The following is a 55,767-nucleotide window of genomic DNA, read 5'->3' on the forward strand; positions in this document are numbered from 1 at the left end:
CGGACAATGTTTCCGTCGGATAGGCTTGCACGCCTCGGCCGTCGGGATTCGGCCGCAGCATCCGCGCACGATTCGTGTTCAATCGCGCTCGAGTAGGATCGCCGCGATCAACAGTCCTTGAACACTTTGTGATCATTCGGCCACGATTGCTCATCATGCTCTACGACCAAAGTTCATAGGCCATTCATTTCGATTTCTGTACCTCTTGCACCCAAGAAGCTCGGCAACCCCGCCCCAATGAGGAGACTTCCATGCGTGAGATCGTCCGTCCCGTAACTGCTGCGTTGAGCGTCGCATGTCTCGCGATCGCCGTGACCGCGGCGTCGAACAGCGGCGCATTCGCGCAGGCCAAGCAGCAGCAGATGGCGCCGGCGGCAAAGCAGCCCGCGCCTGCCGCGCAGGCCGCAGCTCCGGCACAGGACCAGGCCCCCCCGATCAAGCAGATCGCGCTGACCGACAAGCAGATCGACGGCGCGATCGCCGCGGCCAAGGAAATGGACCCGATCACCGCAAAACTGTCCCAGGACGCCAAGCCGGATCCGAAGATCGTTGCCCAGCTCGAGGGCATCGCCAAGAAGAACGGCTTCGCCAGCTATGACGAGTACAACAGCGTCGTCGACAACATCTCGCTGGTACTCGGCGGCTTCGATCCGCAGACCAAGAAGTATGTCGGTCCCGAGGCCGTGGTGAAGGCGCAGATCGCCCAGGTCCAGGCCGACAAGAAAATGTCGGCCAAGGACAAGAAGGACGCGCTTGCCGATCTCAACGAAGCCCTGAAGTCGCCGCCGCCCGCGGTCGAGAACAAGGGCAATATCGATCTCGTCACCAAAAGCTACGACAAGCTGATGGAAGAATTCGGTGGCAGCGACGACAACTGAGCGCAAGTCGAATCAGAGCCGAATCAAGAACAAAGCCCCGGAGAATTTCTCCGGGGCTTTTTTCTTTTCTCCCTCTCCCCGCTGTTGCGGGGAGAGGGTTGGGGTGAGGGGCGGCTGCTCCGAAGCCGGTGAGAGGTCATCTGCGGAGACTCCCCCTCATCCGGATTGCATCTCCGATGTAATCCGACTTCTCCCCGCAGGCGGGGAGAAGTGGTGGAGTTATGTCCGCGTGCGCATCCGCATCATGAAGCTGTCGAACGACAGTTCGGCGACCTGCATCCAGGCCAGCGATTCGTTGCGGTAGGCGGCGAGGCTCGCATACATCTTGCCGAAATGCGGATTGCTCTTGGCGAGATCGGCATAGATCTCGTTGGCCGCGTTGTAGCAGGCTTCCAGCACTTCCTGCGGGAACGGCCGCAGCTGCGCGCCGGCCACGATCAGGCGTTTCAGCGCCGGCGGATTCACCGCATCATATTTGCCGGTCACCCAGGTGAAGGTGTCTTCGGACGCGGCCTGGATCGCGGCCTGATAATGCTTCGGCAGCGTGTTCCATTTGTCCTTGTTCATCACATTGTGGCCCTGTCCGGTGCCTTCCCACCAGCCGGGGTAGTAGTAGAATTTCGCGACCTTGACGAAGCCGAGCTTCTCATCGTCATAGGGCCCGACCCATTCGGCGGCGTCGATGGTGCCTTTCTCCAGCGCCGGATAGATATCGCCGCCGGCGATCTGCTGCGGCACGCCGCCGACCTTGGCGATGATGGTGCCGGCGAAGCCGCCGACGCGGAATTTCAGCCCCTGCAGATCCGCCATCGACTTGATCTCCTTCCGGAACCAGCCGCCCATCTGGGCGCCGGTCGAGCCGGTCGGAATGCCGACGCAGTTGTATTCCGCAAGCAGGTTGTTGATCAGTTCGCTGCCGCCGCCCCATTGCAGCCAGGAGATGTGCTGGCGCGTGTTGAGGCCGAATGGCAGCGAGGTGCCGAAGGTGAAGGCGGGATTTTTGCCCCAGTAATAATACAGCGCGGTGTTGCCCATCTCGACCGTGCCGTTGGAGACGGCGTCCAGCACCTGCAGGCCTGGCACGATCTCGCCGGCGGCGAAGGACTGGATCTGGAAACGGTTGTCGGTGATTTCGGCGACGCGCTTGCAGAAGAATTCACAGCCGCCATAGAGCGTATCGAGCGCCTTCGGCCAGCTTGCCGCGAGCCGCCACCTGACCTCCGGCATCGATTGCGCGACCGCGGGCGCAGCCACCGCCGTCGCAGCCAGTCCGACGCCGCCTGCCCTCAAGAAATCACGACGCTTCATGCGTATCCCTCCTGTGTGCCGATGTCTCGACAAGGGGAACGATCTTGATGCCGTCTTTCTTCGCCGATCGATCGACGTTGCTGTGATGAATGTGTCCGGTGGCCCTCGACGGGCTCTTGGGTGTGGAAAGCCGAGCTTTCGGTTCCACTGGTCAGGATGATCGTTTGCCGCAGGAAATCAAGCGTCCGCCTTCGTTGGCAGTTGCGAAGGGAAATCGGCGCTGTTGGTCTCATCTGATACCTGTCGGTCTTGCCGTGATCTGCTACGCAGGGCAGGTGAGTTGATGGGAGTTCAAGGACATGGCCAACAAGAAAGTCGTGGTCGCCGGCGCGACGGGCCTCGTGGGCAACGCCGCCTTGCGACACTTCGGCGCATCCGGCGATTACGAGCGCATTGCGCTCTCGCGCCGCAAGCCGCGCGATCTCTACGGCGCGCAGCATGTGCGAATCGACCTCACCAGCGCCGAGGATTGCCGCCGCGCCGCGGCCGAGTTCGCTGGCGCAACGCACCTGATCTATGCCGCGCTCTATGAAGCGCCGAGCCTGGTCGATGGCTGGCGCGATGCCGGGCAGATCGAAACCAATGACCGGATGCTGCGCAACCTGATGGGCGCGCTCGAACCCGTCGCGCCTGATCTCAAACATGTCGCGCTCTTGCAGGGTACCAAGGCCTATGGCGTGCATGTCCGGCCGCTCACGGTGCCGGCGCGCGAGGGCCGTTCGGAAATGTACGAGCAGCCGAATTTCTATTGGGCGCAGGAGAATTTCCTGCGTGAGCTGCAACGCGGCAAGAGCTGGCACTGGAGCATCCTGCGTCCGGTGCTGATCATCGGCGAAGCCATGGGCGGTGCGATGGATTTGATCCCGCCACTCGGCGTCTATGCGGCAGTGTTGCGCGCGCAGGGCAGGCCGCTCGACTATCCCGGCGGTGCGCCGCGCGTCGCGCAGGCGGTCGACGTCGATCTCTTGGCGCGCGCGATCGCCTGGTCGGGCGATGCGGAGGCCGCACGCAATGAAGCCTTCAACGTCACCAACGGCGACGTCTTCACCTGGGAAAATATCTGGCCCGCGGTATCGGATGCGCTCGAGATGGCGCCGGGCCGGCATGTGCCGCTGGCGCTGGCGCAGGAGTATCCGAAATGGATCCCGCTGTGGGACGAGCTGCGCAGGAAGCACGACCTGATCGCGCCGGGCTTGGAAAGAGTTCGTCGGCCTGTCGTTTCAATATGCCGATTACAGCATGCGCTACGGGCACACTGAATCCGGTCCGCCCTCGATCGTTTCGACCGTGAAGATCAACCAGGCCGGCTTCACCGAGATGATGGATACCGAAGCGATGTTCCGCAAATGGTTCAAGCTGGCGAAAGCGCGCCGGCTGCTGCCGTGAGCCGATCGGGCACCGCTCTCTCGTCTCCCTCGCCCCGCGCTTGCGGGGAGAGGGCGGGGTGAGGGGCATCCATCCGGCGAGCACTTCGCTGCTTGTTGAGCAGCGTGCTTCGCCCCTCACCCGGATCGCATCTGCGATGCGATCCGACCTCTCCCCGCAAAAAGAGCGGGGAGAGGTGAAAAAACTCTGCGTTTGAGCTAACGGCAACGACGCTAGCGCGAGAACGCCTTCTCCATCGCCTTGCGCGTCTTGATCGTGTCGTTGCTCTCGTCGACCTCGACGTCGCTCCAGCACACGACAGCGCCATGGGCGATGTCGTTCTTCAGCTTGACGCGATGCGCGAGCCCGATCGGCAATGCGCCGGCGGCGAGGCTGGCGGAGGCGGGCATCAGCTTGCCCCATACCGTGTAGCCGCCTTCGCCGTCGAGCATCTCGCCGGCACGCAGATTGCGCTTCGCCACCGCTGCGACGTCGCCGCGGAAGCCGCGCGGCTGCCCGGTCGGCTCGTTGCGCAGCGCCGCCGACAGCACGGAAATATTCAGCTCGAGCCCGATCAGATGATACGGCTTGTACATTGCCGCATAGCGGCCCGACGCATCGGTCTTGAGGCCGTATTGCTTGAAGCAGTCGGCGGCATAGTCGTTCGGCGCCTCCAGCACCACATAGACACCCCAGCGCAGATCGCGAAACACCGGACGGCCGTCGCGCTCCAGCGACGACACCACCTCGACGATGCCGGATTTCTCCAGCACGCCGCCCTTGTCGCGCGGCCGCATCACATGCGGCAGGTCGTCGACGCCGCAGGGCGGAAACAGCAGGCCCTCCGACGGCACGTCGAGCGTGCAGGCGTTGGCGATCGCGGCCATCTCGATCGCGGATTTGGTGCCGTCGAGGAAGGAGTTGAACATCTGCGGATTCATGCCGGCCGATTGCGCCTCGCCGGCGGTGAGCCCGTAATGCTGCCACACGCCTTCCGGCGTCACGTCGTGATAGGCGGGCAGGTATTTCGTGCCCTTGCCGGCGGCTACGACGCGAAAGCCCGTCGCGCGGGCCCAGTCGACCATCTCCGCGGTCAGCGCCGGCTGGTCGCCATAGGCGAGCGAATAGACCACGCCGGCCTTGCGCGCCTCTTCGGCGAGCAGCGGGCCGGCCAGCACATCGGCCTCGACATTGACCATCACGACATGCTTGCCGGCTGATATCGCCGCACGGGCATGGCGGATGCCGACCGCGGGATTGCCGGTGGCTTCCACTACCACGTCGAACGCGCCGCCCGCGATCGCGCGCGCGCCGTCGTCGGTAAAGGTCGTCGCGCCGATCCGCGCGTCGTCCCAGCCGACCGTGCGGCAGGCCTCGCGCGCACGGTCGCGGTCGAGATCGACGATCACCGGCACCTCGAGCCCCGGCGTGTGCGGCACCTGCGACAGGAACATCGAGCCGAATTTTCCGGCGCCGATCAGGACGACGCGGACCGGCTTGCCGGCGGCGGCGCGGGTTTTGAGGAGGTGATGCAGGTTCATGATGGGTGTCCGAGGTGTAGCGCAGCTCCCTGGATTTCCGTCATGGCCGGGCTTGTCCCGGCCATCCACGTCTTCGGTGCCGCGAGCATGTTAAGACGTGGATGCCCGGGACAAGCCCGGGCATGACGACGTTTGGGGGTAGGCGTCAGTCTACTCCGCCGCCTGCCGCGGCGCACGGGCGAGCCGCAGCAGGGCGTCGTCGGCAACCGTCTGGATCGGCGTGAAGTCGCGGTGCGCGATGTAGTCGGGCCGCGTCGGGGTGCGGATGTAGTTCGAGACCGCGTTCAGCGTCAAATAGACGATCTTGCGCGGGTAGGGTGTGATGTTGCCGCTCGAGCCGTGCACCAGATTGCCGTGGAACATCAGCATGCCGCCGGGCTTGCCGGTCGGGGCAACGATACCGCCCTGCTTGACGAGGCGCGTCACGGTCTCTTCGTCCAGCGTCCACAGCGGGTAGGACGTGGTCTCGAGATCGTGCGACGCCTTCAGGTCCCCGGCGCTCTGGCTCTGCGGCACCAGCATCAGCGGGCCGTTGATCGGCATCACCTCGTCGAGGAAGATCGCGATGTTCATCGCGCGCGGCTCCGGCATGCCGTCGTCACGCTTCCAGGTGCCGTAATCCTGGTGCCACTGCCAGACGTCGCCGGTGAAGGCCGCCTTCGCGTTGATCTTGAACTGATGCATGTAGACCTTCTCACCGAACAGCTGCTCGATGGGGTCGATCATGCGCGGATGCGCGCCGAGGAGGCCGAACGCCTCGTTGTAGAGATGCGCGGCGAAGGCCGTGCGCGGCGGCGCCGCTCTTCTCGCGCCACACCTCGGGGCGGTTGGCGTCATAGATCGAGACCGCCTCGCGTGCGAGGAAATCGACCTCTTCCTGGCTGAACAGCTCGGGCAGGAACAGCCAGCCTTCGCGATGGAAAAATTCGATCTGCTCCGGCGTCAGTTTCATGGTGCTTTCCTCCTTTGATTATTGGGTTTCGTTCTTGGCGCCGTGACGGTCCTGCTCACGCCGCCACGTCGATCGCCCTCAGCTTCTCTTCGGTCATCTGCCCCGCCGTCCGCGCATGGGCCAACGCGGCGGCGTCAGCGGCGGCGGCGTTACCGGAGAAAATGTGCGCAGCAATGGTCTCGTGCTCGGTCCAGGCGCTGCCGCGGTAATCGAGCTCGGCGAGCACGGTCGCCATCGAGCGGCGCATATGCGGCCATTGCGGCGCGATCATTTCCTCGATCGCGGTATTGCCGGCCAGCCGATAGATCGCGCTGTGGAAGTCGACGTCGAGCGCGATCAGGCGCGCCAGCGGCGCGTTGTCGTCGATCGCGCGCCCGGCTTCCAGCGCGCTCTCGAGTTGCGCGCGTGCTGCGGCATCTTCTTTGACGCGCGTCGCGGCAAGCCGCGCCGCCAGCGCATCGATGGCGCCGCGCACTTCATAGAGCTCGCGGATGCGCTGCGGATCGAGCTGCGTCACCTCGAAGCCGCGCTTGCCGCTCTCCGCGACAAGGCCCTGGCGATGCAACAGGTGCAGCGCGTGCGAGATCGGCTGGCGCGAGACGCCGAGCCGATCGGCAAGTTCGTTCTGGGTGATGCGCTGGCCGGGCAGCAGCGTGCGGTCGATGATCGCTTCGAGCAATCGCCCGTAGACCTGGTCGATCAGGTTCGGAAGCGGGTCCAACGGGATCATGCCAACAGTCCAAATTAGAATACAGAATTCCGTGTTCGAAAATGGAAGCTACTGCGAGTTGCAGGAGCGGTCAAGGCGGGAGTTGCGGAAGTGCTAAGTGATTGAAATCATGAATATTTACAGGCGAAGCAAACTGCGGCGTCCGTTGCGGCTGCAGTCGCGCCTTGGCCACGCAGCGACAAGCGGCACCCCTCCCTGTGCTTCCCCGACTGTTCAGCCCGGGGAGATGGTGGACGGGTGTTCGGAGACATCGTGGACACTTTCGCCGGCTAAGCATGGCGGCTATCGGATGCCGCCCCCGCTACTTCGCCTTGCCCAGCTCCATCAGGATCCGCGTCATCAGATAGAGCCGCGGCACGATCGAGTTGGTGTCGATGTATTCGTCGCGGGCGTGATAGCCCCAGCCGGCGAGGCCGAAGCTTTCGACCACGGTGGCCTTGCCGCTGCGCGCGGCGTAGCCGGCATCGGTCGCGCCGCCGGTCATCTCCGCGATATCCAGCGTGCGGTCGAGCTCGGCATAGATCGCCTGTCCCTGCTTGGCGAGCGCGCGGCCACGATCGTTCGCGACGAAGGGCGGGCGGCCCGCGGTGACTTTCACGGTTACCTCAGTGTCAGGGATCAGCTTGTCCTTCACCTTTTCGTCGAGCGCCGCCTGCAGCTTTTGTACGCCGTCCGGAATGGTGAGGCGAATGTCGGCGCCGGCGCTGGCGTGATCCGGGATCTGGTTGCGCACGGTGCCGGCCTTCGCAGTGGTCCAGTTCAGCTGCGTGCCTGGGATGGATTTCGCGACGTCCTGGGTCTGCAGCAATTGATGCGCGAGCTCGAGCAGCGCGTTGCGGCCGAGCTGCGGTGCGGCGCCGGCATGCGAGGCCTTGCCCTTCACATCCATCGTGCCGGTCGCGGTGCCGCTGGCGCCGAGCAGCAGGCTTTCGTTCTTGGCCATCGGCGGCGCGACCGTCGGCTCGCAGGACAGCACCACATCGTGCTGGTCGGCGAGCTCGGCGATGACCTCGCCCGAGCCGATCGAGCCGACCTCTTCATCCGGATTGAACGACACCGTGAGCTTGGCGTAGTCGCGCCAGCCCGCATCGTTCAGGATCTTGAGCGAATGCAGGATGACGGCGATGCCGCCCTTGTCGTCGGCAATGCCGGGCCCGTAGATCCTGTTGCCGTCGACCTTGTAGGGCTGGGTGTCGAGGATGCCGTGCTCATAGACCGTATCCATATGTGCGATCAGCATCAGCTTCTTGCTGCCGGTACCTTCGAAGGTGCCGATCACCATGTCGGCGCCGGCGCCCTTCGTGGTCTTGCGCCGCTCGGTCTTGGCGCCGAGCGCCTTCAGCCGCGCTTCGGTGTAGTCGGCCATCTTCTTCAGGCCCTCGACGTCGCTGGAGCCCGATTCGATCAACACCATGTCGTGCAGGCTTTCGATCACGGCCGGCTGGGCCTGCTCGGCGGCCGCGCGCAGCTTTTCATCCGCGGCGGCAAAGGCGGAGGAGGAGACGAAGGCGAGCGAGAACAGGCCGGCCGACGCGAGCAATTTGATGGATAGTTTCATGAGTATCCTCCCTGTACAGCGCAGGGAGGACACTAACATCGCAAACCATCTGTCTCCAGCCGCGTCAGGCCTGATCGAGCACCTCGACATCGAGTGTCTCGATCTGCGCGGGCTCGGCGGTGGCATCGATTGCCGCAATCCTGTCGCCTGAAATCGTGACCCGCAGCACGATGCGCAGCGCGCCGCCGAAGATGACGGCAACGCCAATCTCGCCGTCGACCAGCGCCGTTTTCGCCGCCTGCGCGCGTCCCTTGAAGCTTTCGGCGACCGCCGCGGCGCCACGGATGACCGGCAGCGAGCCGAGCCGCTGCGCCGCCTGATCGGCGCGCACCACGACGTCGGGCGCCAGCACGGCAAGCAGCCCCTCGAAATCGCCGTTGCGGGATGCCGCGAGGAAGGCTTCGACAATGCCGCGCTGCCGGCTGAGATCGGCATCCGGCGCGGGCGGCGCGCCCTGCACGCGGCGTCTGGCGCGGCTCGCCAGTTGCCGCGCGGCGGCCGGCGTGCGTCCGACGATCGGCGCGATCTCCTCGAACGGCACCGCGAACATGTCGTGCAGCACGAAAGCCAGCCGCTCGGCCGGCGCCAGCGTCTCCAGTACCACGAGCAGCGCCGCGCCGACGGAGTCGGCCATCTCGGTCTCGCGCTCGGACGGATTGTCCGCGATCGGCTCCGGCACGTGCGGCCCCATCGGCTCCTCGCGGCGCGATTTGCGCGAGCGCAGCATGTCGAGGCAGATCCGCGCGATCACCGTGGTCAGCCATCCCGCGAGATTGTCGACGGCAGCAGTGTCGGTGCGGCCGAGCCGCAGCCAGGCCTCCTGCACGGCGTCGTCGACCTCGGCGGTCGAGCCCAGCATGCGGTAGGCCACCGCGCGCAGGCGCGGCCGGTTGGCCTCGAACTGTTCGGTGAGAGAATTTTTCTCGTCCATCGGTCACATTTCCTTTGTCCGCTCCGTCATGGCCATGACGAACGAAACCAGGCCGATGTGACAGCAGATCGGCATGGCGGCGTCAAAAGGCAAATCAGGAGAGTGAGATGATGAAAGCCCGCATGAACCACCCGGTGATGGTTGTTCCCGATGCCATGAAGGCGCTGCAGGCGCTCAGCGAGAGCACCAAACAGGCCTTGCCGGAAAAACTGCTCGAGCTGGTCCATCTGCGCGCCAGCCAGATCAATGGCTGCAGCGTCTGTGTCGATATGCACCCGAAGCTTGCCAGGCGTGCCGGCGAGACCGACGAGCGGCTGTTCGCGGTCGGCGCCTGGCGCGACACGCCGTATTTCACCGAAGCCGAGCGCGCCGCGCTGGCGCTGACCGAAGCGGTGACCCGCCTCAGCGACCGCGAGGATCCGGTGACGGACGCGGTGTGGGACGAGGCGGCGAAGCATTTCAACGAGCAGCAGCTCGCGTCTCTGGTGCTGGGGATCGCCGCGATCAATGTCTGGAACCGGCTCAACGTCGCCGTGCGGCAGCCGGTCGGCGCGTGGAAGGTGTAAAGGTCTGTTCTCCCTCTCCCCGTTCTTACGGGGTCGAGACGAGCGAAGCTCGCTCTGAGAGGGTTGGGGTGAGGGGCTCTCTCCGCGAGTGGTGTGCGTGGACGGACCTGTACCCCCTCACCCGGATCGCATCTGCCGATGCGATCCGACCTCTCCCCGCAAGCGGGCGAGGTGAAGAGGTGTGCCGCCGCCTCAGCTCGTCAAGAACTCCAGGACGATCTCGCAATAGCGCTGCGGGGCCTGCTCGAACATCGGGTGCGTGGTGCCCGGGATCATCTCAGTGCGCGCGCCCTTCACATTGGCGGCAAGCGCGTGCAGCACCTTCGGCAGAATGCCCTTGGTGTTGGCGCCGCCGATGAACAGCGTCGGCGTCCTGATCGCCTCCGCGTCGGCCTTCGAGAACGGCGGGCGCTGGTCGCGAGTCTGGCCGAGCAGTGTGGTCGCGTTGTCGCGCAACAGCTGCTTGGAGGTCGCCGGAATCCGCTTCCAGGCGCCGGGGCCTTCGAGCGCGTCCATGAAGATCTGCAAGCCGCCGTCGATGTCGCCCTTGGCGATTTCCGCGGCACACGCCGCGAAGCGCGCCGCCAGCGGCGAGGGGCCCGGCTTGAAATTCGGATCGAGGGTTGCGTCGAGCTCGCCGCCGGGCTCGGCCAGGATCAGCTTGCGCAGCAGGTCCGGCCGGCGCTGCGCGACGCGGAAGCAGATATGGCCGCCGCGGGAATGCCCCATCAGGTCGACCGGCTTGGTGTCGAATGTCTCGATGAAGGCGATGACGTCGTCGACATGCTGCGCGATCGAATAGGTGTCGCCAACGCCGTCCCAATGCGCCGGGAAGAAATGCCGCAGGCTGACCGCGATCACCCGATGCCGCCGCGTCAGCGGGCCGAGCACCGCCGACCAGATCCGGAAATCGCACAGCGAGCCGTGCACGCAGACCAGCGGCGGGCCCTCTCCGATATCGAGATAAGGCATGTCGAAACCGTTGACGTGGAGGCTGTGCATTTTGGAGGCTCGCAGGGGAGGAGATGTTGTTGATTTAGCCCAAGTTCCCACGGAATTCGGGTGGATAGCAACATTCTCCAAGCCTAGATTTCAGATCAGCAACAGGCTCGAATGTGTGAGCCCAAACGATATGAAGGAACATCTGGAGCGAGCCATGACCGGCCAGCATTTTGCAATCTTCGAAACCATGATCGGCGCCTGCGGCGTCGTCTGGGGCGAGCACGGCGTCACCGGTGTGCAGCTGCCGATGGGCACCGAGGAGAAGACCCGCAAGCGCATCTTCCAGCGCAACGGCGACGTCACCGAGGCGGCACCGCCGGCCGAGGTGCAGCACGCGATCGACGGCATGATCGAGCTGCTCGCCGGCAAGCCGAACGACCTCGCCGACATCGTGCTCGATCTCGACGGCGTGCCCGAGTTCAACCGCGGCGTCTACGACATCGCGCGGAAGATTCCGCCGGGCAAGACCGTGACCTATGGCGATATCGCCAAGCAGCTCGGCGGCGTCGAGCTGTCGCGCGACGTCGGCCAGGCATTGGGCCGCAACCCGTGCCCGATCGTGGTGCCCTGCCACCGCGTGCTGGCGGCCGGCAACAAGCCGGGCGGCTTCTCGGCCAATGGCGGCGTGGTGACCAAGCTGAAGATGCTGCAGATCGAAGGTGCGGTGGTGAACCACACGCCGAGCTTGTTCGATTGAGCGAAAGTCACCCTCCCCTGGAGGGGGAGGGTCGACGCGAATGAAATGAGCGGCGGGGTGGGGTGACGGTCTCTCGTATCGGGTGCTGTCCGTGTTGAGAGATCACCCCACCCCGGCTCACATCTCACTTCGTTCGCTGTGAGCCGATCCTCCCCCTCCAGGGGAGGGTGGTCGCAAGGTTGCCGCGAAGTCAGTTCGCCTACTTCACCGTCTCACACACAAACCCGTTGCCTTTCCGCCTGATCTTGCCGACCGTCGGCGAGGGGAAGTGCGCGGGGCAGCACAGCGTATCGGTGTCGCAATAGCGCTCGAGGAAGCTGCGCCGCGTCTTCGCGGCCAGTGCCGGGTCGACGTCGAACTTCGGCGACAACTCCGGATAGAGCGTCTGGATCGGCGAGTGCATCAAATCGCCGGCAAACACCGCATCATCCTTGCCGCGGCCGAAGGTGAAGGCGACATGACCCGGCGTGTGGCCGGGCGTCGGCAGCACGCGCATATGATCGCCGATCGCAAAATCATTGCCGACGAGGTCGGCCCGCTTGGCTTCGACCACCGGCAGCACGCTGTCGACGAAGGGCGGGACCTCTGCCTTGGCGTTGGTCTCGGTCCAGTAGTCGAACTCGCTCTTGTCGAATACGTAGCGCGCGTTCGGGAAGGTCGGCACCCAGCGGCCGTTCTCGAGCCGCGTGTTCCAGCCGACATGGTCGACATGCAGATGCGTGCACATCACATAGTCGATGTCGCCGACCGAAAAGCCGGCCGCCGCGAGGCCACGCAGATAGTTGTCGTCGGTCTTCATGTTCCAGCTCGGCCGTCCCGGCCGCGGCTTGTCGTTGCCGATGCAGCTGTCGATCAGGATGGTGTGGTGCGGCGTCTTCACGATGTAGGACTGGAACGCCAGGATCAGCGTGTCGCTGTCATCGAGTGCGCCGGCCGCCTTCATCCAGGCGCGGTTCTCCGCGAGCAGCTCCGGTGTCAATCCGGGCAGCATGTCGTGCGCGGGCAGGAACAGGCCTTCCTCCTCGACAATGCGATGAATGGTGAGATCGCCGGCGGCAAATTTCAGGCTCATGGTGATTCCTTGGCGTTGGCGTTTCGAGCGAAGTGGAGTCCGGTTCGCGGGAAGAGAACGCGAAAAAAAATGTTAGTGCGCGTCGCGCACGGCGGGAATGATGATGTTGGCGAGGATGTCCCTTGCCGCAAGGCCTTCCTTCGGTTGGCCGTACCGGGCTGCCGTCGTCATCATCACAAGGTCGAGATCGGGACGAGGGAGGCGGGCAATCGTCCGGCTGTCGTCGCGCATGGCCGGCGATCCGCAAGGCTGGCTCTGTTGTCCAGCTTTCATGTGGTCGGCTCGCAGAGCTGCGCCAAAGACGGTCGACGCGAGCGCAACGCTCGCGCCGGGACGTTAGAGGCGGGGGGAGACTTCGCGCATCGTCGTTCTCCCTACGCGTAGCGTTGCTACGCCGGCGGCGGCGCCGAGATCTTCACCGACGGCCGCTCCAGCATTCTCTGGTAGAAGGCGTCGAGCTTGGGATAGGCCTTGCGCCAGCCGCAGTCGGCAAAGCGGAAATCGGCGTAACCGAGCACGCAGACGAGGCCGATCTGCGCGATGTCGAATGACGCGCCGTTCAAGACGTCCGGCCGGTTCTCGAACCGCGCCATGCCGGCCCAGGCCCTGTTCCAGTGATCGTCATACCAGGCCTGCCATAGCGAGCCCTGCGGCCGCACCATCTTCTCGTAGCGGCACAGCAGCATGGAATCGAGCATGCCGTTGAGCAGCGAATGATCGGTCTTCAGCTGCCAGCGCCGCGGACCGTAGCCGGGGATCAGCCGGCCGCCGCCGATCTCGTTGAGATATTCGACGATGACGTAGGAATCCAAAATGACGTCGCCATGATCGAGGATCAGCACCGGCAGCTTCTTCAGCGGCGAGATCCTGGAGTATTCGTCGTTGGCCGTGCCCGGCGCGACGCTGGCCGGCACCAGCTCGATCTTGTCGATCAGGCCAAGCTCGATCGCCGCGATGCGCACCTTGCGTGCGAACGGGGAGGCGGGGGAGAAGGTGAGTTTCATGGTGATGACCTCTTTCCGAGTACACCGCCGTCATCCTGAGGAGCGCGCCATCGGCGCGCGTCTCGAAGGATGGGCAACGATCAATACTATCTCGTCACCCATCCGCTGGGATGACGGTGTGCTGGGCTCATCCTTCGAGACGCCGCTTCGCGGCTCCTCAGGATGACGGGCCGGCAATTACGCCGCGACGATTTCCTGGCGCTGCTCGCCGAGGCCTTCGATGCCGAGCGTCACGATGTCGCCGACATTGAGGAAGGTCGGCGGCTTCATGCCCAGGCCGACGGCCGGGCGGGGTGCCCGTCGTGATGATATCGCCGGGCAGCAGCGTCATGAACTGCGAGACGTAGGAGATGCATTTCGCCATCGTGAAGATCATGGTCTTGGTCGAGCCGGTCTGGCGGCGCTGACCGTTGACGTCGAGCCACATCGACAGGTTCTGCACGTCGGCGATTTCGTCCTTGGTGGCGAGCCAGGGGCCGACCGGACCGAAGGTGTCGTGCGACTTTCCCTTGGTCCACTGTCCGAGGCGCTCGGTCTGGAAGTTGCGCTCGGAGACGTCGTTGCAGACGCAATAGCCGGCGACGTGGTTGAGCGCGTCGGCTTCCGAGACGTATTTGGCGCGGGTGCCGATGATCGCGGCGATCTCGACTTCCCAGTCCAGCTTGGTCGAGCCGCGCGGCTTCTCGACGGCATCGTTCGGGCCGGACAGCGAGGTATTCGCCTTCATGAAGATGATCGGTTCGGTCGGGATCTGAGCGCCGGTTTCCTTGGCGTGGTCGGAATAGTTGAGGCCGATTGCGACGAATTTGGAGATGCCGGTGACAGGGGCGCCGAAGCGCGGCTTGCCGGAGACGGCGGGCAGGGAGGCGGGATCGAGCGCGGAAAGCTTCTTCAGCGATTCCGGCGTGTAGGCTTCGCCGGTCAGGTCCTTCAGATGGGCCGAGAGGTCGCGGAGCTGGCCGGATTTATCGATCAGGCCGGGCTTTTCCGCTCCCTTTTCGCCATAACGAACAAGCTTCATGTTGATCACTCCCTACGATGTCTTGAGGATTGTTACTCGTATACCTCGACACGCTTCATGGAACAGCGCGCCGGGAAATTCAACCGCCATGAGCGCGCTGCATTGCAGCCAAGCCTTAATTCAAGGTCTGTTCGGTCCGATCACCCCAGCGCGACGAACCTGAACGCGTCGCCGTCGCGCTTGATGTGGCCGGCATTGAAATGCCCGCCGATCACCAGCGTCGGCGTGTCGGCAAAGCGCGAGAACAATTCGCGCCGCGTCGCGGCCGATTGCTTCTGGTCGGAGTCCGCGGTCGACGACCAGTCGAGGTGATACATCTGGCAAGGATGATGGGCGACGTCGCCGGTCAGCAGTCCTTCCGCCCCGCCGGACTTGATGTGGATGCTCATATGGCCGGGGCTGTGTCCCGGTGTCGAGATCAGCGTGATCTCCTCGGTGAGGCGATGATCGCTCGGCACCAGCTCGGCCTTGCCGGCATCCGCGATCGGCTTCACCGAGTCGGCGAACACGGCCGCATGCGCGGCATCGTCGCTGTGGTCGCGCCAGTGCTCGAATTCAGTCTTGCCGAATACGTAACGCGCATTGGCGAAGGTCGGCACCCATTTGCCGCCGGAGAGTTTCGTGTTCCAGCCGACATGGTCGACATGCAGATGCGTGCACAGCACGGTGTCGATGCTGTCAGGTGCAAATCCGGCCGCGGTCAGCTTCTCCAGGAACGGATCGTTGCGGTTGTTCCAGGTCGGCACGTTGCGGCCCTGCTTGTCGTTGCCGAGACCGGTGTCGACGATGATGCGGTGCTCCGGCGTCTCGACCAGCAGCGAATGGATCGACATTTTCAGCCGGCCATCCTCATTGGCGAAATGCGGGATCAGCCAGGGCAGGCTCTGGATCTCTTCCCGGCCGGCCAGCGGCAAGATGAAGCGCGTGCTGCCGACGGTCTCGAGCTCGACGACTTTTGTGATTTTGACCTTGCCGATCGTCCAGTGCATGCGGCGTGCCCTCCGTTTCTTTTATGGCCGGACCATGCGGGTTTCCGCGCGCCGGCGCAATGGATCAAGTCGGCGCCTCCCGCGTTACCGCTTCGTCGGACGAAGGAGTGCGCAAATGCCGGAACTCACAATCTCCCCTGAAAAAGTTGGTTTCTTGATCGAGAAGGCGCGGGAATTCGACGTCAAGGAGGGGATCGTCGATCCGGACTCCGGCTCGAACGGGGCCGACGACGAGATGATCGACGTGCTGGAGGACGACGGTAACGATCCGGTGGCGCGCGAGATCACGGGCTTCATCGATGCGCTGAGCGAGGACGAGCAGGTCGACCTCGTCGCGCTGATGCGGCTCGGCCGCGGCGACGGCACGATCGAGGAATGGGCCGATCTCCGCCGCGAGGCTGCGCGCGGGCGCAACGGCCGCACCGCGAGCTATCTCTTGGGTGAACCGATGCTCGGCGATCTCCTTGCCGAAGGGCTCGACGAGTTCGGCATACCGCCGAGCGACGAGCGCATCACCCCGATCCAGTAGGAAGCAGAAGTGTGTTGTTCTTACCTCGCCCCGCTTGCGGGGAGAGGTCGGATCGCATCGACAGATGCGATCCGGGTGAGGAGGAGCTTCCGCAGTCCCTGCCGTCACCTTCTTCGCGGTGACAGCCCCTCACCCCAACCCTCTCCTCGTAAGAACGGGGAGAGGGGGAAGTAGAGCAACGCGAGTTACCGCGCGCAATCGACGATCACGGTCCCGATCTTGTCGCCCTTCTCGACGGCGAGGTGGGCCTCGGCGGTCTCCGCCAGCGCAAATTGGCCGGCGATGTTGTGCACACGGGTGCCCGACGCCAGCCAGTTCGTGATGTCGGCCTGCGCGGCCGCGAGCAGCGGCGGCGGCAGTGCGAACAGCACCAGCGAGCGCAACGTGATGCACTTTTCCATCAATTCGCGCACCGGCAGTGTCGGCGTGCGGTTGCCGTTGGTGGCGTAGACCGCGATCGTCGAGTTCGGCGCCATGATCTTCAGCGTGGTCGCGAGGTTGCCGCCGAAATCGACGTCGATCACGCGGTCGACGCCGCGGTTCTCGGTGAAGGCCATTACCTTGGAGACGACGTCCTCGGTCCGGTAGTTGACGACCGTATCGGCGCCGGCAAGCCGCGCTTCCACGTCCTTCACTTGTGAGCTCACGGTCGCAATCACACGCGCGCCGCCCCACTTGGCGAGTTGCACTGCATAGTGGCCGACGGCGCCGGCGCCGCCGGTGACGAGCACCGTTTGCCCGGAGATCGGACCGTCGGCAAACAGCGCGCACCACGCGGTCATGCAGGGGATGCCGAGCGTCGCGCCGGCCGCGAACGACACGTCCTGCGGCAGCGGCGTCACCAGGTAGTCCGCGAGCGTAATGTACTCGGCCGCGGTGCCGAAGGCGCGTCCGTTGCGCTGGCCGTTGAACAGCCAGACGCGGTCGCCGACGGCAAAACGCGTCACGCCTTCACCGATCTGGTCGATGATCCCCGCGCCGTCGCTGTTCGGGATCACGCGCGGAAATTCCATCGCGCGATAATTGCCGCTGCGGCGGCCGACATCGGCCGGATTGACGCCGGAGGCCTCGAGACGAACCCTGACTTCGCCAGGGCCGGCGTCAGGCGTCGGCATCTCGCCGACGGTGAGTACCGTCGGCGCCGCGCCTGTTCGTTCGTACCAGACCGCCTTCATCTAGCGCCCCTTTCCGAAGTTCGTGAACTCGTCCAGCGACCTCTTGCGCGAACTTCGGAAAGCAAGAGGGCGCTAGAAGACTCGTGAATCTCTAGTGCCGCTTGACCGATTTGAAGCTCCCAATCGGCCTCGCCGCATATAGTGCAGGAGCTTCAAATCGGCGGCACTAGCTAGAGCGTACCCGGGAAGGCGCCGCCGTCGAGCAGCAGGTTCTGTCCGGTGATGAAGCCGGCCTTGGCGCCGCACAGGAAGGCGCAGGCGTGGCCGAACTCGTCGGGATGGCCGAAGCGGCCGGCGGGGTTCAGCTTGGCGCGCTCGGCCAGGACCTGCTCGGTCGAGATACCGCGCTTCTCGGCCTCGGGCTTCGCAGTGCCGCGCAGACGGTCGGTCTCGAACGGGCCCGGCAGCAGGCCGTTGATGGTGACATTGTTGATCACGGTCTTGCGCGACAGGCCTGCGACGAAGCCGGTGAGGCCGGCGCGGGCGCCGTTCGACAGACCGAGAATCTCGATCGGCGCCTTCACCGCCGCCGAGGTGATGTTGACGATGCGGCCGAACTTGCGCGCCATCATGCCGTCGACGGTCGCCTTGATCAGCTCGATCGGCGTCAGCATGTTGGCATCGATCGCCTTGATCCAGTCGTCGCGGGTCCAGTTGCGGAAATCGCCGGGCGGCGGGCCGCCGGCATTGTTGATCAGGATGTCCGGATCGGGGCAGGCCTTGAGCACGGCTTCGCGTCCGGCCACCGTCGTGATGTCGCCGACGATTTCGGTGACCGTGATGTCGGGATGGCCTTTACGGATCTCGTCGGCGGTCTGCTTCAGCGCCTCGGCGCCGCGCGCCGTCAGCGTGACGTGCACCCCCTCATTGGCGAGCGCGATCGCGCAGGCGCGGCCCAGTCCCTTGCTCGATGCGCAGACGATGGCGCGGCGGCCTTTGATTCCAAGATCCACGAGTTCACTCCCTGTGATGTCGGGTTGGTTTGTAAAGCTTCGATGGCGTCAGTCTAGCCAAGCCCGGCGGCGCCGGTAAGGGACGTGCAATGCATAAGTGCATGCCGGGTCGGAACAGGCGGGGGAATGCGCTCGGGCAAAGCAGGATGAGTTTTGGTTGAATCGGCTTGGCGCGGTCTCGGTTCACCTCTCCCCGCCGGGGAGAGGTCGGATTGCGAAGCAATCCGGGTGAGGGCTCTCGTTCTCTCGATAGATCGTAACCCCTCACCCGATTTGCTGCGCAAATCGACCTCTCCCAAGGGAGAGGTAACCTCCGACGCCGTTCCAGCTGAACCTAATCTCATCACGCTTTAGATGCGCTGCTCGCGCCGCAGCCGCTCGATCGCCATGGTGGCTTCGGGCGGCAGCGCCCGGAATCCGGCCTGTCCGGCCGCAGAGAACAGCGGCCGCAATTGTGATCCGTTGAGGAATTGCGGCTGCCTCGCCGGCGGCACCAGTTGATCGAACACCAGCACCAGCGTGGTCACGACGAGGCCGACCCTGATCGCGCCGAGCAACGCGCCGCCGAGCCGGTCGCCGATCCCGATCTCCGAGCCGATGGTATCGTCCAGCATCGTCCGCGCCATCTTTCCGAGGAAGACGCCGATCAGAAGGAAGAGACCGAACAGCAGCACCCCGTTGGGCGGTGACGACGGCAGCGTCGCGATGTGGGGCCCGATCATCGTCAGCGCGGCAACCGCGAGCGGCATCGCGACGAGATAGGCCAGGATGGTAACCGCGCTGCGCAGCAGGCCGGTCGTGAAGCCGGTGACGACCGCAAACAACAACCCGAGCGTCACGACGATGTCGAAGAGGTTCATGGATAAGGATTCCTGCCCCAATCTCCTGCGGTCCCCTGGTTGATCAAACCTGCTTACATCAGGGACAATTGTCGCTATCACTCGTCCGCTTCAATCCGGGAAACCTGCCGATGTCCGACCTATTCGATGTCAGTAAAGAAATCATCCTCATCACCGGCGCCTCGCAGGGGCTTGGGCGGCAATTCGCCCGCGTGCTGGCGGCGCATGGTGCTGCGGTGGTGCTGGCGGCGCGCCAGACCGCGAAGCTGAAAAGCCTCGCGGAGGAGATCAAGGCCAAAGGTGGCCGCGCAGCCGCGGTGCAGATGGACGTTGCGGATGTTTCCGGCATTGCGAAGGCGCTCGACGCCGCGGAAGCAGCACTCGGTCCGGTCTCGGTGTTGATCAACAATGCCGGCATCGCGATCGAGAAGCTTGCGACCGAGCAGACCGAGGCCGATTGGGACGCCGTGATCAACGCCAATCTGAAGGGCGCCTACTTCCTCGCAACCGAGCTTTCGCGGCGCATGATCCTGCGCAAGCAGCCGGGCAACATCATCAATGTCGCGTCCGTGCTCGGGCAGGGCGTGCTCAAGGCGGTATCACCCTATGCGATCTCCAAGGCCGGCATGATCCAGGGCACCAGGGCAATGGCGCTGGAACTCGCCGGCAGCAACATCCGCGTCAACGCGCTGGCACCGGGATACATCGACACCGAGATGAACCATGATTTCTGGCCGACGCCGGCGGGCGAGCGGCTGGCAAAACGGATTCCGCAGCCGCCGCGTCGGCGCCGAATCCGATCTGGACGGCGCGATCATGCTGCTCGCCTCCAACGCCTCGCGCTACATGACCGGCACGGTGGTAACGGTCGATGGCGGGTTTTTGTTGAATTAACTTCGCAGCCCGGGTGAAGCGCAGCGAAAGGCCGCGAAACGAGATCTCATCCTGAGAGGATGTGAGGCTATGTCCTCGTCCACTGCTGTCATCGCCCAGCTTGACCGGTCGATCCAGTACGCCGCAGCCTCTCGGCTCAAACACTGCGGTCTCTGGAATACTGGATCACCCGCATGCGCGGGTGATGACCACTGAGCAAGCTGAGCAATCACCCCGTCATCTCGAGGAGCCCGCCAACGGCGGGCGTCTCGAAGGATGGCTTGCACGATTTCGGAATAATGGAAGAATGCCGCTGATTTGCCCGACGAGTCAAGTTGCCGTGTCGAACGCCGGCAGCCGCCGGCACCTTTGCATGGGGTTGTTTTCGATATTTTGGCAGTGCGGCCCTGCGACGGCAGTCTCATAGGGTGGGCAAAGCCGCTCTCGCGCCGTGCCCACCATCAAGAGCCGTGCACGAAGAGGCGGGCACGCTTTGCTTTGCCCACCCTGCGCATTTGCTCACCCCACCCGCATCTCCGCCTTGATCATGTCGGCGGCCTTCTCGCCGATCATGATGGTCGGCGCGTTGGTGTTGCCGCCGATCAATGTCGGCATGATCGAGGCGTCGACCACGCGCAAGGCCTCGAGCCCGTGCACGCGCAGCTTCGGATCGACCACCGCAAGCGGATCGCCGATGCCCATCCTGCAGGTGCCGACCGGATGATAGACGGTGTCGGAGCGCGCCCGCAGGATGCTGCGGATGTCGTCGTCGGTGCGGACATCCGACGTGAACATGTCCTTCTGCTGCAGCGCGCGCAGCGCGGGCGTATCGAGCAGCCGCTTCGTCATCTTGAAGCCCGCGACCATGGTCTCGACGTCACTGTCCTCGCCGAAGAAATTCGGATCGATCGCAGGGGCCGCCAGTGGATCGGCGCTGTTCAGCCACACGCTGCCGCGGCTGGCCGGGCGCAGCAGGCAGACATGGCAGGAGAAGCCGGTGCCCCAGCGCGGCTTGCGGCCGTGGTCTTCCACCATGGCCATGCAGAAATGCAGCTGGATGTCGGGGACGTCGAGCTCAGGTCGCGTCTTCAGGAAGCCGCCGCATTCGGCGACGTTCGAGGTCATCGGGCCGCGCCGCTCGCGCCGGTATTGCCCGATACCCTTGATGATCCGCCCGATGCCGCTCCACGACAGCCCCGAGAAATAAGGTGCGTCCGAGGCGAAGCCGAACACGAAATCGGGATGATCCTGCAGGTTCTGCCCGACACCCGGCAGATCATGCGCGCTGGCGATACCGTGCTTGCCGAGCGCCGCGGCGTCGCCGACGCCCGACAGCATCATCAATTGCGGTGATTGGAACGCGCCGGCCGAGAGGATCACCTCGCGCCGCGCGCGCAGCACCTTCTTCTCCTTGCCCTGCATGTATTCGACGCCGACGGCACGCTTGCCCTCGAAGATGATGCGGGTCGCCTGCGCATGTGTCTCGATCCGCAGGTTGGGCCGGCGGCCCATGTGGGGATGGATATAGCCGCGCGCGGCGCTCCAGCGCTCCCCATTCCTCTGGGTCACCTGGTAGATGCCTAAACCTTCCTGTTCGGCGCCGTTGAAATCGTCGCGGATCCGGAACTGCGCCTCGCGCGCGCCCTGCAGGAACGTCTCCTTGACCGGATTGTCGGACTGCAGGCCCGTGACGTTGAGCGGCCCGCCCTTGCCGTGATATTCGCCGTCGAGCTCGGTGTTGTTCTCCGAACGCTTGAAGTAGGGCAGCACGTCGGCGTAGCTCCAGCCCGTATTGCCGAGCGAAGCCCAGTGATCGTAGTCGGCGCGATGACCGCGGATATAGACCATGGCATTGATGGCGCTCGAGCCGCCGAGCCCCTTGCCGCGCGGCTGATAGCCGATGCAGGCCGTTCAGGCCCTTCTGCGGCACCGTGTCGAACGCCCAGTTGTTGAGCTTGCTCGAGAGCATGAGAATGATGGCGCCGGGCGTGGTCACCACCCAATTGTCGTTCTTGCCGCCGGCATCGAGCACCGCCACCGAGGTCGCCGGATCCTCCGACAGCCGCCCCGCCACCGCGCAGCCGCCGGAGCCGGCGCCCACCACCACGAAATCGAATGTGTCAGTCACGTATGTTTCCCCCTGGTTATTCTTCTTTGTCATTCCGGGGCGCGCGCAGCGCGAGCCCGGAATCCATTTATCCGCGTCACTGCGGCGCGATGGATTCCGGGCTCGATGCTTCGCATCGCCCCGGAATGACGATTACGACAACAACCGCATCAGCTTCTCCAGCCGCGCGATCTTCGCGCCATAGGGCGGATAGAGATCGGCGAGCCGGTTGAAGCGCGAGCGGTAGAATACCGGCTTCAGCTTGGTCAGCGTCTTGAATCCCCATTCGCCGTGATAGGCGCCGGTGCCGGACGCGCCGACGCCGCCCATCGGCTGATAGGCCTGCGCGAAATGGAACAGGCAATCGTTGACGGTGACGCCGCCCGACACCGTGCGCGCCAGCACCGCATCGCGGGCGGCGTTGTCGGTGCCGAACCAGTACAGCGCCAGCGGGCGGTCGCGCCGGTTGACGAAGGCGATCGCCTCGATGGCGTCGCGGGTGCCCAGGACCGGCAGCAGCGGGCCGAAAATCTCCTCCTGCATCACGGTCATCTCGGGCGTCGCATCGACGATGACGGTCGGCGGAAATTTGCGCCTCGCCTTCCACTCGGGATCGTTCGGCGCAGCCGGCTGCATGATGGTCGCGCCCTTTGCGGCGGCGTCGGCGACGAGGCCCTCGAGCCGGGCATAGTGCCGGTCCGAGACGATCGAGGTGTAGTCGGGATTCTTTGGATCGGTGCCGAACATGTGCTGCATGTGGCCCTGCAGTCGCATCGCGAACGGCTGCACCGAAGCTTGCGGCACCAGCACGTAATCGGGCGCGATGCAGGTCTGGCCGGCATTGAGCAGCTTGCCGTAGGCGATGCGCTGCGCGGCCTCGTCGAGGTCGGCGGAGCCGTCGACGATCGCGGGCGATTTGCCGCCGAGCTCGAGCGTCACCGGCGTCAGGTTGCGGCCGGCCGCCTGCGCGACCAGCCGGCCAACGCGGGTCGAGCCGGTGAAGATCAAATGATCGAACGGCAGGGCGACGAAGGTCCTTGCGATCTCGTCGTCGATATCGGTGACCGCGAGCTCGGTGGTGTCGAACTTCTTCTCGATCACCTCGGCCAGCAGTTCGGCGAAGCGCGGTACCAGCTCGCTCGGCTTGATGATGGCGCGGTTGCCGGCGGCGATTGCGGCGACCGCGGGCGCCAAGGTCAGCTGCAGCGGATAATTCCAGGGCGCGATGATCCCGACCACCCCGAGCGGCTGCGGGATCAGCCGGTTCCTGGCCGGCGCGAACTGCAGCGTGGTCGGAATCCTCTCGGGCGCCATCCAGCCCTTGAGGTGCTTGGCCGCATGCTTGATCTCGCCGAGCACCAGCATGGTTTCGGCGATCGCGGTCTCGACGGTGGAGCGGTGACCGAAATCGGCCGAGATCGCCGCCTCGAATCGCGCCTCGTTCTCGGTTAGCGCGGCGCGCAGGCGGCGCAGCCGGTCGAGCCGCGCCTGCAATGTCGGCGCCGGCTCGCTGCGCGACAGCTCGAACTGGCGGTGAAAGGCGTCCTCAAGCGCATGCAGCCCCGGGCTCTTCAATGGCCGGTCCATCGCGTTTCCCCTCGAATGACGTGTCCTTGACGGATTTTGTTGGGCGCCAAGCTCCGCTTTTGCGCGCGATCTGGCAAGAGCGGGTTCCCGGCGGTAAATTTGCCAAGAAAACCATCGATTTCAGCGTCACAAAATCCTCAAAAACCCGCATCCGGGGCTTTCCAAACCGTACGCACGTTGATACATACCCCTCGCACCCGATGGCTTCGGCCCGGGTCGCCTTCTCAGGAAGCCCTCCGGACGGATCGATCGGCGCCATCTGATGCGTTGGCCGACCGGCTCCGGCACTCTTTCTGCAAGGCACGCAACGGTTTAACGCGGGGTGGAGCAGCCCGGTAGCTCGTCAGGCTCATAACCTGAAGGTCATAGGTTCAAATCCTATCCCCGCAACCAAGTTCGGACCAACCGGTTCCGATAAAATGGCCCGCTTCGCGCGGGCCATTTTTGTTTTGGAAAGGATTCGCGACGTCGATTGCTTGGCGCGCGGATCAGCGCCTCACCGTAACCCGGGCAGCTTCCTAGACGATGAAATGAAATTCCTGCCAGGCGCTCCAGGTCATGCCGTCGTTGGCGCGAACCCAGAGGTCGTCCGACACGGTGCCGCCATCGAAAGTCGTGCCGGCGAGCTGGGCCGCACTGACGTTGATTGCGGTGTTGGTGGGCTGCGCGTTGCCGCCGATGCTCCAGTGGCCGCTGCTTGCCGACGGCGTCGAATCCCACAATTGATACTGGTTCATGCTGTCCCCGTCGGCATCCGTGACCGAAAACAGACTCGATGCGGCCACGCCCTGGTTGGCGGTGGCGTGGAAATCGGATGCGGTGACGACCGGAGCATGGTCAATCGGTGCGGTGACGTGAAATTCCTTCCACGGCCCCCAGGCGAGGCCGTCGTAAGCCCTCGCCCAGAGATCGTCTGAACCGGAGCCGCTCTGAAAGCTTGTGTTCGAGAGCTGGGCTGCCGTCACATCGATCGCGACATTGGTGCCCTGAGCTACTCCGGCGACCACCCAGTGCCCGCTGCTGGGATCAGACGTCGAATCCCACAGCTGATAGTTGGCGATAGTGTCTCCGTCCGCGTCGGTGGTCGAGAACAGCGTGGAGGCCGCGATATCCTGGCCGTGGCTCGCGGAATAGTCGGTGGCCGATACGATCGGAAGGTTGTCGGCCGGCGCGTTGACGTGAAACTCCTTCCAGTTGCCCCATGTCATGCCGTCGAAGGCGCGCACCCAGAGATCGTCGGAGCCCGAACCGCTCTGGAACGAGCTGTTGGCCAGTTGGGCTGCGCTCACATCGATGCTCTGGCCCGCGGGCTGGGTTACGCCGGCCACGACAAAATGACCGCTGGCAGGATCGGTGGTCGAGTCCCAGAACTGAAAGTTGGTGATCGTATCGTTAGCGATCCGATCACCCAGTACGCGTTCTGGGACACCGGCGGCAATGGCCACTGGGTGGTGAACGGTGTCGCCCAGGCGGCCAACGCCGAGATCGATGTTGCGGCGGCGAACCTGTCGCAGGTCAGCTACGTGTTCGGCCCCGGCGGCTCGCCGTCGGATACGCTCTACGTGCGGGCCAATGACGGCAGCGAGTGGAGCAGCTGGAACGCCTTCACGGCCACCGCCACCAACCAGGCACCGACGGTCGCGGTCTCCAACGTCGTGACGGTCTCGGGGCAGACCTTTGCTGCTGCGAACCTCGTCACTGCGACGGACGCCGACGGCGATGCCATCACGAAGTATGCGCTGTGGGATTCCAACACCAACGGCCGCTGGAACGTTGGCGGAGTCAACGAGCCTGCGAATACCGAGATCGACGTCACCGCGGCACAGCTTGCCCAGGCGACCTATCAGGCCGGCTCGGGCACCGACCAACTCTGGATCCGGGCCAATGACGGCACCGCGTGGGGAGCCTGGCAGTCGTTCAACGTGACGGGAGAGAGCCCGAGCAGCGCTACCATCGTCCCGAGCGGCACCCTCGAATTGACGGGGGCGTCGAATGCCTCCGTGACGTTCCAGGGCTCGACGGGGACGCTGAAGCTCGACAATTCCGCGAGCTTTAGCGGAACCGTCGCCGGGATGACCGGTTCGGACGCGATCGATTTCGCGAATATCAATTTCGCGAACGTTCACACGCCGACCTTCAGCGGAGACTCATCGCACGGAACGCTCACGGTGACGGACGGCACCGTCACGGCGAGTATTGCGCTGCTCGGCAACTACATGGCCTCGACCTTCACGACCTCGAGTGACGGCCATGGCGGTACCCTGGTTGTCGATCCGCCGGCGACGCAGGTCAGCCAGCTCGCGCAGCCGCAGCATGCGTGAGGCTTGAAGATGAGGAGCTGTGTGGGCCTGTCGCGAGCCCACCGCAGCCAGATCCCTCAACCGGCAGAGACAAAAAAGGCCCGCCTCTCGGCGGGCCTTTTCGTGTCTTGCGACGCTTGCCGGATTCCGCGCAATACCGGACGCTTCGTCGTCCAGCGTCCGATCACGCAGTCGAACTGTTGCACGCTGCTTCCGGCTGCGCCTCGTCGGCATTCGGATCGGCTGCGGCCGTGGCCCAGGCGAGTTCGACGAGTGTCACGATCCGCCGGCCGGCACCGTCAAGCTGGCAGACAATCAGGCCTTGCTCCTCGATGTAGGTCAGAAGATGCCGGGCGCGGCGCAGCGAGTGCGTGCCATAGGCGCGGGCGATCGCTGCATCGCTCGGGCAGGGCCAGCCTTCCTTCGCGGCGCGGGCGATCATCATGAAGACGCCCTGCATGTCCTCGGGCAGGATGGCGGCACGCAGCGAGACATCCTGCCACGCGTCGTCCTCCGCCATTTCGGTGCCGAGCCCGGCGCGGGCGCGCGTCAGCATGCGGCGAAAATCGGTCAGCTCGGGCACGACGGCACCGAAACCCTCGATCCGGCAGCGGACCACGAACTCCTGATAGAGCACGCCGATGGCGCGGAAGCCGGCGTCGGGCTCGGCGAGGATCGCGCGCAGGATGCGATCCAGCCGCTCACGCCGCTCGGCCAGCTGCTCGGCGCTCGGCGGCGGCTCCGTGGCTTCGGGATCTTGCTCCGGTGCCGGCTGCTTGGCGGCCATCAGCTGGCTGAGCAGGTCGGGCGGCGGTGTCCGGCGCGGCGGCCTGGCCGCCGTTTCAGGTGGCGGCGCGGCCAGGATAATCGCGCGCGCGTCTTCGAGCACCTCTTCAGGCAGCGGCATCAGCCGCGGCGCCGCGTTGCGCGGTTGGGTGTCGGTCGGACCGATGCGCAAGCCCAGTGGGCGGCGGGAGAGTGCGGGTCCCAGCGCCATGAATTGTCCGCGCTCCAGGTCGCGGAACGCCTCCGCTTGCCGCCGCTCCATGCCGAGCAGGTCGGCGGCGCGCGCCATGTCGATGTCGAGGAAGGTCCGGCCCATCAGGAAGTTCGATGCTTCGGCGGCGACATTCTTGGCGAGCTTGGCCAGCCGCTGGGTCGCGATGATCCCGGCAAGCCCGCGCTTGCGGCCGCGGCACATCAGGTTAGTCATCGCGCCGAGCGAGAGCTTGCGCGCTTCATCGGAAACTTCGCCCGCGATCGCCGGCGCGAACAGCTGCGCCTCGTCCACCACCACCAGCATCGGATACCAATGGTCGCGGGCAACCTCGAACATGCCGCCGAGGAAGGCCGCGGCGCGCCGCATCTGATTCTCGGCGTCGAGCCCCTCGAGATTGAGCACGGTCGAGACACGATGGATGCGCACGCGCTCGCCGGCGACCTGCAGGCTGCGCTCGGTATGGTCCTCGGCATCGATGACGAGGTGGCCGAATCGCTCGGCCAGGGTCACGAAGTCACCCTCGGGATCGATGATGGTTTGCTGCACCCATGGCGCGCTCTGTTCCAGCAGCCGGCGCAGCAGATGGGATTTTCCGGAACCCGAATTGCCCTGCACCAGGAGGCGCGTCGCCAATAGCTCCTCGAGGTCGATAGCCGCCGATGCGCCGGCCGTCGTTTGTCCCATCTCGATCGCTACGGTCATGTCCCGACTCAAATTGCTCTTGCGGCATGCGGCTTAACAAGCCGATCGCGCCCCGTCGAGCGAACCGCGGCATGATCCCCAGGCGCGAGGCGATCTCCACCGTCACACCTTTGAGCCGGCCGTGGCCGTGACGTCGATGTGAACGGCGCCGCCATTCTCATGCCGGATACCTCCGTCCCGTTTGCCGGTGGTGTCCCCTCCCGCAAACCTCGTCATAGTCCGCCGCACAAAAGAAACGCGCGAGGAAACATGACTGAGAGCATCGTTGATGCCGTTGCGCCGCCGGTCGCGGCGCCTGGCGCGGTGTCGCCGCGAAAAGTGTTTTGGGCGACCTGGTTCGGCTGGATGCTCGATGGCTTCGATTCCTCGATGTACGGCTACATCCTGGTCAGCGCGCTGAGCGAGCTGTTGCCCGCGAGCGGCATCGAGCCGAGCAAGGCCAATATCGGCATCTATGGCGGCCTGCTGTTCTCGATCTTCATGCTGGGCTGGGCCTGCTCGATGGTCTGGGGCTGGGCCGCGGACCGTTACGGGCGCGTCAGGATCATGTGCTGGACGGTGCTGGTCTACTCGCTGTTCACGGCGCTATGCGGCCTTGCGACAGGTATCGTGATGTTCGCACTGTTTCGCTTCGTTGCCGGCTTCGGCATTGGCGGCGAATGGGCCGCGGGCACGCCGCTGCTGCAGGAATCCGTGCCGGAGAACACGCGGGTGCGGCTCGCGGGCTGGCTGCATACGGCCACGCCGACCGGACTATTCCTCGCCGCTGCCGTGACGCTCGTGATCGGCAGCACGCTCGGCTGGCGCGGCATGTTCCTGCTCGGCATCCTGCCGGCGCTCCTGATCGCGTATCTGCGCAGCAACATTCCCGAACCTGAGAGCAGCGCGTCGCGCGAGCGACCTTCGGTCGCCGCCTTGTTCGCCGGGGATCAGGCGCGCACCACCTGGGCCGCCGCGCTGATGATGGCCTGCATCATCTTCGGCCTGTGGTCGTCGAACTTCTGGGCGCCCACCGTGATTTCGACCAAGCTGGTCGCGGCGGGGGCGACGCCGGCGCATGCGCAGGAGATGGGCGCGGTGGCCGGGCTGATCACCAATATCGGCACGCTGATCGGCTGCCTTCTTGTGCCATGGATCACCGGCTGGCTTGGCAGTCGGCGCCGCACCGCGGTGCTGTTCTTCATCGGCGGGCTGCTCTCCGTCGTGGTCTGCTATGAAGTCGCGATCGAATGGCTCGACAGCCTGACGCTGTTCATGGTGCTGCTGCCGGTGCTCGGCTTCTTCACCAATGGCGTGTTCGGCCTGTTCACGATCTGGCTGCCGGAGATGTTTCCAGCTGCGTTGCGCGGCTCGGGCTCCGGCTTCGCCTTCAGCATGGGCCGCGTGCTCGGCGCTGCCGGCCCGACGCTGATCGGCGCGCTCGCCGCCCGCACCGGGAGTTTTCCGCTGGCGATCTCGATGTTGTCGCTGATCTACGTAATCGGTCTGCCGTTGATCGGGCTCGCGCCGGAGACGGCCGGCAAGCCACTCGCGAAATAGCAAGCGCACGCGGCATGCGAGAGCCGGTCAGACCGCAACCTTGATCCGGCGATTCTGGCGGCCCTTGTTGTCGATCTTGACGATCCGTGCGGGTCGCGCGCGCCCGGTCGACGCCAGATGTGTCCCGCCGCAGGCCTGGCGATCAAGGTCGAGGATTTCGACGATGCGAACGAGTCCGTCCTCCCCGACCGGCGGGGCGACGGCCTTGCTGCGGAACAGGCCGGGCACGGCCTGCGCTTCGTCGTGTGGCATGAAGACGTTGCTCACCGGAAGATCCCGCCGAATGACCTCGTTCAGCGGCGCCTCGAGCGCTCGCAGCGTGTCATTGTCGGCTCCCGGCAGATCGAAATCGACACGGAACGTGGCATCGGCGTTGAGCTGCGCGCCGGTGAGAAGGGCGCCGCCAAACTGCGTGTAGACGAGTGCATTGACGACATGGGCCAGCGTGTGCAGTTCGCACATCAGGGCGCGAAATGCCGGCTCGACCTCGAGCGTCACGTTGCCGGAGGGCAGGGCTTCGCCGGCAAACAGATGCCACAGGCCGCGTTCGTCGCGCTCAAGTCCGGTGATGGGCAGCACGCCTCCGGACCATCTCAGGACGCCCTGGTCCGGAAGCTGCCCGCCCCCTCCGGGAAAGAACGGCGAGCGTTCGACGAGGATGGCGCCGGGCCTGGCGTCGCGCACCTCGGCTTCGAGCTGCAGGATTTCGGGATGATCGTGATAGAAGGCACGCGACATCGATGACGCGCCTATTCCGCGGGCTTCGCGGCCACTGGCGCCTGCGCAGCCACGGGCGGCTTCGGCGCCTTGTCGACCTTCTTCGACCAGGAGCGGTAATAGGCGAGCACGGTCATCAGCACGATGCCGATCGCGCTGACCAGGATCTGCATCCAGAGGCTGCCGGAGACCTCGACCAGCACCACATGTGCGACCACTGCAAGGAAGACGCCCGAGCAGAACACCTCGAGCGACTGCTGGCCGCATTTGATGATCGGCTGGAATATCGGCCATTCATATCCGGGCCATTCGCGCGGCAGGAAGCGCGTGACGAAGAAGGCCAGCACCACGAAGTGCAGCACGCGATAGGGCGCGAGGTTGGTCTTGTCGTTGGGATTGAAGGCGTCGTAGAGCCAGGCCGGCACCGCCTGGCCCAGTTCCGGAAAGCGGCCCGCCAGCGTCATGACCAGCGCGAACAACAGATAGGCGCCGCCGAGCCACAGGAAGGCGCGCGAGCGGATGAATGTGATCGATTCGCTGGCGCCGCCGAGCGCGAACCAGCCGCCGAACACGAACAGGAACTGCCAGCAGAACGGGTTGAAGTACCATGAGCCGGCTGGATAGGCCGGCAGATTCCAGCCGAAATGCCGTGCGGCGAGATAGAGCAGGAACGAGGCTGCCAGCGTCAGATTGAGCTTCCGCAGCATCGCCCACAGCACCAGCGGATAGACCAGCATCAGAGCGATGTAGAGCGGCAGCACGTCCATGTTGACCGGCTTGAACGCCAGGATCAGGCCCTGATAGAGCGTCTCCGCCGGGGTCTGCATGAAGCCCGCGACGTTGAACTCGTTCTCCAGATTGGGGTCGTGATAGCGCTGCGCGAGATAGCCGATCTCGGCGATGTAGATCACGAACAGCAGGACATGCGCGACATAGATCTGCCAGGCCCGCTTGATCAGCCGGGTGGCGCCGATCACGGTCCCGCGCTCCAGCATCATCCGCGCATAGACAAAGGACGCGGTGTAGCCGGAGATGAACACGAACAGATCGGCCGCGTCGCTGAAGCCGAAATTCTTCTGCGTGATCCAGTTCACCGCGTTGTTCGGGATGTGATCGAGATAGATCGCCCAGTTGGCGAAGCCGCGCAGCAGATCGAGGCGATAGTCGCGGCCACGCGGCGGCAGAACAGCCTTGACGTCCATCGGTTCGCTCCCATCCCCAGTGACCGCGAGTCCAACCGCGGGTCGCCCATGGCATCATACTAGAACAGGATTTCGACGGTTGTGTATTGGTTTTCTGGGGACGGATCATTTCGACGACAGGTCAATCAGCGCCGAATTTGGATCGAATCATTCGCGCCGCCGAAGCCAGGGCCGCGCACCGGCACAGCTAACGCTGAACGAACCCGTTGTGCAGCGTGGTGAACAGCGTCTTGCCCTTCTTCACCAGATCGTATTTGCGGCCGTAGAGCAGCCAGACCGCGGTCAGGTGGCACATGCCGCCCATCATCAGCGACATCGCGGTGTAGGGATCGAGATTGCGGCGATAGGTGCCGGCGCGAATCGCCTGCTTGATCAGCTCCACGTAACGGAGCGCATATTTGTCGACCGCCTTCTTGACCCGCGGCTCGGCAGCGAGGACGCTCGGCCATATCTCCAGAAAGAACACGCGGCCCCAGCTCGGGTTGTCCTTGATGTACTGGAAGTTGGTCAGGAAGATGATGCGAAGCTGCTCGACGGGGTCGCCGCCCTTCACCAGCAGCGGCTCGGTCTTCTGATACAGCGCCTCGAAATTGCCCTCGGGCACATCCAGCACCAGCGCACGCTTGTCCTCGAAATAATCGTAGATGCTGGAGAGCGGTACCTTTGCCACGGTAGCGATCTCGGTGAGCGAGGTGCCGTCGATGCCTCGCTGGCCGAACAGCTTGGTCGCTGCCGAAAGGATCTGCTCGCGCCGATCGCGGCTGCGTTGTTGCTTGAGCTTGAGCGTCGTCCCCGAAGCCACTTCCTTCTCCAAGAGCGTTTTCGAGCGAAGTGGATACCGGTTCGCGCAAAGAAAACGCGTCAGAATAAGAATCTCCCATCCCGCAAAAACAGTAAGACAGCGGAAGTGGATCACCAAGAACTATTGCAACATAAAGTGGAAGAGGCCGTTGTCAGATTGACGCGTTCCGCCGTTCATGGTTGCGGAACGCGTTGCGGGCGATGATCTGCCGCATGATCTCCGATGTGCCATCCAGAATGCGGACCACCCGCGTTTCCCGCCAGATGCGCTCGATCGGCAGGTCCCTGGAATAGCCGGCACCACCGAACAGCTGCATGGTCATGTCGGCCACCCGCTGCACCATGTCGGCGCCGGTATATTTGGATAGTGCCGCGGCGGCGGTGCGGGCGGCGGCGTCGCTTTGGTCGTAACGCCAGGCCGCCTCATAGGCGACCAGGCGTGCGGCATGCAGCGCGCTCGCCATGTCGGCGATCTGCCACTCGATGCCCTGGTGGTCGCGCAGCTTGCGGCCGAATGTCTCGCGCTCCAAGACATGTTCGAGCGCGTAGTCCAGCAGCTGGCTCGCTGCGCCGACGCAATAGGCGCCCCAATGCGCGCGCCCGGCATCCAGACACCGCATCGCGATGGCAAATCCGTCGCCCTCCTGGCCGAGCAGGTTCTCGCGCGGAACGCGGCAGTCCTCGAAGATCACCTCGGCATGCGCCGAGCCGCGGCCGGCGGCCATCTCGACCAGGCGGCCGATGGAGAGGCCCGGTGTCTTCGCGTCCACGACAAACGCCGCGATGCCCTTCGCGCCCGCGGACGGGTTGAGCGTGGCGAACACCGTGAAGACGCCGGCGACCGGCGCATTGGTGATGTAGGTCTTGCTGCCGTCGAGCACGTAATGATCGCCGTCGCGCCGCGCCGTGGTCTGGATGCGGGCGGCATCCGATCCGGCGCTCGGCTCGGTCAGCGCGAAGGCGCCGATCATGCGGCCGCTGGCGAGCTCGGGCAACCATCTGTCGCGAACCGGAGGCTGCGCGAAGAACTCGATCGCCTTCGAGCCGATATGAACGTTCACCCCGCTCAGATAGTAGAAGGCGGTGTGCGCCTTCGCGAGCTCTTCGATCGCGAGGCAGCTGCCGAGCATCGAGAGGCCGAGCCCGCCGAACTGCTTCGGCGTGTTGGTGCCGAACAATCCCATCCGGCGCAGGCCGGCCATCGCGCTCTCCGGCACCTCACCAGTTACCTCGATCGCGGCATCGTGAGGCTTGAGCTCGCCGCGAACGAAGTCGCGCACCCGGGCTTGCAGGATGCGGAGATCGTCGGGAAGATCGAAATGCATGGCGGGGCCCATATTTCGAATAATCTTCGAAAAATGTGCGCCGCCATTCCTGCGGTGTCAACATTTTGCGGGAGCGTCAGCGAACAAGGCGGTGTGAGCAGGGTACTGGGTGCGGCCGGGAAGGTCGGAATTCCGTCCCCGATGGTTTCCGCCGCAAGTTTGTCCATTTCTTGCGCGATAAAACCACGAGTTGTGATTAGGCAATCTGTCGCTGGGGGAAGAAATGACGCCGCACTCGCTTCGATCGGCTCGTTCCGTACGCATCATCATCGGCGTTGCCGCAGCCCTTGTGATCGGGCTTGCGTCGCCGGCCATTGCCCAGCAGTCGCCCGCCGGCGGCGCGCTGGCGCGGGTGCTCGTGCTCGGCACCGGCGGCACCATCGCGGGCCAGGCCAATGCACGCGCCGGCAATGCCTATGATTCGGGCAAGGTCAGCGCAGCGAACCTGATCGCCGCCATTCCGGGCATCGACAAGCTCGCCCAGATCTCGGCCGAGCAGATCTCGTCGATCGGCTCGCAGGACATGAATGACAAGGTCTGGTTCGACCTCGTCAAGCGCATCCGCGCGGCTGTTGACAACAAGGAAGTCGACGGCGTCGTCATCACGCATGGCACCGACACGATGGAGGAGACGGCGTTCTTCCTGCAAAACGTGCTGGATACCGACATGCCGGTCGTGCTGGTCGGATCGATGCGACCTTCCACTGCGATCGGGGCCGATGGTCCGGCCAATCTCTACGAGGCGATGCGGGTCGCATCGGCGCCGGAATCCCGCGGTCGCGGCGTGCTCGTGGTGCTCAACGACACCATCCATGCCGCGCGCTGGGTGCAGAAGACCAATACCACCAGCGTCGAGACGTTCCGTTCGCCCGATGCCGGTCCGGTCGGTTATGTCGACACCGGCTCGCTCCGCTTCCTGCAACCGGCCGCACCGGTCAAAGCGGCCAAGTGGAAGCTGCCGGATGCGCCGCCGTTGCCGCGGGTCGACATCATCTATTCGCACGCCAACATGGATGCCGCGGAGGTCGAGGATGCGGTCAAGCGCGGCGCCAAGGGCATCGTGCTGGCCGGCGTCGGTGACGGCAATTCATCAAAGGGCGCGATCGATGCGCTTGCCGCCGCGGCGAAGCAGGGTGTCGTGGTGGTGCGTTCGACCCGGGTCGGCTCGGGCTATGTCAACCGCAACGTCGAGGTCGAGGACGACAAGCTCGACTTTGCGGTCTCGCTCGATCTCAATCCACAGAAGGCGCGCGTGCTGCTTCAACTCCTGATCGCCAACGGCGTGACCGAATCCTCGGCGGTTCAACAGGCGTTCGCGCGGTAGACCGTCAGTTTCGACGCACCGCCCGCGGGCCTCGCAGCCGGTGGTTCCTGGGGCGGTTGCGCTGCTCGCCGCGCCGCGAGCAGCAGGCCGCGGGCCTCCGCGATCCGCGACATCACGGTGGTGACGGGAACGCCGGTGACTTCGGCGATCTCCTTGTAGGAGAGATCGATCACGTCACACAGGGCGATGACCTCGCCGAGTGGTGCGGGCAGTTCGTCGACGAGTTGCCGGATGGTCGGGGAGTCGCGCCGCGGCTCGGCCTCAGATGCCGGCGCGAGCGGCGCACCGGAGCGGCGGGACTCCTTCTCCTGGCAGACGGTTTTGAGGATCGCGAGCAACCACGGCCTGATGGCGGTGCCACGAAAGCCGTCGAACTGGCGCAGTGCGCGCAGATAGCAGTCCTGCACGGCCTGTTCGGCGTCCGCCTCGGTTCGCATCAACACCTGAGCGAACGCATAGGCATCGTCGAGCCACGGCAGGGCGGCGTCACGAAACTGCTGCGCCGTTTTATTCCCGGCTTTCGCGCCTTGCATCATAGGGTTGCATCTCGTGAATAGCTTTACCGTCAATCGGCGGAGTGGTATCAGGCTCCCCGCCGGAGTCGTGGACCGTCGCGCCAAGCGTAGGGACAGGAACGACATGCGCACGCCGGGAAGAACGCGATCGTTCGTCGCTTCGTTTCGATCGATCGCGCTTTCGGAGCACGGATCATGTCCGAGACACAGGTGCCCAACCGGTTCTCGATCTTCCATCACGGGCTGGCGAAAGGGCCGGCCTATGAGGCCTGGCGCGAGGGCATCTGCCGCGGCTTCTGCCGGCTCGACGTCGGACCAACTGACGACAACCGCATCGATTGCCATAACGAGTTCACGCTGCTGCATACGGTCGCGATCGCGACGCCGCGCGGCGGCTCGGCCCGTTTTGCCCGCACCGGCGCGCTTCTGAGCGACGGCTGCGACGATTTGGTGCTGATCCTCGCGACCCGCGGCACCGTGCAGGTCACACAAGGCAGCACGGCGATCGAGCTCAAGCGCGGCCAGATGTGCCTCACCGAAATGAACATCGTCGGCACCGCCGATCTCACCCAGTCCGGCAGCTTTACGACGACGCGGTTTCCGCGGCGCCTCCTGCTCCAGGTCACCCCCATAGCGGAGACGCAACTGGCGCGCCCGCTCGGGCGCGATCCGGCGTTGAGCGCGATGATCGAGCGCTATTCCACGCTCTGCACCGAGCTGGCCGGCGATCTCGACGCGCCGGGCCAGCAGGCGGCGGCGCATCATCTTGCCGATCTGGTCGGCCTCGTGCTCGGCAGCAGTGCCGAGCAGAAGGAACTCGCCGCACGCGATGGCGTAGCGAAGGCGCGGCTCGATCTGATGAAAGCCGATGTCCTGAAGAATCTCGACAGCGGCAAGCTCACGATCGAGGCCATAGCGAGGGCGAATGCGCTGAGCACGCGCCAGGCGCAACGCCTGTTCGCGTCCGAAGGGACCACGTTCTCGGAATATGTTCTCGAGCAGCGCCTGCTGCTGGCGCGCCGGCTGCTGCTGCACGCGCAGGGCGCCGACCGCAAGGTCAGCGACATCGCCTATACGGTCGGCTTCAACGATCTGTCCTATTTCCATCGCGCGTTCCGCCGCAAGTTCGGCGCAGCGCCAGCGGAGATGCACATGGAACTGGGGCGCCAGCATTGAACGCGTTGCGCTGCTGACGTAGATCAGGGGATCAGCTTCACCCCAACGCGTGTGGTCTCAATGCCTCTCTGGACATGCGAACAATGCGGCGCGCAATTTCCCGAAACCGCGGCGCCGCCACCGTCCTGCCCGATCTGCGAGGACGAGCGGCAATATGTGAACTGGAACGGGCAGGCGTGGTTGACGCGCGAGGAGCTCGCGCAGCGGCATCGGCTGGTCTGGCGCGACGATCTTGGCCTGGTTGGATTGGCGCTCGAGCCGTCATTTGCGATCGGGCAGCGCGCGCTGTTGGTGCCGGATCGCGGCGGCTGCGTGATGTGGGACTGCGTGCCGCTCGCGACCGCCGAGGCGATCGCGCATGTCAGGTCGCTCGGCGGGCTGAAGGCGATCGCGATCTCGCATCCGCATTACTATGGCGCGGTCGCCGACTGGAGCGCCGCGTTTAACGATGCGCCGGTCTATCTGCACGGCGACGATGCGCAATGGGTGACGCGGCCGTATCGGTCGATCGTGCCGTGGCAAGGCGACAGCCATCGCATCTCCGATGATATCCTGCTGGCGCGCGGCGGCGGCCATTTCGCCGGCGCCACCATGCTGCATTGGCGCAAGGGGGCGGACGGGCGCGGCGCGCTCCTGACCGGCGACATCGCGATGGTCGCGATGGACCGCCGCTCGGTCAGCTTCATGTATTCCTACCCGAACTACATCCCGCTCAACGCTTCATCAGTCCGCCGTATCGCGCGCACGGTCGAGCCGCTGGCGTATGATCGGATCTACGGCGCCTGGTGGGGCAAGAACATCGCCTCCGATGCCAGGGCGGCGTTCGACCGTTCGGTCGAGCGCTATCTCGCGGCGATCTCGGACTGACGGGTTCCCCCCGCTCGTCTTGCCAGACGGCGCGATCACGCTATATCAGGGCTTTCCCGCCACTTACCGTTTGCCCGAGTTTCCGCATGACCACAATCGCCGCCGCCGAATCCCAGCCGTTCCAGGCCGAGGTTGCCGAATTGCTGCACCTGATGGTGCATTCGGTCTATTCCGAGACCGATATCTTCCTGCGTGAACTGATCTCGAACGCATCCGACGCCTGCGACAAGTTGCGCTACGAGGCGATCGCCAATCCCGGCCTGATCACCGACGGCACGCCGCCGGAGATCAGGATCGTCCCGAACAAGGCGGCCAATACGCTGTCCGTGGTCGATACCGGCATCGGTATGGAGCGGGCGGAGCTGATCGACAATCTCGGCACCATCGCGCGCTCCGGCACCAGATCGTTCCTGTCGAAGCTGACCGAGGCCAAGGACGGCGCCAACCTGATTGGCCAGTTCGGCGTCGGCTTCTATGCCGCCTTCATGGTCGCCGAGAAGATCGTCGTCACCAGCCGCCGCGCCGGCTCTGACGAAGTGTGGGTATGGTCGTCGGAAGGCGGCGGCGGTTTCGAGATCGCGCCGGCGAGCGAGGAGGCCGCCCAGCGCGTCACGCGCGGCACCGAGATCGTGCTGCATCTGAAGAAGGACGCCGCCAAATATCTCGAGGCTTACGAGATCGAGCGCATCGTCCGCGAATATTCCGACAACATCCAGTTTCCGATCCTCTTGGTGCCGGAGGAGGGCGAGCCGCGCCAGATCAACTCGGCGAGCGCGCTGTGGCAGCGCTCGAAATCCGAGCTGACGTCTGAAGACTACGCGCAGGCCTACAAGCAGATCGCGGGCGCGTTCGACGAGCCGGCGATGACGCTGCATTACCGCGCCGAGGGCCGGCAGTCCTATGCCGTGCTGCTGTTCGCGCCGTCGCAAAAGCCGTTCGACCTGTTCCAGGTCGAGCGCAAGGGCAAGGTCAAGCTCTATGTTCGCCGCGTCTTCATTGCTGACGATGCCGAGCTGCTGCCGGCGTACTTGCGCTTCATCCGCGGCGTGATCGACAGCGAGGATCTGCCGCTCAACATCTCGCGCGAGATGCTGCAGAACAATCCGCAGCTCGCGCAGATCCGCAAGGCCGTCACCAGCCGCGTGATCGGCGAGCTGGAGCAGCTCGGCGAAAAGGAGCCGGAGACCTTCACAAAAATCTGGGACGCGTTCGGCCCGGTCATCAAGGAAGGCCTGTGGGAGGCTACTTCGAGCGCCGCGAGAAGCTCCTGGCGCTGGCGCGCTTCACCACGACGTCGGGCGAGAAGCGCTCGCTGAAGCAGATTGTCGACGACTTCAAGCCGAACCAGACCGAGATCTATTATCTGGTCGGCGACAGCGTCGAGCGGCTGAAGTCGAACCCGAAGCTGGAATCGGCGCGCGCGCGTGGCATCGAGGTGCTGCTGCTGACCGATCCGGTCGATGCGTTCTGGACCTCGGCGCCGCTCGAGTTCGGCGGCAAGCCGCTGAAGTCGCTGAGCCAGGGCGACGTCGATTTCGGCCTGATCCCGCTGGTCGACGACAAGTCCGAGGATAAGAAGGACGAGCCCGCTGCCGATGCCGCGACCACGATCGCCGTGATCAAGGATGCGCTCGGCGAGCGCGTCTCCGATGTCCGCGCCTCGCAGCGGCTGACCGCGAGCGCATCGTGCCTCGTCGCCGGCGGCGATGCGCGCGACCGCGCGCTGGAGCGGCTGCTCGCCCAGCAGAACCGCGGCGAGATCACCAAGCCGATTCTCGAGATCAATTTGCGCCATCCGCTGGTTGCCGCGCTCGCGATTGACACCGCGCAGGTGAAGGATCTGTCGCTCCTGCTGTTCGAGCAGGCGCAGATTCTCGACGGCGAGATGCCCGACGACCCTGCCGCATTCGCCAGCCGCCTGAACCAGCTCGTGCTGCGGGGCTTGGGGAAGTAGGGGCACTCGTAGCCCTCTTATCCCGTCATGCTTCGAGACGGCCGCTGCGCGGCCTCCTCAGCATGACGGGACCAGCACGCTGCCGTAGTCGCGAGGTCCGCCGGATTTCGCTGCGCTTCATCCGGGCTACGGTTTCGCAAGCGACGCAAGCTGACGGCGCCGCACACCGGCGCTTGTGCATCCTTCGAGGCTCGCCGCGCTCGCACCTCAGGATGACGGAACTTCGCTCCATCCGGGCGACGCTTCTAAAACCCGGTCCCAACCAGCCGCGTATCTGCTAGAGAGTGTCGTGACAGGTGGAAACAGCACGGCGTTGCGATGGCTGGCGGCAGCGAGATCTTCTACGGCGGCATTCCGGTGTTTCGCGGCTTCGCGCGCCTGATGGATCCGGCGCTGTATGCGCCGTTGCCCGACGACTGGACGGTCGGCGTCGCCGATATCGTCGAGTCGACCAAGGCGATCGCTGCGCAGCGCTACAAGGCGGTCAACATGGCCGGTGCCGCGGTGGTCGCCGCCGTCACCAATGCGCTAGATGGCCGCGAATTTCCGTTCGTGTTCGGCGGCGACGGCGCGAGCTTCGCGGTCGCGCCCGCCGATCTCGACAGGGCGCGTGAGGCACTCGCCGCGACGGCACGCTGGGTGCGCGATGATCTCGATCTGGTGCTGCGGGTGGCGTTGGTGCCGATCGCGGCGATCCGCGCCGCGGGGGCTGACGTGCGCGTCGCGCGCTTCGGTCCGTCGGCCAATCTGTCCTATGCGATGTTCTCCGGCGGCGGTCTTGCGTTTGCCGATGCCGCGATGAAGCGCGGCGAGTTCGCGCTCGATCCGGCGCCTGAGGGCACACAGCCCGATCTGTCCGGCCTGTCCTGCCGCTTCGAGGTGATGCCGTCGGCGCGTGGCGTCATCCTCTCGGTGCTGGTGCTGCCGGCGAAGGACGCCGATCCCGCCGCCTTCCGCAAGGTGATCGAAGACCTCGTCGTGCGGATCGAGAAAAGCCCCGACGCGGGACGGCCGGTGCCGCCGGGCGGCCCGCCGCTGCGCTTTCCGCCGCAGGGCATCGAATACGAAGCGCGCGCCAAGCGGTTCGGCGGACCGCTGGCGATGCGGCGCGCCGCGGTGCTCGGTTTTGCGCTCTGGGCCTTTGTCGTGTTTCGGCTCGGCCTCAAGGTCGGCACGTTCGCGCCACAGCTCTATCTGCAGCAGGTGGTCGAGAACTCAGATTTCCGCAAGTTCGACGACGGCCTGCGCATGATCCTGGATTGCACGCCGGAGCTTGCCGCCGAGCTCGAGCAGCGCCTGGTCGCCGCCGCCGGGCAGGGCATCGTGCGCTATGGCCTGCACGAGCAGGATGCCGCGATGATGACCTGCTTCACGCCGTCGGTGATGCGCGCCGACCATGTCCACTTCATCGACGGCGCCCGCGGCGGCTACGCCTCGGCCGCCACCGTGCTGAAGACGCGCGCGGTGTAAGGACTCTTTACCTCTCCCCGCTCTTCTGCGGGGAGAGGTCGGAAGCCACGCATCGCGTGGCTTCCGGGTGAGGGCCAGGGCAATGCGTGGCCGCAAGGAAGTATCTATCCGACTCGCGAGACGACTGCGCGCCAATCAAACCGATGCGGAAATCGCACTTTGGAAGCGCCTCCGCAATCGTCAGATCGATGGCTACAAGTTCGCGCGGCAGGTCCCCGTCGGAAACTACATTTGCGATTTCGTTTGTCGCGAGGCGCTGCTCGTTATCGAGGTCGACGGCGGTCAGCATGCGGAGTCTGCAGCAGATGCGATCCGTAACCGCTATCTGGTTGACGAGGGATATCGCGTACTTCGCTTCTGGAACAACGATGTTCTCGGCAATATTGAGGGTGTCCTGGCTACAATTCAGACAAGGCTGCGCGGATAGAGCCCCTCACCCCAACCCTCTCCCCGCAAGGGCGGGGCGAGGGAGCGCAGCTCATTTGCGGCCTCTACTTGCCTACCGCCCGACGCGTGTCCAGGTCTCGCCGCCGCATAGCGCGCCGACGCAGCCTTCGACGCGCAGCGTGCTCTCGCTGGTCACCGAGATGCTGCTCGCATAGGTGCCGCCATCGTCGGCATTGTAGATCTGGCCCGACCATTTGCCCGCGGCAACTGGCTGCATGCTGGAGAACAGCGGCAGTCCGATGATCGGCCTGTTGGCCAGCGACGGATTGGGATTCTTGTTGTCGACCTGCGGCTTGCCGGTCATCGGATCGATCGGGTCGCGCAGGCTCACCACCACGCCGCAGATGCCGCCGCCGCATTTGCTGACCTTGACGCGGGCATCGCCCGCCTGGGTCTGCCAGACGCCGAAAGGCTCGGGCGCGCCCTGTGCATGCGCAGCAGGCACGGCGAGTGCCGTCGCAATGATTGCGATCACGAATCGGAATTTGCAGGCCATGACGTATTCCCCAAGAGGTCGGCCTGCATAACAAGTCGAAAGATTTCTGCAATGTAATAATCGCGCGATCAGGCGGGCACGATCCGGAAAATTTTGCAGCTTTTTTCCGAGGCCGCCATGCTCCGGCAAGGCTCGGAAGGGTGGCGGTGCCTTGTCGTGACCGCATGCGCAGCGCGAGCCCCGGCCCTCCGGGTCTAGCCCCAGCGGGTCAGCTTGATCGACACGATGGTCGCGAGGCCGAATGCCACCATCGCACCTCCCACCAGCGCAAACAGCGTCCACGCGGGTGCGCTCGCGGTGGTGAGCCACCAGCCGCCGATGCCGACCAGCAGCAGGCGGATGGTCCCGGCCAGCACCGGCCCGCCGACCTTGGCCGCGCCTTGCGAGGAAAAATACAGGCAGACGCCGACGCCGAAGAAGCCGAAGCCCGGGCCGGCCAGCGCGAAATAGGACGAGGCTGCGGCGGTCACGCCGGGATCGGTGGTGAACAGCGCAATCCACAGCGTCGGCTTGAGTGCGACCACGAGTCCGACCATTCCGACGACAAGTCCGGCAACCGTGCCGGCGATCCACGCCACGTTGCGGGCCCGCGTCACCAGGCCCGCGCCAACAGCCATGCCGACCATCGGCACCGAGGCGACGCCGACCGCGAATGCGATCGGGATCAGCAGGAATTCCAGCCGCGAGCCCATGCCGTATCCGGCCAGCGTCTCGGTGCCGAAGCCTGCGAGGATCTTGGTGAAGATCAGGATGGTCAGCACGCTCTGCAGCGGCGACAGGCAGGAGATCGCGCCCACTTTCAGGATGTCGAGGAACATCGCGCGCTGAAAGCTGAAGGCGGCGAAGTCGAGCTTCAGCCGGCTGCGGCCAGAGGCGAGATACCAGGCGAGGAAGATCGCACCACACGTGAAAGCCGTGAGCTGGCCCGCGGCAACGCCACGCATGCCGAGGCTCGGCATGCCGAACAGCCCGAGACCGAACACGCCGCCGACCGCGATCTGGATCGTCGAGACAGTGATCAGCGTCATCGAGGGGACGCGCATGTCGCCGGTGCCGCGCACGACGGAGGTGAGCGTGTTGACCAGCCAGATCGAGACTGCGCCCGAGAACAGCACCTGAGAGTAATGCATCGATTGTTCGAGCACGCCGCCGCGGCCGCCGAGCAGCGCATAGAAGTTGCGGCCGAAGCCCAGCATCATCACGGTGAAGAACAATCCGGCGCACCCGCCGATGATCGCCGCATGCAGCGCCAGGTCGGCGGCGCGGTCGCGGTCGCCGGCGCCGAGCGCGCGGCTGATCGCCGACGAGACGCCGCCGCCCATCGCGCCGGCCGACATCATCTGCGTCAGCATCGCGAACGGAAACACCAGCGCGATGCCGGCCAGCGGCTCGGTGCCGAGCCGGCCGATATAGGAGGTCTCGGCGACCGCGACCAGCGTCGAGCCGAACATCGCGATCGTGTTGGGGACCGCCAGCCGCAGCAGCGTCGGCAGGATCGGCGCCGTCAACAAATGATCGACCGGTACCGCAGGCGTGGCCGCGGCCGGGTTGATGTCGTCGATCGAGGCATCGATGGTCATGCGCTGATTGCCTTCACCTCCCCCGCAAGCGGGAGAGGGGGCCTACTGCCGATGCGGCACTCTTCGACGTCAATTGTTCGGACTCGGAATCAATAAATGACGGTCAACATGCTACGACGCGGGGCTGACGCAGGCCACCCGCGCTCGCGCAGGGGTCACCACGGCAAGCCGCATAGGTCAATCTTGCCCTGGCGTGGCGCGCGGACGATGTCGTTGACGAAAGGCGCCATGGCCTCGAAGCGGATCTGCCCGGAGGGCTGTTCGCAAGTCACCTCGCCGGCGAAGGGATGCCAGCCGCGCGCCTGGTAGAATGCGAAATTGTGCGGCTCGCAGAATAAGATTGCAAATTTCACCGCGTCATTGGCACGAATGGTGTGCACGGCGGCATCTAGCGCGAGTGACGCATAGCCGCGCCGCCGGCAGTCCTCGCGGGTCGCAACCCCGCCGATGCCGGCGACATGCACCTTGTGGCCATTCCAGGTGATCGTCCGGAAATAGATACCGACGTGGCAGGCGAGCCCGCTGTCGTCGGGCGCGTCGAGCAGCACGCGCAAATCCGCGTGAGCCCATTTGGTGTCCGCCCACTGCTTCTTCTCCATGATATCCGGGCTCCAGACCGCCCGGAGCAGCGGCTCGGCGCGCCGCCACGACGCATCTCCGTTGAGAATGTCGATTTCGATGCTCATCGTCTCGGGTCCCTGGTCTTGGTCCTCGGCTGCGCCGATCTGTCATACACGATCCGAAAATGCGGTGTTTCTCCGCCGTGGAACCTTCTATAAGGGGGACCCGTTAAGTGTAGTCTCCCACCCTCTGTTGGACATTACCCCATGACCTTCACGCTACCCGATCTGCCCTACGCCCACGACGCCCTTGCGCCCTACATGTCCAAGGAAACGCTGGAGTTTCACCACGACAAGCATCACCAGGCCTACGTCACGAACGGCAACAACGCGATCAAGGGGACTGAATTCGAAGGCAAGTCCCTCGAGGAGATCGTGAAGGGCTCGTTCGGCAAGAACGCGGCCGTCTTCAACAATGCCGGTCAGCATTACAACCACATCCATTTCTGGAAGTGGATGAAGCCGAATGGCGGCGGCAGCAAGCTGCCCGGCCGGCTGGAGAAGAAGATCAACGAGGACCTCGGTGGCTTCGAGAAGTTCAAGACCGACTTCGCCGCCGCCGGCGTTGGCCAGTTCGGCTCCGGCTGGGCCTGGCTGCAGGTCAAGGGCGGCAAGCTTGAGATCGCCAAGACCCCGAACGGCGAGAACCCGCTGGTCCATGGTGCGGTGCCGATCCTCGGCGTCGACGTCTGGGAGCACTCCTACTACATCGACTACCGCAACCGCCGCCCGGACTATCTGAAGGCGTTCGTCGACAGCCTCGTCAACTGGGATTACGTCGACGAGCTGTTCGGCAAGGCCGGCTGAGCGCAGATCGCAATTCGGCTCGACCCTCTTACCCTCTCCTGGAGGGGGAGGGTCGACGCGAATGAAATGTGCGGCGGGGTGGGGTGACGGTCTATCCACGCGCGACACTGTCCGCGTTGAGAGATCACCCCACTCCGTTTCGCATTCCGCTGCGCTTCATGCGAGCCGACCCTCCCCCTCGAGGGGAGGGTGAGCTTTTGAGCGGCGCGTATTGTGAGCTTCTCGACACACCAGCGGGGGCATTGGTGGGTAACGCGGCAAGCTATCTCCTCGTCTTCTTCGGCGGCGGCCTCGGCGCGACGCTGCGCCACCTGATCAATGTCACTTGCGCGCGCTGCATCGGCACCGCGTTTCCCTACGGTACCTTCATCATCAACATCACGGGCTCGACCGTGATGGGCTTGATCGCAGGCTACCTCGCCTTCAAGGGCGAGGCCTCGCAGCCTTGGCGGCTGTTCCTGATGACCGGCATCCTCGGCGGCTACACCACCTTCTCCGCCTTCTCGCTCGACACCGCACTGCTCTATGAGCGCGGCGAGCTCGGCCTTGCCGTGCTGTATGTCGCGGGCTCGGTGGCGTTGTCGATCGCGGGTCTGTTCGCCGGGCTTGCGATCGTCAGGCATTTGACCTGAGGCGGATTCCTCTGCTCGTCATTCCCCGGTGCGCAATTGCGCACCTGAGGGCTCGCGAAGCGAGAGCCTGGAATCCATTCCACCACTTGTTCTGCGGTTCAATGGATTCCGGGCTCAGACCGGAGCCTGTCATCGGGCGCGCGTTCCCGCGACCCGTTGGTGGTGCCTCGGAATGACGGGGGATGGCGGTGCGTCCCCACCCACTGTCATCGCCCGGTCGAGCCGGGCGATGACACCGAGATGAAGTACGCAATGACCGTGCGTCGTATCGCGCGAGAACCATCCACGTCGTCCTGGCGAAAGCCAGGACCCATTACCCCAAGTATCAGCCGTTGCCCGGCGCTCGAGTCACGATCCCGTTTACAATCAAATGCGGTGGTTATGAATCTTGGCTTTCGCCGGGACGACGCGGGGAGGAGGCGCCCGGCATCACCCCACCAATCGCCGAATCCATTCACCTGCGGAACCCGCCAATCCCCTCCGCCGGCGGCATTTCCCGTCTCCAAATTTCCCTTTGGTAACCTCGCCTTAACCATGATTAGCGTTTGGTTAGGGTCGGAATGCCGCGTGAAAAGCCCTCGTTTTGACATGTTGGCAGGGGAAGCAGGGCCCGGCTTTGGACGGGCCCCCCATGCGACAGATGCAAGAGGCTTTCGCGCAGTTTCGCCGCGCCTGATGCGGCCGTGGAATCGGTGCCGATTGACGGCCCGCCTGATGGGGACACTTGCGTTGAGAGGATATTGCCGATGAATCCCGCCGACGTGGCTCAGTCAACTCTGCCACTGGCATCGAGCGATGTGTCGCTGATCGCGCTGTTTTGGCAGGCTCATTGGGTCGTCAAATGCGTGATGTTGGGACTTTTGTCCTGCTCGGTGTGGGTTTGGGCGATCGCGATCGACAAGATCCTGCTCTACGCCCGCACCAAGCGGGCGATGGACAAGTTCGAGCAGGCGTTCTGGTCCGGTCAGTCGATCGAGGAGCTCTACCGGGCGCTCTCGGCCAAGCCGACCCAGTCGATGGCGGCCTGTTTCGTGGCGGCGATGCGGGAGTGGAAGCGCTCCTTCGAGAGCCAGTCGCGGTCCTTTGCCGGCCTGCAGGCCCGGATCGAGAAGGTCATGAACGTCTCGATCGCCCGGGAAGTGGAGCGGCTGGAACGGCGGCTGCTGGTGCTCGCCACCGTTGGCTCAGCCGGCCCCTTTGTCGGCCTGTTCGGCACCGTCTGGGGCATCATGTCGAGCTTCCAGTCGATCGCGGCCTCGAAAAACACCTCTTTGGCGGTGGTGGCGCCCGGTATCGCGGAAGCGCTGTTTGCGACCGCAATCGGCCTGATTGCCGCAATTCCGGCGACTATTTTCTACAATAAGTTCACCTCGGAGGTGAACCGGCAGGCCGCGCGCCTGGAGGGGTTCGCCGACGAGTTCTCCGCCATCCTGTCGCGTCAGATCGACGAGCGGGGCTGAGGCTTATGATGGTCACGATGGTCACCCTTGCGAGCGCACGATCATGGCGATGAGCATGGCAGGGTCCGGCGGTGGTGGCAGACGCCGGCGCGGGCGCAAGCCAGTGATGGCCGAGATCAACGTCACGCCGATGGTCGACGTGATGCTGGTGCTGTTGATCATCTTCATGGTCGCCGCGCCGCTGATGACGTCGAACATCGACATCGACCTGCCGGTCGCGAGCGGCGGCAAGTCGATCTCGTCGAACCAGCCGCCGCTGACGCTGTCGGTCAAGCGCACCGGTGGCGGCTGCAACTCGAATGTCGAGCTCTATCTCGGCGACGCGCCGGTCACGGCCGCCGATTTTCCGGCCAAGATCAAGGCGATCGGGGATGCCCGGTCGGACGCCGAAAAAGTGGTCTATCTCCGTGGCGACAAGGACGTCTGTTACACGGATATGATGAAATTGCTCGGGGAGGTCCGGGCCGCGGGATTCAAGGCGAATATCGTCATCATCCCGGAAGGCGGATAACCATCATGCCAAGGCACGGGGAAGCCTGATTTGAAGGTCAAGGTCGACAAGACTCTGGCGGCATCGATTGTCCTGCACGTCCTCGTGATCGGGTGGGGCCTCGTGTCGTTTTCGACCAGGGCGTACGTGATGCCCGAAGAAGAGTCGGTCGCGGTCGACGTGATCTCCGCCGACCAGCTCTCCCATGTCATGACCGGCCAGAAGGACGGCAAGAAGGAAAATCCCAAGCCGCTGGTCGACAAGGTCGCCGAGGCCAAGCCGGTCGACGACACCGTCGGCAAGGTCGAAGAGAAGAAGCCGCCTGTCGTGACCGACACCGCGCCGCAGCCGGCGCCGAAGGTGGAGAAGCCGGAAGACAAGAAACCGGATCCGCCGAAGAAGGTCGAGAACAAGCCGAAGGAAGAGCCGAAGCCGGTCGAGAAGAAACCCGATCCGGTGAAGCCCGATCCGATCGCGGAAGCAATCAAGAAGGAAGAGAAGAAGCCGCCGCCGAAGCCGGTTCAACAGGCAGCCAAGCCGCCGCCGGAGCAGAAGCCGAAGGATCGCGTGTTCGACCAGAGCAAGATCGCAGCGCTGCTCGACAAGCGTGACCCGACGCGGGCTGCGGCGACCGGCGATGCGCTGAACGCCAACGCCGCGCTCGGCACGGCAAAGGGCAAGGCTGCCGACAACTCCGCGACCTGGGGCGCGATGTTCCGGCAGCAGGTCGAACGCTGCTGGAAGAAGCCTTACGGTGGAATAGAAGCGCAAATGGCGGAGGCCGTGTTCTCAATCCATTTGAAGCGCGATGGTACGCTGGAAGGCATGCCGGTCGTGGTGGGAACGGCGAAGACGCCTTACCTTCGGGTGTACCAGGAGAGCGGCTTGCGCGCGATCATCGAGTGCCAGCCCTATCGGTTGCCTCCAGGTTTCTTTGAGGAGTGGCAGTTCTTTGAGCCGGCCTTTACCGAGAGGCAGAGCTGAGAATGCGCGCCACTGTTTACGAGCATGAGTTCGAGCGATGATTGACAAGACCCGATTGCCTGAAGCGCTGTTTCGTCCGAGCCGCCGGCAGATCCTGTCCGGCATGGCGTCCGCCGGCGTGATGCTGAGTGGTCTCACCGGCCCCGCATCCGCTCAGAAGCGGATCACCATCACTGAGGGCGAGTTCGCGCCGGTGCCGATCGCGATCCCGAACTTCGCCGCCGGCACGCCTGGCGACGCCGAAGTTGGCGTCGGCGTCACGCAGGTGATCACCAACAACCTGAAGCGCAGCGGCTTGTTCGCGCCGATCGATCAGGCCGCCTATCTCGAGAAGCAGATCAACATCGACGCGGCGCCGAACTTCAACAACTGGAAGAGCATCAACGCGCAGGCGCTGGTGACCGGCCGCATGACACGCCAGGGCAACGGGCGCGTGAAGGCGGAATTCCGCCTCTGGGACGTCAACACCGGCCAGCAGCTCGCCGGCCAGCAGTACGACACCTCGGCCGAATACTGGCGCCGCATCGCACACATCATCTCCGACCAGATCTACGAGCGCATGACCGGCGAGAAGGGCTATTTCGATACCCGCGTCGTGTTCGTCGACGAGAGCGGCGCTGCCGATCGCCGCGTCAAGCGCCTCGCGCTGATGGACCAGGACGGCGCCAATGTGCGCTATCTGACCCGCGGCTCCGATCTCGTGCTGACGCCGCGCTTCTCGCCGTCGACCCAGGAAATCACCTACATGGAGTTCGGCCAGGGCGACCCGCGCGTCTATCTGCTCAACATCGAGACCGGCCAGCGCGAGATCGTCGGCAACTTCCCGGGCATGTCGTTCTCGCCGCGCTTCTCGCCCGACGGCCAGCGCGTCATCATGAGCCTGCAGCAGGGCGGCAACTCCAACCTGTTCGTGATGGATCTGCGCTCCAAGTCGATGACGCGGCTGACCGACACGCCGGCGATCGACACCTCGCCATCCTATGCGCCCGACGGCACGCGGCTCTGCTTTGAGTCCGATCGCGGCGGCAAGCCGCAGATCTACGTGATGCCGGCCACCGGCGGCGCGGCACAGCGCATCTCGTTCGGCGACGGCACCTATTCGACGCCGGTGTGGTCGCCGCGCGGCGACTATATCGCGTTCACCAAGCAGGGCGGCGGGCAGTTCGCGATCGGCATCATGAAACCGGACGGCTCCGGCGAGCGCATCCTGACCTCGGGCTTCCACAATGAAGGGCCGACCTTTGCGCCGAACGGGCGCGTCGTGATGTTCTTCCGCGATCCCGGCGGCAACAGCGGTCCGTCGCTGTTCACCATCGACGTCTCCGGGCGCAACGAGCTGCGGGTGCCGACCCCCGGTTTTGCCTCTGACCCCGCCTGGTCGCCGCTGTTGTCGTGAGGTTCGCGCAGAGCTGCTCCGGGGAACCCCGGGGCGGCCGGCACTTCTTACCTAGCGTACTGAATTTTCTGCCGAATTTCGACTGCCAATGGGTCGCGGCAACGACTCGCTAACGATGTTCCCTCAGAAAGACTTCACCTGCGATCAGTAAGAGTGCGAGCTGAAAAGGACGCGCGCTCTCAATGCAGTTTGCAAGCCAGACGGGAGAACCGGACAAGTCGATGTCGCCGACGATCTCCGCGGCGCTGGTCGATTCCCTGTTCATGAACCCCGCGCCCATGATCTTCGGCGCCTTCGGCCCCGCCATCGCGGGTGCCGTGATTGCGTTCGTCACCGGCAATCTGCTGTCTTGGCTGTGCGTGCCGCTGTTCATCGTGGTGGGTCTGGCGCGCGCGCTGCAGATGTACCGCTATCAGCAGCGCAGTTCCCGTCTCACCGTCGAAGAATCCGTGACGTGGGAGAAGCGCTACCGGATCGGCAGCCTCGCCTACGGTATCACGCTTGGTCTGTGGGGCGCAGCCGTGCTGCTCACGACCAGCGATGCCGCCGCCCATATGCTCTGCGTGACTACGGTGGTCGCCTACACCTCAGCGGGGGTAGGGCGGACCTTCGGCCGGCCACAGATCTTCCACCAGCATCTGCTGATGTCTATCGGTCCCCTGATCGCGGCGCTGATGTATGTCGGCGGTCCCTATCACATCGCCCTTGCGCTGCTGAGCCTGGTGTTCTTCAGCGCTATCCGGCACCTCACCTCCAGCCTGCAGCGCATCTACGTCAACGCATGGATCGCCAAGGAGCGCGAGGCGGCGCTGGCGGGCCAGTTCGATACCGCGCTGAACAACATGCCGCACGGCCTGTGCATGTTCAGCGCCGATGGCCGCCTTGCGGTGATGAACCACCGCTTCATCGAGATGATGCAGCTATCGGACGATTTCGTGCAGCGCGGCGCCAGCGCGACCGACATCTGCAATGCCTGCGTGCTGTCCGGCGCGATCTCGGCCGCGGCCGCACAACAGATTCTCTACGAGATCGAGAGCTCACAGCGCGGCGACATCGTCACCAGCGACCCCGATCCGGCCCAGAACCGTTCGCTGGACTGGACGTTCCAGCCGATGGCAGGCGGCGGCACGGTCTTGCTGGTCGAGGACATCACCGAGCGCAAGGACGCCGAGGCCAGGATCAGCCACCTTGCGCGCTACGACGAGCTGACCGCGCTGCCCAATCGCGTCAATTTCCGCGACGAGATCGGCCGGCTGCTCGCCATGCAGCACGGCGACCATCGCTCCGCATTGCTGTTCGTCGACCTCGACCAGTTCAAGCAGGTCAACGATACGCTCGGCCATCCCTGCGGCGACCAGCTGCTCTGCGCGGTCGCCGAACGGCTGCGCGAGATGCTGCGTCCGGAGGATTTCGTGGCCCGGTTCGGCGGCGACGAGTTCGTCGTGTTCCAGCAGAACATCCACTCGCATGAGGACGCCGCGGCATTGGCGCGGCGCATCGTCGACCGCCTCAGCGAGCGCTACAAGATCGACAACCATCTGGTCGAGATCGGCGCCAGCGTCGGCATCGCCATGACCGCGCCGGGCGTCGGCGCCGACACGCTGCTGAAGAACGCCGACATGGCGCTCTACCGCGCCAAGGCCGACGGCCGCGGCACCTTCTGCTTCTTCCGCGACGAGATGGCGCAAACCGTCGAGGCCCGCCGGATCCTCGAGCTCGATCTGCGCAAGGCGCTCGCCAACGAGGAATTCGAGCTGTTCTACCAGCCGCTGATCAACCTGAAGTCCGGCAAGGTGAGCACCTGCGAGGCGCTGCTGCGCTGGAACCATCCGGTGCGCGGCACCGTCTCCCCGGTCGACATCATTCCGGTCGCCGAGGACATGGGCTTGATCGTCGACCTCGGCCGCTGGATCCTGCGCAAGGCCTGCATGGAATGCATGAAGTGGCCCGAAGCGGTCAGCGTCGCCGTCAACTTCTCGCCGCAGCAGTTCCATCAGCGCGACGTGCTGAGCGAGGTCCGCTACGCGCTCGAGGTCTCCGGCCTGCCGGCGCAACGCCTCGAGATCGAGATCACCGAATCCTCGCTGCTGCACAACACCGAGCTGACCCACGACGTGCTGTCGCAACTGCGTTCGCTCGGCGTGCGGATCTCGCTGGATGATTTCGGCACCGGCTACTCGTCGCTCAGCTATTTGCACAATTTCCCGCTGCAGAAGGTCAAGATCGACCGCTCCTTCCTCGAAGGCATCGACAGCGATCGCCCGTTGACCCTGCTGCGCGGGGTGGCGCGGTTGTCGGCGGATCTCGGCATGTCGGTGGTGGTCGAGGGCATCGAGACCAATGAGCAGCTCGAACTGATCAGCGCCGATGGCGCGGTGACCGAAGCACAGGGATATCTGTTCAGCCGGCCGGTTCCCGCGGTGCGCATCCGCCAACTGCTCAATGCCTCGCACGGCCGGCGCACCGACGACCAGCTGCACGTGGTTCCCTCGCGCTCGATTGCTTGATCCAGCGCAATTTCCTCAATCGATAGTTGTGAAACCTTTCGACTGCTCGATTCGAATTGCACCCTTGCGGTCACAAGTTAACTGTATTGCCGCGATTGCTTTGACGAAAATTAAGAAGCTGTTAATCTTTTGGCACGCGTTGAAGTTGTTGGGTTGTTGAGGGGATTACCACATGAGGTCCGCGGCCGAGGCCATCAAGCCCGCGACAGGAAGGCTTGCGGACCCTCTCGATCAAGTCGACTACCGCCTCGCTCAGACCCCCGAACAGAAAGACGAGATTTACCGGCTTCGCTACCGCGCCTATCTGCGCGAAGGCGCGATCCGGCCCTCGGCGGACGAGCGCGTCGTCGATCAGTTCGATGATGCTCCGAATGCCTGGGTGTTCGGCGTCTATCTGCATGGCGAACTCTGCAGCTCGATTCGCATCACCGTGGTGACGCCGGAGTGGCGCTCTTCGCCAACGCTCGACGTGTTCGGCGACGTGCTGCTGCCGAAGCTCGATCAGGGTTTGGTCTTCATCGATTCGACGCGCTTCGTCGCGGACCCCGACAAGGCGCGGAACAATCCGGAACTGCCCTATGTTACGGTGCGGCTCGGCTCGACCGCGGGTGTGCATTTCAACGCCGATTACGGCCTGGCGCCGGTCCGGCCCGAGCACATGGCGTTCTACCGGCGTGTGTTCCTGCACGAAACCTGGTCGGAGCCGCGGCTCTACCCTGGGCTTGTGAAGCCGGTCGGGTTAATGGCGTCGCATCTGCCGACCGTGCGGGAACGTGTGCTCGCCCGCTATCCGTTCCTGCGCTCGAGCGCCTTCGAGCGGCGGATGCTGTTCGATCGGGAAGGCCAGTTGCAGCCCGACGGTCTTGTTCGGCCGTTCGAGCGCGCCTCGATCGTGCCGCAATCCCTGAGCAAACCGGCGTTCTGATCAATCTGACATCGATCGACTGTTGCGCGCGGGCCAAATTGTCCTGCAAAAGCGGCCGGTTCCCGCGAACCTTGCCTTCCCTTCACCATCGCGCCACATTTGCCACCCATTAACCATCGGGGGCGCTTTTCGCCATTGCCTGGCATTTGATCGGCTCTAGCAAGGTCTCGTCAAGGTTGACGGAACGTTCGCTTAACCATCGCCCTGTAGACCCAATGGACAGTACGAAGAGCGTGAGCGTGGAGGCTCCGGAATGAAACATCAGATGCGTATCCTCCAGGGTATGAAGCTGGCTGCGGTTCTGGCGGTGGCGTTGTCGATGGGTGCCTGCGCCAACAAGAACCCGCTGGACGCCAATGGCGCAATTGGGGGCGCCGCGACCCCGGGCAGCCAGCAGGATTTCGTGGTCAATGTCGGCGACCGTGTGTTCTTTGAGAGCGATCAGACCGATCTCAGCCCGCAGGCGACAGCGACCCTCGACAAGCAGGCGCAGTGGCTGCAGACATACAACCGTTATTCCTTCACCATCGAAGGTCATGCCGACGAGCGCGGCACGCGCGAATACAACATCGCGCTCGGTGCGCGCCGTGCCCAGTCGGTTCGCGCCTATCTCGCTTCGCGCGGCATCGATCCGAGCCGTATGCGCACCATCTCCTACGGCAAGGAGCGCCCGGTCGCGGTCTGTAACGACATCTCCTGCTGGTCGCAGAACCGCCGCGCCGTCACCGTGCTGAACGCCAGCTCCTGACGCGATCCTGGACGCGTTTTCCAAGCCGGCGCCCTCGGGCGCCGGTTTTGTTTTTGGCCGCATGAAAGCCCGACCCGGCTTCATCAAGATGAACGAAGCTGCGTGCAATTGGCCGCTTGCTTGTTCCACCGTCCGTACTAAACCGGTATCCGCGACGCTGTCCCGGATTTGAACTGCAAGTCACAATTCTGGCGTACTCCGTCCCTCAAAGTCGCGCGCTTTTCACGTCGATCTCGTCGTCAGGGCAAAATGTCATCCAGGCTACATTTTCTTTCTTCCGCCGCGGCGATCGCGGCGCTGTTCGCCGCTTCCGCACCAGTGTTTGCCCAATCCGACGATTCCGATGCCGAGATGCGGATCGAGCGGCTGGAGAACCAGCTGCGGCAGCTGACCGGGCAGAACGAGGAGCTGCAGTACCGCAACCGCCAGCTCGAGGAGCGCCTGCGCCAGCTTGGCGGCCAGCCGCCCGGCCCGAATGGACAGCCTCCGGCGGCCCAGCCCGGCGTCGCGGCGGTGCCGCCGGCGCAGCAGGGGTACCCGCAGGCGCAGCCCGGCTTCGCTCAGCCGCAGCAGGGGTATGGCCAGCCGCAGCAAGGATACGGCCGGCAGCCGCAGGGCGGCTATGACCAGCAGCAGATCGCAGCGCCCGCCCCGATCGTGCAGGAGCCGGCCGCGGCGGCTCCCGGCCGCCGCGGCCGCGGCGATGCCTTCGATCCGACCCAGAATCCGAATGCCCCCGGCGCTCCGCGCGTGCTCGGTGGCGGCGGCCAGATGCCGATGCAGAACGATGCGGCGGTCAGCGCGCCCGGCGGCCGCGGAGCGGGCGAGCCGCTCGATCTCGGCAACACGAGCCCGCAGCGGGCGCCCGGCGCGAGCGCGGCCCTGACCACGTTGCCGCCGTCGGCCACGCCGAAGGACGAGTTCGACCTCGGCATCGGCTACATGCAGCGCAAGGACTATGCGCTCGCCGAAGAGACGATGAAGAACTTCGCCACCAAGTATCCGAGCGATCCTTTGGTGGCGGATTCGCAATACTGGCTCGGCGAAAGCTATTTCCAGCGCCAGCAATATCGCGATGCTGCGGAAACCTTCCTCGGTGTGACCACCAAGTTCGACAAGTCCGCGAAAGCGCCCGACGCGCTGCTGCGGCTCGGCCAGTCGCTGGCGGCGCTGAAGGAAAAGGAAGCCGCCTGCGCCGCATTCGGCGAGATCGCGCGGAAGTACCCGCGCGCGTCCGGCGGCGTCAAAGCTGCGGTTGACCGCGAGCAGAAGCGCGTGAAGTGCTAAACCAGCCGGGGAGGCCGCTTCCGGCCTTCCGCGACCTGCTGGTTCTGTGATGCCCGACGACCAATCCGCCATCCCGGCAAGCGACGCCAAGCGCCTGTTCGCAGGCTTGGCGCGCGCGCCAGCGATCGTGCTCGCGGTGTCGGGCGGTCCCGATTCCGTCGCGCTGATGTGGTTGGCCGCGCGCTGGCGCCGCGCGCTCGCGCAGGGACCGCGGCTGGTGGCGGTCACCGTCGATCACGGCCTGCGTCCTGAAGCGGCCCGCGAGGCGCGCGACGTCAAGCGGCTGGCGCGAAGCCTCGACCTGCCGCATCACACGCTGCGCTGGAGCGGGCCCAAGCCCAGCACCGGCGTGCCGGCAGCCGCGCGCCAGGCGCGCTATGGCCTGCTCGCCCAGGCCGCGCGCAAGCACGGCGCGACGCATATCCTGACCGCGCACACCCGTGACGACCAGGCCGAGACGCTGTTGATGCGGATGCTGCGCGGCAGTGGCGTCGCGGGTCTCTCGGCGATGGCGCGCGAGACCGAGCGCGACGGCGTCATGCTGACGCGACCGTTGCTGGATATCTCGAAGGCGCAGTTGCTCGCGACGCTGAAGAAGGCGCGCATCGGTTTTGCCGACGATCCGACCAACCGCGATCCGTCCTTCACGCGGCCACGGCTGCGCGCGCTGATGCCGCTGCTGGCGGAGGAGGGCGGCGACGCGCGGAACCTGGCACGGCTCGCGGCGCGGATCGCGCGCGCCAACGCCGCGCTGGAGGTGCTGGTCGACGGCGCCGAGCGCTATCTTGCGTTGAAAAGCGAGGATCACTTCGATGCGGG

At 64.8% G+C, this 55,767-nt stretch carries 49 protein-coding genes, 1 tRNA gene and 5 pseudogenes (1 of these 55 running past the window's edge); 28 read left to right on the forward strand and 27 right to left on the reverse strand.

Translation table 11 applies throughout. From position 1 onward, the window contains the following. Window positions 1-251 precede the first annotated feature (251 nt). Window positions 252-878: a hypothetical protein gene (locus ACVWW1_RS36060; RefSeq protein ID WP_456659165.1), complete on the forward strand. Its 627-nt coding sequence runs from the start codon at window positions 252-254 to the stop codon at window positions 876-878. A gap of 219 nt (window positions 879-1,097) precedes the next feature. On the opposite strand, the gene ACVWW1_RS36065 is transcribed toward ACVWW1_RS36060, so the two are convergent. Next, complete coding sequence (locus ACVWW1_RS36065) at window positions 1,098-2,186, reverse strand: TRAP transporter substrate-binding protein (protein ID WP_456659166.1); 1,089 nt, start codon at window positions 2,184-2,186, stop codon at window positions 1,098-1,100. A gap of 299 nt (window positions 2,187-2,485) precedes the next feature. Between ACVWW1_RS36065 and ACVWW1_RS36070 the strand changes: the two genes are divergently transcribed. Together ACVWW1_RS36070 and ACVWW1_RS36075 are read left to right on the forward strand one after the other, a co-directional pair. Beyond that, a complete protein-coding gene (locus ACVWW1_RS36070) occupies window positions 2,486-3,445 on the forward strand; it encodes an NAD-dependent epimerase/dehydratase family protein (protein WP_456659167.1) in 960 nt (319 codons plus the stop codon). Next, the gene (locus tag ACVWW1_RS36075) at window positions 3,426-3,572 is read left to right on the forward strand and encodes a hypothetical protein (RefSeq protein WP_456659168.1); all 147 of its coding nucleotides are present in this window, start codon (window positions 3,426-3,428) and stop codon (window positions 3,570-3,572) included. Before ACVWW1_RS36070 ends, ACVWW1_RS36075 begins: the two co-directional genes overlap by 20 nt. Before the next feature lie 212 nt (window positions 3,573-3,784). Here the strand turns inward: ACVWW1_RS36075 and ACVWW1_RS36080 are convergent, their stop codons facing one another. The 5 genes and pseudogenes from ACVWW1_RS36080 to ACVWW1_RS36100 all read right to left on the reverse strand — a co-directional run bounded on the left by ACVWW1_RS36080 (window position 3,785) and on the right by ACVWW1_RS36100 (window position 9,263). Then, on the reverse strand, window positions 3,785-5,092 hold the full coding sequence (locus ACVWW1_RS36080) for an NAD(P)H-dependent oxidoreductase (RefSeq protein WP_456659169.1): 1,308 nt from the start codon (window positions 5,090-5,092) through the stop codon (window positions 3,785-3,787). Window positions 5,093-5,242: 150 nt separating this feature from the next. Continuing rightward, a pseudogene (locus ACVWW1_RS36085) lies at window positions 5,243-6,044 on the reverse strand (phytanoyl-CoA dioxygenase family protein). 55 nt (window positions 6,045-6,099) lie between these two features. After that, window positions 6,100-6,774: a GntR family transcriptional regulator gene (locus ACVWW1_RS36090; RefSeq protein WP_456659170.1), complete on the reverse strand. Its 675-nt coding sequence runs from the start codon at window positions 6,772-6,774 to the stop codon at window positions 6,100-6,102. A gap of 301 nt (window positions 6,775-7,075) precedes the next feature. After that, the gene (locus ACVWW1_RS36095) at window positions 7,076-8,332 is read right to left on the reverse strand and encodes a M20/M25/M40 family metallo-hydrolase (RefSeq protein WP_456659171.1); all 1,257 of its coding nucleotides are present in this window, start codon (window positions 8,330-8,332) and stop codon (window positions 7,076-7,078) included. A gap of 64 nt (window positions 8,333-8,396) precedes the next feature. Then, the gene (locus ACVWW1_RS36100) at window positions 8,397-9,263 is read right to left on the reverse strand and encodes a sigma-70 family RNA polymerase sigma factor (RefSeq protein ID WP_456659172.1); all 867 of its coding nucleotides are present in this window, start codon (window positions 9,261-9,263) and stop codon (window positions 8,397-8,399) included. Window positions 9,264-9,373: 110 nt separating this feature from the next. On the opposite strand from ACVWW1_RS36100, the gene ACVWW1_RS36105 reads away from it, so the two are divergent. Beyond that, window positions 9,374-9,829, forward strand: coding sequence for a carboxymuconolactone decarboxylase family protein (locus ACVWW1_RS36105; protein ID WP_456660763.1), 456 nt, complete (start codon window positions 9,374-9,376; stop codon window positions 9,827-9,829). Between the two features lie 192 nt (window positions 9,830-10,021). On the opposite strand, the gene ACVWW1_RS36110 is transcribed toward ACVWW1_RS36105, so the two are convergent. Beyond that, entirely contained in the window at window positions 10,022-10,831 is an 810-nt protein-coding gene (locus ACVWW1_RS36110) for an alpha/beta fold hydrolase (protein ID WP_456659173.1), read from the reverse strand. 154 nt (window positions 10,832-10,985) lie between these two features. Between ACVWW1_RS36110 and ACVWW1_RS36115 the strand changes: the two genes are divergently transcribed. Further along, a complete protein-coding gene (locus tag ACVWW1_RS36115; protein WP_166299336.1) occupies window positions 10,986-11,528 on the forward strand; it encodes a methylated-DNA--[protein]-cysteine S-methyltransferase in 543 nt (180 codons plus the stop codon). Window positions 11,529-11,727: 199 nt separating this feature from the next. Here ACVWW1_RS36115 and ACVWW1_RS36120 read toward each other — a convergent pair whose 3' ends face one another. The 5 genes and pseudogenes from ACVWW1_RS36120 to ACVWW1_RS36140 all read right to left on the reverse strand — a co-directional run bounded on the left by ACVWW1_RS36120 (window position 11,728) and on the right by ACVWW1_RS36140 (window position 15,614). Then, the gene (locus ACVWW1_RS36120) at window positions 11,728-12,600 is read right to left on the reverse strand and encodes an MBL fold metallo-hydrolase (RefSeq protein WP_456659174.1); all 873 of its coding nucleotides are present in this window, start codon (window positions 12,598-12,600) and stop codon (window positions 11,728-11,730) included. A gap of 72 nt (window positions 12,601-12,672) precedes the next feature. Then, window positions 12,673-12,831: a hypothetical protein gene (locus ACVWW1_RS36125; RefSeq protein WP_456659175.1), complete on the reverse strand. Its 159-nt coding sequence runs from the start codon at window positions 12,829-12,831 to the stop codon at window positions 12,673-12,675. 158 nt (window positions 12,832-12,989) lie between these two features. Next, window positions 12,990-13,604: a glutathione S-transferase family protein gene (locus ACVWW1_RS36130; RefSeq protein WP_456659176.1), complete on the reverse strand. Its 615-nt coding sequence runs from the start codon at window positions 13,602-13,604 to the stop codon at window positions 12,990-12,992. Window positions 13,605-13,781: 177 nt separating this feature from the next. Beyond that, a pseudogene (locus ACVWW1_RS36135) lies at window positions 13,782-14,625 on the reverse strand (fumarylacetoacetate hydrolase family protein). A gap of 140 nt (window positions 14,626-14,765) precedes the next feature. Next, window positions 14,766-15,614, reverse strand: a complete 849-nt coding sequence (locus tag ACVWW1_RS36140; protein ID WP_456659177.1) for an MBL fold metallo-hydrolase — start codon at window positions 15,612-15,614, stop codon at window positions 14,766-14,768. Window positions 15,615-15,729: 115 nt separating this feature from the next. Between ACVWW1_RS36140 and ACVWW1_RS36145 the strand changes: the two genes are divergently transcribed. After that, window positions 15,730-16,143 carry a DUF3775 domain-containing protein gene (locus ACVWW1_RS36145; protein WP_176533747.1) on the forward strand — a complete coding sequence of 138 codons (414 nt, stop codon included), beginning with the start codon at window positions 15,730-15,732 and terminating at the stop codon, window positions 16,141-16,143. Between the two features lie 185 nt (window positions 16,144-16,328). Here ACVWW1_RS36145 and ACVWW1_RS36150 read toward each other — a convergent pair whose 3' ends face one another. The 3 genes from ACVWW1_RS36150 to ACVWW1_RS36160 all read right to left on the reverse strand — a co-directional run bounded on the left by ACVWW1_RS36150 (window position 16,329) and on the right by ACVWW1_RS36160 (window position 19,131). After that, window positions 16,329-17,318: an NADPH:quinone reductase gene (locus ACVWW1_RS36150; protein WP_456659178.1), complete on the reverse strand. Its 990-nt coding sequence runs from the start codon at window positions 17,316-17,318 to the stop codon at window positions 16,329-16,331. Window positions 17,319-17,488: 170 nt separating this feature from the next. Next, window positions 17,489-18,271, reverse strand: coding sequence for an SDR family oxidoreductase (locus ACVWW1_RS36155; protein WP_456659179.1), 783 nt, complete (start codon window positions 18,269-18,271; stop codon window positions 17,489-17,491). A gap of 350 nt (window positions 18,272-18,621) precedes the next feature. Continuing rightward, complete coding sequence (locus ACVWW1_RS36160) at window positions 18,622-19,131, reverse strand: CvpA family protein (protein WP_456659180.1); 510 nt, start codon at window positions 19,129-19,131, stop codon at window positions 18,622-18,624. A 110-nt stretch (window positions 19,132-19,241) separates the two neighbouring features. Here ACVWW1_RS36160 and ACVWW1_RS36165 point away from each other — a divergent pair. Further along, window positions 19,242-20,004: pseudogene (locus tag ACVWW1_RS36165) on the forward strand (SDR family NAD(P)-dependent oxidoreductase). A gap of 498 nt (window positions 20,005-20,502) precedes the next feature. On the opposite strand, the pseudogene ACVWW1_RS36170 reads toward ACVWW1_RS36165, so the two are convergent. Further along, window positions 20,503-22,111 (reverse strand): annotated as a pseudogene (locus ACVWW1_RS36170) (GMC family oxidoreductase). Between the two features lie 132 nt (window positions 22,112-22,243). After that, on the reverse strand, window positions 22,244-23,677 hold the full coding sequence (locus ACVWW1_RS36175; protein ID WP_456659181.1) for a coniferyl aldehyde dehydrogenase: 1,434 nt from the start codon (window positions 23,675-23,677) through the stop codon (window positions 22,244-22,246). 26 nt (window positions 23,678-23,703) lie between these two features. Here ACVWW1_RS36175 and ACVWW1_RS36180 point away from each other — a divergent pair, with 26 nt between their 5' ends. Together ACVWW1_RS36180 and ACVWW1_RS36185 are read left to right on the forward strand one after the other, a co-directional pair. Then, window positions 23,704-23,940, forward strand: a complete 237-nt coding sequence (locus ACVWW1_RS36180; protein ID WP_456659182.1) for a hypothetical protein — start codon at window positions 23,704-23,706, stop codon at window positions 23,938-23,940. Between the two features lie 53 nt (window positions 23,941-23,993). Then, window positions 23,994-24,070, forward strand: a tRNA-Met gene (locus ACVWW1_RS36185). Between the two features lie 125 nt (window positions 24,071-24,195). Here the strand turns inward: ACVWW1_RS36185 and ACVWW1_RS36190 are convergent. Next, entirely contained in the window at window positions 24,196-24,966 is a 771-nt protein-coding gene (locus tag ACVWW1_RS36190) for a hypothetical protein (protein ID WP_456659183.1), read from the reverse strand. A 45-nt stretch (window positions 24,967-25,011) separates the two neighbouring features. Here ACVWW1_RS36190 and ACVWW1_RS36195 point away from each other — a divergent pair, with 45 nt between their 5' ends. Beyond that, on the forward strand, window positions 25,012-25,998 hold the full coding sequence (locus tag ACVWW1_RS36195; protein WP_456659184.1) for a hypothetical protein: 987 nt from the start codon (window positions 25,012-25,014) through the stop codon (window positions 25,996-25,998). 163 nt (window positions 25,999-26,161) lie between these two features. Here ACVWW1_RS36195 and ACVWW1_RS36200 read toward each other — a convergent pair whose 3' ends face one another. Then, entirely contained in the window at window positions 26,162-27,679 is a 1,518-nt protein-coding gene (locus tag ACVWW1_RS36200) for a helicase HerA domain-containing protein (protein WP_456659185.1), read from the reverse strand. A gap of 249 nt (window positions 27,680-27,928) precedes the next feature. On the opposite strand from ACVWW1_RS36200, the gene ACVWW1_RS36205 reads away from it, so the two are divergent. Then, the gene (locus tag ACVWW1_RS36205; RefSeq protein ID WP_456659186.1) at window positions 27,929-29,218 is read left to right on the forward strand and encodes an MFS transporter; all 1,290 of its coding nucleotides are present in this window, start codon (window positions 27,929-27,931) and stop codon (window positions 29,216-29,218) included. 27 nt (window positions 29,219-29,245) lie between these two features. Here the strand turns inward: ACVWW1_RS36205 and ACVWW1_RS36210 are convergent, their stop codons facing one another. From ACVWW1_RS36210 to ACVWW1_RS36225, 4 genes are all read right to left on the reverse strand, one after another. Next, window positions 29,246-29,956 (reverse strand): alanyl-tRNA editing protein, encoded by a 711-nt coding sequence (locus tag ACVWW1_RS36210; RefSeq protein WP_456659187.1) that lies wholly within the window; start codon window positions 29,954-29,956, stop codon window positions 29,246-29,248. 11 nt (window positions 29,957-29,967) lie between these two features. Beyond that, window positions 29,968-31,137 (reverse strand): OpgC domain-containing protein, encoded by a 1,170-nt coding sequence (locus ACVWW1_RS36215; RefSeq protein ID WP_456659188.1) that lies wholly within the window; start codon window positions 31,135-31,137, stop codon window positions 29,968-29,970. A 187-nt stretch (window positions 31,138-31,324) separates the two neighbouring features. After that, on the reverse strand, window positions 31,325-31,939 hold the full coding sequence (locus ACVWW1_RS36220) for a TetR/AcrR family transcriptional regulator (protein ID WP_456659189.1): 615 nt from the start codon (window positions 31,937-31,939) through the stop codon (window positions 31,325-31,327). A 151-nt stretch (window positions 31,940-32,090) separates the two neighbouring features. Then, a complete protein-coding gene (locus tag ACVWW1_RS36225) occupies window positions 32,091-33,263 on the reverse strand; it encodes an acyl-CoA dehydrogenase family protein (protein WP_456659190.1) in 1,173 nt (390 codons plus the stop codon). 223 nt (window positions 33,264-33,486) lie between these two features. Here ACVWW1_RS36225 and ACVWW1_RS36230 point away from each other — a divergent pair, with 223 nt between their 5' ends. Beyond that, entirely contained in the window at window positions 33,487-34,587 is a 1,101-nt protein-coding gene (locus ACVWW1_RS36230; RefSeq protein WP_456659191.1) for an asparaginase, read from the forward strand. Here ACVWW1_RS36230 and ACVWW1_RS36235 read toward each other — a convergent pair. Further along, the gene (locus ACVWW1_RS36235; protein WP_456659192.1) at window positions 34,566-35,123 is read right to left on the reverse strand and encodes a sigma factor-like helix-turn-helix DNA-binding protein; all 558 of its coding nucleotides are present in this window, start codon (window positions 35,121-35,123) and stop codon (window positions 34,566-34,568) included. The genes ACVWW1_RS36230 and ACVWW1_RS36235 overlap by 22 nt on opposite strands. A gap of 174 nt (window positions 35,124-35,297) precedes the next feature. On the opposite strand from ACVWW1_RS36235, the gene ACVWW1_RS36240 reads away from it, so the two are divergent. The 5 genes and pseudogenes from ACVWW1_RS36240 to ACVWW1_RS36260 all read left to right on the forward strand — a co-directional run bounded on the left by ACVWW1_RS36240 (window position 35,298) and on the right by ACVWW1_RS36260 (window position 40,996). Further along, the gene (locus ACVWW1_RS36240) at window positions 35,298-36,278 is read left to right on the forward strand and encodes an AraC family transcriptional regulator (protein WP_456659193.1); all 981 of its coding nucleotides are present in this window, start codon (window positions 35,298-35,300) and stop codon (window positions 36,276-36,278) included. A gap of 60 nt (window positions 36,279-36,338) precedes the next feature. Then, a complete protein-coding gene (locus tag ACVWW1_RS36245) occupies window positions 36,339-37,145 on the forward strand; it encodes an MBL fold metallo-hydrolase (protein WP_456659194.1) in 807 nt (268 codons plus the stop codon). Between the two features lie 86 nt (window positions 37,146-37,231). Next, window positions 37,232-39,099 (forward strand): annotated as a pseudogene (gene htpG / locus ACVWW1_RS36250) (molecular chaperone HtpG). 318 nt (window positions 39,100-39,417) lie between these two features. Beyond that, window positions 39,418-40,569 carry a DUF3095 domain-containing protein gene (locus ACVWW1_RS36255; protein ID WP_456659195.1) on the forward strand — a complete coding sequence of 384 codons (1,152 nt, stop codon included), beginning with the start codon at window positions 39,418-39,420 and terminating at the stop codon, window positions 40,567-40,569. Between the two features lie 82 nt (window positions 40,570-40,651). After that, a complete protein-coding gene (locus ACVWW1_RS36260) occupies window positions 40,652-40,996 on the forward strand; it encodes an endonuclease domain-containing protein (RefSeq protein ID WP_456659196.1) in 345 nt (114 codons plus the stop codon). Window positions 40,997-41,068: 72 nt separating this feature from the next. Here ACVWW1_RS36260 and ACVWW1_RS36265 read toward each other — a convergent pair whose 3' ends face one another. From ACVWW1_RS36265 to ACVWW1_RS36275, 3 genes are all read right to left on the reverse strand, one after another. Next, the gene (locus ACVWW1_RS36265; protein WP_207833292.1) at window positions 41,069-41,512 is read right to left on the reverse strand and encodes a DUF2147 domain-containing protein; all 444 of its coding nucleotides are present in this window, start codon (window positions 41,510-41,512) and stop codon (window positions 41,069-41,071) included. 194 nt (window positions 41,513-41,706) lie between these two features. Further along, a complete protein-coding gene (locus ACVWW1_RS36270) occupies window positions 41,707-43,092 on the reverse strand; it encodes an MATE family efflux transporter (protein WP_456659197.1) in 1,386 nt (461 codons plus the stop codon). 155 nt (window positions 43,093-43,247) lie between these two features. Continuing rightward, a complete protein-coding gene (locus ACVWW1_RS36275) occupies window positions 43,248-43,778 on the reverse strand; it encodes a GNAT family N-acetyltransferase (protein WP_456659198.1) in 531 nt (176 codons plus the stop codon). 141 nt (window positions 43,779-43,919) lie between these two features. Between ACVWW1_RS36275 and ACVWW1_RS36280 the strand changes: the two genes are divergently transcribed. The 11 genes from ACVWW1_RS36280 to tilS form a co-directional block, all read left to right on the forward strand. Further along, a complete protein-coding gene (locus ACVWW1_RS36280; protein ID WP_021078629.1) occupies window positions 43,920-44,519 on the forward strand; it encodes a superoxide dismutase in 600 nt (199 codons plus the stop codon). A gap of 245 nt (window positions 44,520-44,764) precedes the next feature. Further along, window positions 44,765-45,151 carry a fluoride efflux transporter CrcB gene (gene crcB, locus ACVWW1_RS36285; RefSeq protein WP_456659199.1) on the forward strand — a complete coding sequence of 129 codons (387 nt, stop codon included), beginning with the start codon at window positions 44,765-44,767 and terminating at the stop codon, window positions 45,149-45,151. Window positions 45,152-45,897: 746 nt separating this feature from the next. Next, on the forward strand, window positions 45,898-46,611 hold the full coding sequence (tolQ, locus tag ACVWW1_RS36290) for a protein TolQ (protein ID WP_016846954.1): 714 nt from the start codon (window positions 45,898-45,900) through the stop codon (window positions 46,609-46,611). Between the two features lie 43 nt (window positions 46,612-46,654). Then, window positions 46,655-47,122, forward strand: coding sequence for a biopolymer transporter ExbD (locus ACVWW1_RS36295; RefSeq protein ID WP_028340645.1), 468 nt, complete (start codon window positions 46,655-46,657; stop codon window positions 47,120-47,122). 30 nt (window positions 47,123-47,152) lie between these two features. Next, window positions 47,153-48,085, forward strand: a complete 933-nt coding sequence (locus tag ACVWW1_RS36300; RefSeq protein ID WP_176533699.1) for a cell envelope integrity protein TolA — start codon at window positions 47,153-47,155, stop codon at window positions 48,083-48,085. A gap of 103 nt (window positions 48,086-48,188) precedes the next feature. Further along, the gene (gene tolB / locus ACVWW1_RS36305; RefSeq protein ID WP_420831871.1) at window positions 48,189-49,481 is read left to right on the forward strand and encodes a Tol-Pal system beta propeller repeat protein TolB; all 1,293 of its coding nucleotides are present in this window, start codon (window positions 48,189-48,191) and stop codon (window positions 49,479-49,481) included. Window positions 49,482-49,663: 182 nt separating this feature from the next. Beyond that, the gene (locus ACVWW1_RS36310; protein ID WP_456659200.1) at window positions 49,664-51,988 is read left to right on the forward strand and encodes a putative bifunctional diguanylate cyclase/phosphodiesterase; all 2,325 of its coding nucleotides are present in this window, start codon (window positions 49,664-49,666) and stop codon (window positions 51,986-51,988) included. A 172-nt stretch (window positions 51,989-52,160) separates the two neighbouring features. Then, a complete protein-coding gene (locus tag ACVWW1_RS36315; protein WP_456659201.1) occupies window positions 52,161-52,913 on the forward strand; it encodes an N-acyl amino acid synthase FeeM domain-containing protein in 753 nt (250 codons plus the stop codon). Window positions 52,914-53,166: 253 nt separating this feature from the next. Then, entirely contained in the window at window positions 53,167-53,661 is a 495-nt protein-coding gene (pal, locus tag ACVWW1_RS36320) for a peptidoglycan-associated lipoprotein Pal (protein WP_092123460.1), read from the forward strand. 249 nt (window positions 53,662-53,910) lie between these two features. Further along, window positions 53,911-54,948, forward strand: a complete 1,038-nt coding sequence (gene ybgF, locus ACVWW1_RS36325) for a tol-pal system protein YbgF (RefSeq protein ID WP_456659202.1) — start codon at window positions 53,911-53,913, stop codon at window positions 54,946-54,948. Window positions 54,949-54,997: 49 nt separating this feature from the next. After that, a protein-coding gene (tilS, locus tag ACVWW1_RS36330) for a tRNA lysidine(34) synthetase TilS (protein ID WP_456659203.1) crosses the window boundary here: on the forward strand, window positions 54,998-55,767 show its 5' portion. Its footprint extends 265 nt past the window's final position; the window shows 770 of its 1,035 coding nt (coding positions 1-770); its start codon is at window positions 54,998-55,000; the stop codon falls past the right edge of the window.

It is taken from the genome of Bradyrhizobium sp. JR3.5, from assembly GCF_054057015.1.

Excerpts from the sequence above, each read along its gene's own strand:
- ACVWW1_RS36060 (WP_456659165.1), top strand. The coding sequence starts at position 252 with ATGCGTGAGATCGTCCGTCCCGTAACTGCTGCGTTGAGCGTCGCATGT.
- ACVWW1_RS36065 (WP_456659166.1), bottom strand. The coding sequence starts at position 2,186 with ATGAAGCGTCGTGATTTCTTGAGGGCAGGCGGCGTCGGACTGGCTGCG.
- ACVWW1_RS36070 (WP_456659167.1), top strand. The coding sequence starts at position 2,486 with ATGGCCAACAAGAAAGTCGTGGTCGCCGGCGCGACGGGCCTCGTGGGC.
- ACVWW1_RS36075 (WP_456659168.1), top strand. The coding sequence starts at position 3,426 with ATGCGCTACGGGCACACTGAATCCGGTCCGCCCTCGATCGTTTCGACC.
- ACVWW1_RS36080 (WP_456659169.1), bottom strand. The coding sequence starts at position 5,092 with ATGAACCTGCATCACCTCCTCAAAACCCGCGCCGCCGCCGGCAAGCCG.
- ACVWW1_RS36090 (WP_456659170.1), bottom strand. The coding sequence starts at position 6,774 with ATGATCCCGTTGGACCCGCTTCCGAACCTGATCGACCAGGTCTACGGG.
- ACVWW1_RS36095 (WP_456659171.1), bottom strand. The coding sequence starts at position 8,332 with ATGAAACTATCCATCAAATTGCTCGCGTCGGCCGGCCTGTTCTCGCTC.
- ACVWW1_RS36100 (WP_456659172.1), bottom strand. The coding sequence starts at position 9,263 with ATGGACGAGAAAAATTCTCTCACCGAACAGTTCGAGGCCAACCGGCCG.
- ACVWW1_RS36105 (WP_456660763.1), top strand. The coding sequence starts at position 9,374 with ATGAAAGCCCGCATGAACCACCCGGTGATGGTTGTTCCCGATGCCATG.
- ACVWW1_RS36110 (WP_456659173.1), bottom strand. The coding sequence starts at position 10,831 with ATGCACAGCCTCCACGTCAACGGTTTCGACATGCCTTATCTCGATATC.
- ACVWW1_RS36115 (WP_166299336.1), top strand. The coding sequence starts at position 10,986 with ATGACCGGCCAGCATTTTGCAATCTTCGAAACCATGATCGGCGCCTGC.
- ACVWW1_RS36120 (WP_456659174.1), bottom strand. The coding sequence starts at position 12,600 with ATGAGCCTGAAATTTGCCGCCGGCGATCTCACCATTCATCGCATTGTC.
- ACVWW1_RS36125 (WP_456659175.1), bottom strand. The coding sequence starts at position 12,831 with ATGCGCGACGACAGCCGGACGATTGCCCGCCTCCCTCGTCCCGATCTC.
- ACVWW1_RS36130 (WP_456659176.1), bottom strand. The coding sequence starts at position 13,604 with ATGAAACTCACCTTCTCCCCCGCCTCCCCGTTCGCACGCAAGGTGCGC.
- ACVWW1_RS36140 (WP_456659177.1), bottom strand. The coding sequence starts at position 15,614 with ATGCACTGGACGATCGGCAAGGTCAAAATCACAAAAGTCGTCGAGCTC.
- ACVWW1_RS36145 (WP_176533747.1), top strand. The coding sequence starts at position 15,730 with ATGCCGGAACTCACAATCTCCCCTGAAAAAGTTGGTTTCTTGATCGAG.
- ACVWW1_RS36150 (WP_456659178.1), bottom strand. The coding sequence starts at position 17,318 with ATGAAGGCGGTCTGGTACGAACGAACAGGCGCGGCGCCGACGGTACTC.
- ACVWW1_RS36160 (WP_456659180.1), bottom strand. The coding sequence starts at position 19,131 with ATGAACCTCTTCGACATCGTCGTGACGCTCGGGTTGTTGTTTGCGGTC.
- ACVWW1_RS36175 (WP_456659181.1), bottom strand. The coding sequence starts at position 23,677 with ATGGACCGGCCATTGAAGAGCCCGGGGCTGCATGCGCTTGAGGACGCC.
- ACVWW1_RS36195 (WP_456659184.1), top strand. The coding sequence starts at position 25,012 with ATGACCGCTGGCAGGATCGGTGGTCGAGTCCCAGAACTGAAAGTTGGT.
- ACVWW1_RS36200 (WP_456659185.1), bottom strand. The coding sequence starts at position 27,679 with ATGACCGTAGCGATCGAGATGGGACAAACGACGGCCGGCGCATCGGCG.
- ACVWW1_RS36205 (WP_456659186.1), top strand. The coding sequence starts at position 27,929 with ATGACTGAGAGCATCGTTGATGCCGTTGCGCCGCCGGTCGCGGCGCCT.
- ACVWW1_RS36210 (WP_456659187.1), bottom strand. The coding sequence starts at position 29,956 with ATGTCGCGTGCCTTCTATCACGATCATCCCGAAATCCTGCAGCTCGAA.
- ACVWW1_RS36215 (WP_456659188.1), bottom strand. The coding sequence starts at position 31,137 with ATGGACGTCAAGGCTGTTCTGCCGCCGCGTGGCCGCGACTATCGCCTC.
- ACVWW1_RS36225 (WP_456659190.1), bottom strand. The coding sequence starts at position 33,263 with ATGCATTTCGATCTTCCCGACGATCTCCGCATCCTGCAAGCCCGGGTG.
- ACVWW1_RS36230 (WP_456659191.1), top strand. The coding sequence starts at position 33,487 with ATGACGCCGCACTCGCTTCGATCGGCTCGTTCCGTACGCATCATCATC.
- ACVWW1_RS36235 (WP_456659192.1), bottom strand. The coding sequence starts at position 35,123 with ATGATGCAAGGCGCGAAAGCCGGGAATAAAACGGCGCAGCAGTTTCGT.
- ACVWW1_RS36240 (WP_456659193.1), top strand. The coding sequence starts at position 35,298 with ATGTCCGAGACACAGGTGCCCAACCGGTTCTCGATCTTCCATCACGGG.
- ACVWW1_RS36245 (WP_456659194.1), top strand. The coding sequence starts at position 36,339 with ATGCCTCTCTGGACATGCGAACAATGCGGCGCGCAATTTCCCGAAACC.
- ACVWW1_RS36255 (WP_456659195.1), top strand. The coding sequence starts at position 39,418 with ATGGCTGGCGGCAGCGAGATCTTCTACGGCGGCATTCCGGTGTTTCGC.
- ACVWW1_RS36260 (WP_456659196.1), top strand. The coding sequence starts at position 40,652 with ATGCGTGGCCGCAAGGAAGTATCTATCCGACTCGCGAGACGACTGCGC.
- ACVWW1_RS36265 (WP_207833292.1), bottom strand. The coding sequence starts at position 41,512 with ATGGCCTGCAAATTCCGATTCGTGATCGCAATCATTGCGACGGCACTC.
- ACVWW1_RS36270 (WP_456659197.1), bottom strand. The coding sequence starts at position 43,092 with ATGACCATCGATGCCTCGATCGACGACATCAACCCGGCCGCGGCCACG.
- ACVWW1_RS36275 (WP_456659198.1), bottom strand. The coding sequence starts at position 43,778 with ATGAGCATCGAAATCGACATTCTCAACGGAGATGCGTCGTGGCGGCGC.
- ACVWW1_RS36280 (WP_021078629.1), top strand. The coding sequence starts at position 43,920 with ATGACCTTCACGCTACCCGATCTGCCCTACGCCCACGACGCCCTTGCG.
- tolQ (WP_016846954.1), top strand. The coding sequence starts at position 45,898 with ATGAATCCCGCCGACGTGGCTCAGTCAACTCTGCCACTGGCATCGAGC.
- ACVWW1_RS36295 (WP_028340645.1), top strand. The coding sequence starts at position 46,655 with ATGGCGATGAGCATGGCAGGGTCCGGCGGTGGTGGCAGACGCCGGCGC.
- tolB (WP_420831871.1), top strand. The coding sequence starts at position 48,189 with ATGGCGTCCGCCGGCGTGATGCTGAGTGGTCTCACCGGCCCCGCATCC.
- ACVWW1_RS36310 (WP_456659200.1), top strand. The coding sequence starts at position 49,664 with ATGCAGTTTGCAAGCCAGACGGGAGAACCGGACAAGTCGATGTCGCCG.
- ACVWW1_RS36315 (WP_456659201.1), top strand. The coding sequence starts at position 52,161 with ATGAGGTCCGCGGCCGAGGCCATCAAGCCCGCGACAGGAAGGCTTGCG.
- pal (WP_092123460.1), top strand. The coding sequence starts at position 53,167 with ATGAAACATCAGATGCGTATCCTCCAGGGTATGAAGCTGGCTGCGGTT.
- ybgF (WP_456659202.1), top strand. The coding sequence starts at position 53,911 with ATGTCATCCAGGCTACATTTTCTTTCTTCCGCCGCGGCGATCGCGGCG.